Annotated in this window: 48 protein-coding genes; 25 read left to right on the top strand and 23 right to left on the bottom strand. The window is 60.7% G+C overall.

Going from position 1 to position 53253, the window contains the following annotated elements; translation table 11 throughout:
• Nucleotides 1-38: 38 nt before the first annotated feature.
• From Q1A75_RS17335 to Q1A75_RS17305, 7 genes are all read right to left on the bottom strand, one after another.
• A complete protein-coding gene (locus Q1A75_RS17335; protein ID WP_299550917.1) occupies nucleotides 39-692 on the bottom strand; it encodes a hypothetical protein in 654 nt (217 codons plus the stop codon).
• Entirely contained in the window at nucleotides 689-1402 is a 714-nt protein-coding gene (locus tag Q1A75_RS17330; RefSeq protein WP_299550920.1) for a type 1 glutamine amidotransferase, read from the bottom strand. Before Q1A75_RS17330 ends, Q1A75_RS17335 begins: the two co-directional genes overlap by 4 nt.
• Before the next feature lie 107 nt (nucleotides 1403-1509).
• Complete coding sequence (locus Q1A75_RS17325; RefSeq protein ID WP_299550923.1) at nucleotides 1510-2382, bottom strand: tripartite tricarboxylate transporter substrate-binding protein; 873 nt, start codon at nucleotides 2380-2382, stop codon at nucleotides 1510-1512.
• 37 nt (nucleotides 2383-2419) lie between these two features.
• Complete coding sequence (locus Q1A75_RS17320) at nucleotides 2420-3910, bottom strand: tripartite tricarboxylate transporter permease (protein ID WP_299550925.1); 1491 nt, start codon at nucleotides 3908-3910, stop codon at nucleotides 2420-2422.
• Nucleotides 3910-4650: a tripartite tricarboxylate transporter TctB family protein gene (locus tag Q1A75_RS17315; RefSeq protein ID WP_299550928.1), complete on the bottom strand. Its 741-nt coding sequence runs from the start codon at nucleotides 4648-4650 to the stop codon at nucleotides 3910-3912. The genes Q1A75_RS17320 and Q1A75_RS17315 overlap by 1 nt, the downstream gene beginning before the upstream one ends.
• Complete coding sequence (locus tag Q1A75_RS17310) at nucleotides 4647-6008, bottom strand: aminotransferase class III-fold pyridoxal phosphate-dependent enzyme (protein ID WP_299550931.1); 1362 nt, start codon at nucleotides 6006-6008, stop codon at nucleotides 4647-4649. Before Q1A75_RS17310 ends, Q1A75_RS17315 begins: the two co-directional genes overlap by 4 nt.
• Entirely contained in the window at nucleotides 6005-6805 is an 801-nt protein-coding gene (locus Q1A75_RS17305) for an IclR family transcriptional regulator (RefSeq protein ID WP_299550934.1), read from the bottom strand. Before Q1A75_RS17305 ends, Q1A75_RS17310 begins: the two co-directional genes overlap by 4 nt.
• Nucleotides 6806-6894: 89 nt before the next feature.
• On the opposite strand from Q1A75_RS17305, the gene hpaE reads away from it, so the two are divergent.
• The 5 genes from hpaE (at nucleotide 6895) to hpaH (ending at nucleotide 12595) form a co-directional block, all read left to right on the top strand.
• Nucleotides 6895-8406, top strand: coding sequence for a 5-carboxymethyl-2-hydroxymuconate semialdehyde dehydrogenase (gene hpaE / locus Q1A75_RS17300; RefSeq protein WP_299550936.1), 1512 nt, complete (start codon nucleotides 6895-6897; stop codon nucleotides 8404-8406).
• Between the two features lie 104 nt (nucleotides 8407-8510).
• Nucleotides 8511-9491, top strand: a complete 981-nt coding sequence (gene hpaD, locus Q1A75_RS17295) for a 3,4-dihydroxyphenylacetate 2,3-dioxygenase (protein ID WP_299550938.1) — start codon at nucleotides 8511-8513, stop codon at nucleotides 9489-9491.
• A 74-nt stretch (nucleotides 9492-9565) separates the two neighbouring features.
• Nucleotides 9566-10963, top strand: a complete 1398-nt coding sequence (locus tag Q1A75_RS17290) for a pyridoxal-dependent decarboxylase (RefSeq protein ID WP_299550941.1) — start codon at nucleotides 9566-9568, stop codon at nucleotides 10961-10963.
• Nucleotides 10960-11811, top strand: a complete 852-nt coding sequence (locus Q1A75_RS17285; protein WP_299550944.1) for a fumarylacetoacetate hydrolase family protein — start codon at nucleotides 10960-10962, stop codon at nucleotides 11809-11811. Before Q1A75_RS17290 ends, Q1A75_RS17285 begins: the two co-directional genes overlap by 4 nt.
• Nucleotides 11801-12595 (top strand): 2-oxo-hept-4-ene-1,7-dioate hydratase, encoded by a 795-nt coding sequence (gene hpaH, locus Q1A75_RS17280; protein ID WP_299550947.1) that lies wholly within the window; start codon nucleotides 11801-11803, stop codon nucleotides 12593-12595. The genes Q1A75_RS17285 and hpaH overlap by 11 nt, the downstream gene beginning before the upstream one ends.
• On the opposite strand, the gene Q1A75_RS17275 is transcribed toward hpaH, so the two are convergent.
• From Q1A75_RS17275 to xylF, 4 genes are all read right to left on the bottom strand, one after another.
• Entirely contained in the window at nucleotides 12588-13523 is a 936-nt protein-coding gene (locus Q1A75_RS17275) for a glucokinase (protein WP_299550950.1), read from the bottom strand. The two genes, hpaH and Q1A75_RS17275, sit on opposite strands and share 8 nt — an antisense overlap.
• Complete coding sequence (locus tag Q1A75_RS17270; protein ID WP_299550953.1) at nucleotides 13523-14269, bottom strand: ATP-binding cassette domain-containing protein; 747 nt, start codon at nucleotides 14267-14269, stop codon at nucleotides 13523-13525. Before Q1A75_RS17270 ends, Q1A75_RS17275 begins: the two co-directional genes overlap by 1 nt.
• A 14-nt stretch (nucleotides 14270-14283) precedes the next feature.
• Entirely contained in the window at nucleotides 14284-15549 is a 1266-nt protein-coding gene (locus Q1A75_RS17265) for a sugar ABC transporter permease (RefSeq protein WP_299550956.1), read from the bottom strand.
• Nucleotides 15550-15694: 145 nt separating this feature from the next.
• Entirely contained in the window at nucleotides 15695-16672 is a 978-nt protein-coding gene (xylF, locus tag Q1A75_RS17260; protein ID WP_299551092.1) for a D-xylose ABC transporter substrate-binding protein, read from the bottom strand.
• A 216-nt stretch (nucleotides 16673-16888) separates the two neighbouring features.
• Between xylF and Q1A75_RS17255 the strand changes: the two genes are divergently transcribed.
• Both Q1A75_RS17255 and Q1A75_RS17250 read left to right on the top strand, forming a co-directional pair.
• A complete protein-coding gene (locus Q1A75_RS17255) occupies nucleotides 16889-18091 on the top strand; it encodes an ROK family transcriptional regulator (RefSeq protein WP_299550959.1) in 1203 nt (400 codons plus the stop codon).
• A gap of 1 nt (nucleotide 18092) precedes the next feature.
• On the top strand, nucleotides 18093-19637 hold the full coding sequence (locus Q1A75_RS17250; protein WP_299550962.1) for a CRTAC1 family protein: 1545 nt from the start codon (nucleotides 18093-18095) through the stop codon (nucleotides 19635-19637).
• Between the two features lie 160 nt (nucleotides 19638-19797).
• On the opposite strand, the gene Q1A75_RS17245 is transcribed toward Q1A75_RS17250, so the two are convergent.
• The 3 genes from Q1A75_RS17245 to xylB are packed head-to-tail and all read right to left on the bottom strand — an operon-like array spanning nucleotide 19798 to nucleotide 23835.
• A complete protein-coding gene (locus tag Q1A75_RS17245) occupies nucleotides 19798-21102 on the bottom strand; it encodes a cytochrome c peroxidase (RefSeq protein ID WP_299550965.1) in 1305 nt (434 codons plus the stop codon).
• Nucleotides 21083-22390 (bottom strand): xylose isomerase, encoded by a 1308-nt coding sequence (gene xylA / locus Q1A75_RS17240; protein ID WP_299550968.1) that lies wholly within the window; start codon nucleotides 22388-22390, stop codon nucleotides 21083-21085. Before xylA ends, Q1A75_RS17245 begins: the two co-directional genes overlap by 20 nt.
• Nucleotides 22387-23835, bottom strand: coding sequence for a xylulokinase (gene xylB / locus Q1A75_RS17235; RefSeq protein ID WP_299550971.1), 1449 nt, complete (start codon nucleotides 23833-23835; stop codon nucleotides 22387-22389). Before xylB ends, xylA begins: the two co-directional genes overlap by 4 nt.
• Nucleotides 23836-24071: 236 nt before the next feature.
• Here xylB and rpe point away from each other — a divergent pair, with 236 nt between their 5' ends.
• A complete protein-coding gene (gene rpe / locus Q1A75_RS17230) occupies nucleotides 24072-24761 on the top strand; it encodes a ribulose-phosphate 3-epimerase (protein WP_299550974.1) in 690 nt (229 codons plus the stop codon).
• A 15-nt stretch (nucleotides 24762-24776) separates the two neighbouring features.
• Here rpe and Q1A75_RS17225 read toward each other — a convergent pair whose 3' ends face one another.
• From Q1A75_RS17225 to Q1A75_RS17200, 6 genes are all read right to left on the bottom strand, one after another.
• A complete protein-coding gene (locus Q1A75_RS17225; RefSeq protein ID WP_299550977.1) occupies nucleotides 24777-26273 on the bottom strand; it encodes a class I adenylate-forming enzyme family protein in 1497 nt (498 codons plus the stop codon).
• Entirely contained in the window at nucleotides 26257-26688 is a 432-nt protein-coding gene (locus Q1A75_RS17220) for a PaaI family thioesterase (RefSeq protein WP_299550980.1), read from the bottom strand. The genes Q1A75_RS17225 and Q1A75_RS17220 overlap by 17 nt, the downstream gene beginning before the upstream one ends.
• Nucleotides 26669-27739 (bottom strand): acyl-CoA dehydrogenase, encoded by a 1071-nt coding sequence (locus Q1A75_RS17215; RefSeq protein WP_299550983.1) that lies wholly within the window; start codon nucleotides 27737-27739, stop codon nucleotides 26669-26671. The genes Q1A75_RS17220 and Q1A75_RS17215 overlap by 20 nt, the downstream gene beginning before the upstream one ends.
• Nucleotides 27739-28938, bottom strand: coding sequence for an acyl-CoA dehydrogenase family protein (locus tag Q1A75_RS17210; RefSeq protein WP_299550986.1), 1200 nt, complete (start codon nucleotides 28936-28938; stop codon nucleotides 27739-27741). Before Q1A75_RS17210 ends, Q1A75_RS17215 begins: the two co-directional genes overlap by 1 nt.
• Before the next feature lie 3 nt (nucleotides 28939-28941).
• Nucleotides 28942-31032: a 3-hydroxyacyl-CoA dehydrogenase NAD-binding domain-containing protein gene (locus Q1A75_RS17205; RefSeq protein WP_299550989.1), complete on the bottom strand. Its 2091-nt coding sequence runs from the start codon at nucleotides 31030-31032 to the stop codon at nucleotides 28942-28944.
• A gap of 185 nt (nucleotides 31033-31217) precedes the next feature.
• Nucleotides 31218-31721 (bottom strand): class I SAM-dependent methyltransferase, encoded by a 504-nt coding sequence (locus Q1A75_RS17200; protein WP_299550991.1) that lies wholly within the window; start codon nucleotides 31719-31721, stop codon nucleotides 31218-31220.
• Nucleotides 31722-31858: 137 nt separating this feature from the next.
• Between Q1A75_RS17200 and Q1A75_RS17195 the strand changes: the two genes are divergently transcribed.
• From Q1A75_RS17195 to Q1A75_RS17165, 7 genes are all read left to right on the top strand, one after another.
• Complete coding sequence (locus Q1A75_RS17195; RefSeq protein ID WP_299550994.1) at nucleotides 31859-33628, top strand: ABC transporter ATP-binding protein; 1770 nt, start codon at nucleotides 31859-31861, stop codon at nucleotides 33626-33628.
• The gene (locus Q1A75_RS17190; protein ID WP_299550997.1) at nucleotides 33621-35546 is read left to right on the top strand and encodes an ABC transporter substrate-binding protein; all 1926 of its coding nucleotides are present in this window, start codon (nucleotides 33621-33623) and stop codon (nucleotides 35544-35546) included. Before Q1A75_RS17195 ends, Q1A75_RS17190 begins: the two co-directional genes overlap by 8 nt.
• On the top strand, nucleotides 35543-36571 hold the full coding sequence (locus Q1A75_RS17185; RefSeq protein WP_299551000.1) for an ABC transporter permease: 1029 nt from the start codon (nucleotides 35543-35545) through the stop codon (nucleotides 36569-36571). Before Q1A75_RS17190 ends, Q1A75_RS17185 begins: the two co-directional genes overlap by 4 nt.
• A 4-nt stretch (nucleotides 36572-36575) precedes the next feature.
• On the top strand, nucleotides 36576-37730 hold the full coding sequence (locus Q1A75_RS17180) for an ABC transporter permease (RefSeq protein ID WP_299551002.1): 1155 nt from the start codon (nucleotides 36576-36578) through the stop codon (nucleotides 37728-37730).
• A 32-nt stretch (nucleotides 37731-37762) separates the two neighbouring features.
• On the top strand, nucleotides 37763-38800 hold the full coding sequence (locus Q1A75_RS17175; RefSeq protein ID WP_299551004.1) for an enolase C-terminal domain-like protein: 1038 nt from the start codon (nucleotides 37763-37765) through the stop codon (nucleotides 38798-38800).
• Between the two features lie 107 nt (nucleotides 38801-38907).
• Complete coding sequence (locus tag Q1A75_RS17170) at nucleotides 38908-39909, top strand: sterol desaturase family protein (RefSeq protein WP_299551005.1); 1002 nt, start codon at nucleotides 38908-38910, stop codon at nucleotides 39907-39909.
• Nucleotides 39906-41060 carry an acyltransferase gene (locus Q1A75_RS17165; RefSeq protein WP_299551010.1) on the top strand — a complete coding sequence of 385 codons (1155 nt, stop codon included), beginning with the start codon at nucleotides 39906-39908 and terminating at the stop codon, nucleotides 41058-41060. The genes Q1A75_RS17170 and Q1A75_RS17165 overlap by 4 nt, the downstream gene beginning before the upstream one ends.
• Here the strand turns inward: Q1A75_RS17165 and Q1A75_RS17160 are convergent.
• Complete coding sequence (locus tag Q1A75_RS17160) at nucleotides 40987-43317, bottom strand: mechanosensitive ion channel domain-containing protein (protein WP_299551013.1); 2331 nt, start codon at nucleotides 43315-43317, stop codon at nucleotides 40987-40989. The genes Q1A75_RS17165 and Q1A75_RS17160 overlap by 74 nt on opposite strands.
• A gap of 273 nt (nucleotides 43318-43590) precedes the next feature.
• Between Q1A75_RS17160 and Q1A75_RS17155 the strand changes: the two genes are divergently transcribed.
• From Q1A75_RS17155 to Q1A75_RS17115, 9 genes are all read left to right on the top strand, one after another.
• Nucleotides 43591-44814, top strand: coding sequence for a glycosyltransferase (locus Q1A75_RS17155; RefSeq protein WP_299551016.1), 1224 nt, complete (start codon nucleotides 43591-43593; stop codon nucleotides 44812-44814).
• Nucleotides 44811-46052 carry a glycosyltransferase family 4 protein gene (locus tag Q1A75_RS17150; protein ID WP_299551019.1) on the top strand — a complete coding sequence of 414 codons (1242 nt, stop codon included), beginning with the start codon at nucleotides 44811-44813 and terminating at the stop codon, nucleotides 46050-46052. Before Q1A75_RS17155 ends, Q1A75_RS17150 begins: the two co-directional genes overlap by 4 nt.
• A complete protein-coding gene (locus tag Q1A75_RS17145; RefSeq protein WP_366142215.1) occupies nucleotides 46049-47116 on the top strand; it encodes a glycosyltransferase family 4 protein in 1068 nt (355 codons plus the stop codon). Before Q1A75_RS17150 ends, Q1A75_RS17145 begins: the two co-directional genes overlap by 4 nt.
• Nucleotides 47113-47691, top strand: coding sequence for a histidine phosphatase family protein (locus tag Q1A75_RS17140; RefSeq protein ID WP_299551022.1), 579 nt, complete (start codon nucleotides 47113-47115; stop codon nucleotides 47689-47691). Before Q1A75_RS17145 ends, Q1A75_RS17140 begins: the two co-directional genes overlap by 4 nt.
• Nucleotides 47691-48827 carry a glycosyltransferase gene (locus Q1A75_RS17135; protein ID WP_299551025.1) on the top strand — a complete coding sequence of 379 codons (1137 nt, stop codon included), beginning with the start codon at nucleotides 47691-47693 and terminating at the stop codon, nucleotides 48825-48827. Before Q1A75_RS17140 ends, Q1A75_RS17135 begins: the two co-directional genes overlap by 1 nt.
• Nucleotides 48817-49563: a polysaccharide deacetylase family protein gene (locus Q1A75_RS17130; protein ID WP_299551028.1), complete on the top strand. Its 747-nt coding sequence runs from the start codon at nucleotides 48817-48819 to the stop codon at nucleotides 49561-49563. Before Q1A75_RS17135 ends, Q1A75_RS17130 begins: the two co-directional genes overlap by 11 nt.
• A complete protein-coding gene (locus tag Q1A75_RS17125; RefSeq protein WP_299551075.1) occupies nucleotides 49560-50039 on the top strand; it encodes a class I SAM-dependent methyltransferase in 480 nt (159 codons plus the stop codon). Before Q1A75_RS17130 ends, Q1A75_RS17125 begins: the two co-directional genes overlap by 4 nt.
• A 118-nt stretch (nucleotides 50040-50157) precedes the next feature.
• On the top strand, nucleotides 50158-50721 hold the full coding sequence (locus tag Q1A75_RS17120) for a PA14 domain-containing protein (RefSeq protein WP_299551078.1): 564 nt from the start codon (nucleotides 50158-50160) through the stop codon (nucleotides 50719-50721).
• Nucleotides 50722-50922: 201 nt separating this feature from the next.
• Nucleotides 50923-51303 carry a hypothetical protein gene (locus Q1A75_RS17115; RefSeq protein ID WP_299551081.1) on the top strand — a complete coding sequence of 127 codons (381 nt, stop codon included), beginning with the start codon at nucleotides 50923-50925 and terminating at the stop codon, nucleotides 51301-51303.
• Between the two features lie 7 nt (nucleotides 51304-51310).
• On the opposite strand, the gene Q1A75_RS17110 is transcribed toward Q1A75_RS17115, so the two are convergent.
• Nucleotides 51311-51502, bottom strand: a complete 192-nt coding sequence (locus Q1A75_RS17110) for a CTP synthetase (RefSeq protein WP_299551084.1) — start codon at nucleotides 51500-51502, stop codon at nucleotides 51311-51313.
• Nucleotides 51503-52245: 743 nt separating this feature from the next.
• Between Q1A75_RS17110 and Q1A75_RS17105 the strand changes: the two genes are divergently transcribed.
• A complete protein-coding gene (locus tag Q1A75_RS17105; RefSeq protein ID WP_299551087.1) occupies nucleotides 52246-52860 on the top strand; it encodes a transposase in 615 nt (204 codons plus the stop codon).
• 31 nt (nucleotides 52861-52891) lie between these two features.
• Here Q1A75_RS17105 and Q1A75_RS17100 read toward each other — a convergent pair whose 3' ends face one another.
• On the bottom strand, nucleotides 52892-53161 hold the full coding sequence (locus Q1A75_RS17100) for a hypothetical protein (RefSeq protein WP_299551090.1): 270 nt from the start codon (nucleotides 53159-53161) through the stop codon (nucleotides 52892-52894).
• Nucleotides 53162-53253 lie beyond the last annotated feature (92 nt).

Genomic DNA, 53253 nt, shown 5'->3' with positions numbered 1-53253 from the left:
TAATCAAACCAATCAGATGAGCCAAACTCTCTCTTAGTTTAGACCGCCATTGGCCCCAAAAACCATGACGACGGACAGTCGTCGGCATAATCATAAAGCTCGACCCCGGCGGGCGAGCGGAAGGGCATCATGCGATAGGCATCGGTGTCCACCTTGTCGATGACCGTATCGGTAAAGTCCGGATCCGTGTTTCCGATCAACGCGTCACCCCGTTCCACCAACCAATCAAGATCGGCATCCGACACGCCAAGGATGCGGCCCAGCATCAGCATGGGCAGGCGTTTGGCGATCTTGTCGACGGCGTCGAACTCGGCATGATCCAAAGCCTCCGCGACGATGTCATGCGCCAGCTTGCGGATCAGGGGCTCGAACTGCGCGACGACCGGCTTGGCAAAGACCGGGTTTACCGCACGCCGGGTCACAGTGTGCTCGGGCGGGTCGGTTTCCTGAAACGTGCGGCGGGCAAGGTATTCGTCGTGGCTCTGATCTTCGATCCGGATGCCTTGGGCGCTGGAGAAGGTGTTCGGGTCTTTTTGGGCAGCCATGATATCGGCATAGCGGGTGAGGGACCAAAACCCCTTCTGGCCTCCAAACGCCTCCGTCCAGTGCAAAGGGGCCTGCGCCCGCATCTGCGCAAAGGTCTCGTGTGGCACGCCGTCCACAAAGCTGTCGTGATCAGCGAGGTTTTTCATGGCGTGCCTCCGAAAAAGCGGGTGGCCCAAGCTGCAAACAGCGAACCGTCATTGGGCTGATCCAATGTCGTCTCTGCCTCTGTCACTTCATCAACGCTCAGATGCGGTTTGGTGTAGTCGAGCACACAGCGCATGAACGGATCGGAGAACTCGGGATGTGCTTGGGTGGTGAAGATGTGGTCGCCTTTGGTGAACCCGGCGACGGCGCATTTGGGCGAGGATGCATATGGCACGCAACCTGCGGGCAACGAACTGACCCCGTCATGGTGAAACTGGTAGAGGTTCAAATTTGACTTGGGCGGTTGGATCCACGCGGGCAGATTGCGCAGCTCAAGCGCGTCGATCCCGATGTTCCAATCCTGCCGCGCGACACTGCCGCCGAGGGCGACGGCAATGGCCTGATGGCCGAAACACACGCCCAGCAAAGGTTTGCGTTCCGCATCGCAAGCGCGGATGAAATCATAGAGTGCGGGCAGAAAGGCCAGATCATCCAAGACGCTCAGCGGCGAACCTGTGATCAGATACGCATCCTGTTCGTCCACATCCTGTGGCACCTCGCCCCCGATGGTCATGTAGACGCGATAGGTGAACCTCTGATCCTGCGCATCGAACAGATCGCGGAAACGATGCGCATCATCTGGAAACGCGTCGCCAACCTCGACCGACCGGTCGTGGTTCACTTGCAGGATGCCAAGGCGCAAACGGGACATAGGTACTCTTTCGGAAAATGGGGCGACCGAAGCCGCCCCTGATTGGCTCAGCGCCCGAGAATCTCGTTGATCTCGGTCGACTTGGCACGGTCCGCTTCGATGCGCGCCTACGCCTCATCCTGACCCTGCCAGTAGACAGCGGCCCCGGTCTCGGCCATCAACGCCTGCGCTTCGTCAGAGGCCATGGTTTTTGCGGCCACTTCGGCAATGGTGTCGATCACCTCTTGCGGCGTGCCTTTGGTCACAAACAGGCCGTTCCAAAGCTCCACATCGTTCACACCGGATTGGGCGGCGATGGTTTCCACACCGTCCAGCTTGGCGATTGGCTGCGCGCCGATATTGCCCAGCACGTTGATGTCGCCAAGGCACGGTTCGATCAGCGCCAGCGTCGTGTTGATCACATCCGCATCGCCCGAGGACAGCGTGTTGCAATCCAGCAAGTCAAAAGCGCTGTCATCCGCGAACTCGAACTCCATCTTGGCCGCCGCCGCCATGGACACAGCCGTAGGCGTCAGGCCAGCCCCAAAGTGGCCCAGAACGACATCATTGTCCTGCGCATGGGCCGCCAGTTCGGCCATGTTGGAGTAAGGCGCATCGCCCGAAGCAGCCAACACGAACGGGTACGTCAGGAAGATGCCGACGGGGACAAAGCTGTCCTCTTCGATGCCGATGTCGATCTTGGGACCGACTATCGGCACACCGATGACAAAAGAACCGATGACCGACCCGTCATTGGGCGCGTTCAGCACCTCCAGCGCGCCGGGAAACGGGCCATCCCCACCGCCGGGACGGTTCACGACCGACGCCGGTTGCCCTGTCGCTTCGGCCATATCCGCAGCAATCATGCGCGTCAGGATGTCCTCGAAATCGCCCGGAGGCCACGGCACAATGAACTGCACCGGACCGGTGGGATACTCGGCCAACGCGGGGCCGGTCAGGGCGGCCAAGGCAAAGGCCGCGGATGTCAAAAGCTTTTTCATATGTACTCTCCCTGAGTTTGTTTTTTGCTTTTGGTGGTTAGTGTTCAAACCTCTTCGTCCGGAGGCTTCGGGCGATCGTGACACCAATCACGATCAGGATGACAACAAAAAGTGTGCCGGAGACAGGCCGGTTCACCAGATCGAATACGGTTTTGATCTGTCCTGCGCCCGCTGTCAGCTTCTCGATCATGATCGAACCGAGGACGAGGCCCAGCACGATGGGCACAAGTGGCCAGTCGAGACGACGGAGGATGAACCCAAGGTAGCCGAAGCCTGCTGCGAACATGCAATCCGCAAACGAGTTGCGGATCGAAAAGACGCCAACAAAGGCCAGGATCAGGATGAACGCGCCCAAGAGACGGTTGGGGACATAAATGATGCGCGCAATCCACGTCGTCGTCATCAGCAGCGTGATGATGACCAGCACGTTGATAATCAAAAGCGCGATGAAGAGTGAGAACAAGAAGTCCGGGTTATTCTCAAAGATGTCTGGCCCGGGCTTGATGCCCGCATCAAAGAACACGACCATCATCATGGCCGTCAGTGCCTCGCCCGGCACGCCCAGGGCCAGCAAGGGCACCATAGCGGCGGCGGGCACTGCGTTGTTGCTGGCCTCGGACGCAATCAAACCGTCAGGCGCGCCACGCCCGAACTTGCTCGGCTCTTTCGACATGGCCCGCGCCGTGGAATAGCTGAAGAACTGCGCCACGAACTCACCCACCCCCGGGATGATCCCCATGATCGTGCCGTAGCCCGCGCTGATGGTGGCAACAGCCGGGTGTTTCTTCAGTTCTCCGAACCCGCGCAGCAGGCCGCCCTTGAGTCGCGCCTCGGGTGGGTCGGCATCCTTACCGGTCAAAAGGAACAGGGCCTGGGAGATAGCGAAGATACCCACGATCACGACGATCAGGTTGAAGCCAGGATAGAGGTACTCGATCCCGAATGTGTAGCGGTCAATCTGCTTCAGCGATTGCCGCCCGATCAGTGCAATCAGAAATCCCAAGCCAAAGAGCAGGGCCGCAATCCCCATCGTCTTGCGGTGCGCTGCGATCAGCAGAACTGCACCGAGGGCTGCGGCCATAAAAATATCGCGCTGTCCGAACAGCGCGCCCAGATCGCGCAGGTATGGGCCGAACAGCATCAGCGCCCCAAGCCCCAGCAGGATGGAAAAGCAGCCCCCGAAAAAGGACGCAGAATAGGCCAGCGATAACCCCCGCGCCGCCTCGCCCCGCCGCGTCATGGCATAGCCGTCATAGGTGGTCAGCGCATTGACCGGGGTGCCCGGCGTATTGATCAGAATGGCGGGGATGGCACCGCCGTACATGCTGGATCCATAGACCCCCAAGAGCAGCACCAGCGACACCAGATCATCCAAAAAAACGGTCGCGGGCAGCAGGATCGCAATGGCAATGGCCGGTCCGATCCCCGGCACAGCCCCGATAGCCAATCCGCCCACCGATCCAATCAGGATCGCCACCAGTACAGGCACGCTGGCAAGGTTATCGAGACCGGCCCAGAACGCCTCCATCAGAACCACACCTGCATGAAGGTTTCCATGCGTTGCGGCAGTTGGTCATAGAGCCAGATATTCACCGGAGTCTTGATTTGCAGCCCGGTGCGAAAGACCAGAACGATGGTGAAACTCGCCGCCAAGCAGATGCCCATCCATCGCGCACCACGGTAACCCAGTCGCCATGGCAAGAGGGCACCCAGCAGCAGTGTCGACACCAGATAGCCGAGCACCGGCACAAGCAGGGTGTAGGCCACGAACCAAGCAACATATTCCAGCGCCCGCAGCCACTGTCCCAACTCATAGGCCATGCCGGTTGGCTGCTTGAACCGCTGTCGCCACGCCTGCGCCCGCCATGCCCCGCGCAGGTTCCAAAGGGCGGCAGGCACCAAAACCCCCAGACACATCAACGGCGCTATCCAACTTTGCTTGAGGATGCGGCCCAGACGGGCGGTGCGCCCTTCGGGTGCGGTTACCCCAAACTGGTCCATCCAATAGCGCGCCATGTTCTGCGGCAGTTTGCGGTCCTCCCACCCCGTTTGAGTGAAGAAGAAGACAAGAAAGAACAGGGCCAAACCGGCCATGAACAGGGAAAAGATCAGATCCCCCCGCCCGCGCCGGAAATCGGTGATGTCGGTGACATTGATCTTGCTGTCTGGCGGGCAGGCACTGGCAAAAGCGCGCCCCGTGGTGTCTGACCGGATGGGCCGCACCGCCGTTGCGCTGCGCGGCGCTGGGGATGCTGACCGTGACTTCACGCCACCTCGGCCATGGCCTTCAGGCCGGTTTCGGTGGCAGACAGTATTTTCTGCACATGCCCTGCATCGATGACCAAGGGTGGTGAGAAGATGGCGTTGTTGCCGGACACCCGGATCATCACCCCATCCTCATAGGCCGCCTTCTGAAACACCAAGGGCAGCGCCTTGCCAATCGGGGTCTTGTTGCCTCGGTCGCTCACCAGTTCGATGGCGCACATCAAACCTTCGCCCCGCACATCCCCGATGTGATCATACCGTTCCGCCAAAGCGTCCAATCCGGCCTTTAGCTCCGGCCCGCGCGCCCGCGCATTCTCCCACGGTCGAATGCGCATTGTCTCTTCCACCGCTGCAACAGCGGCCGCTGCGCCAACCGGGTGACCTGAATAGGTATAGCCGGAATCGACGGATCCGACCCCGCTTTCATCATCTTCAAACACAGCCGCGACATGATCAGCGATCATCACGGCCCCGAAGGGAAAGTAGCCATTCGTGATGGCCTTGGCCGTGCACATCAGGTCCGGCTGCACGCCCCAATGGCGTGATCCCGTCTCGTCCCCTGTACGGCCAAAGGCGGTGATCACCTCATCCGCGATCAGCAACACACCGTGCTTGTCGCAGATGTCACGCACCATGGGCATGAACGTCGGATGGGGTGAGATCACGCCGCCCGCGCCCTGCACGGGCTCCATCACGAAGGCAGCGATGGTATTGGCCCCCTGGAACGCGATCTCACGCTCCAGCATCCCCGCACTCAAACGTGCCAGCTCTGCGGGATCATCAGTGCCAAACGGGTTGCGATACAGATACGGCCCCGGAACGTGGAAACACCCCGCCATCAGCGGTTCGTACGTATTTCGAAACTTGGCGTTTCCGTTGACGGAGGCACCACCGAAATGCGTGCCGTGATAGCCTTTGTCTAGGCTGATGAACTTGGTCCTGGCACCCTCGCCCCGAATGCGATGATATTGACGGGCCAACTTCAACGCGATCTCGATACTGTCGGACCCGCCTGATGTGAAAAAGCTGCGCGTCATTCCGTCCGGACCAAAGAACTCCGCCAGCAGATAGGCCAGTTCAATTGCCTTGTCGTTCGAGGTGCCCCGGAACGTCGAATAATAGGGCAGCACATCAAGCTGCCCGGCAATCGCGTCCTTCACCGGCTGGCAGGAATAGCCAAGGTTCACGTTCCAAAGTCCACCGACCGCATCGATGCTCTGATGACCATCCACATCGGTGATATAGACCCCTTCCCCCCCGGTCAGAATGGTCGGCGGGTTCGCCATGCTGTCAGCCGGGTGCGCCATGGGATGCCAGAATTGGCGAGCATTGTTTTCCTTAAGGAAATTGCTGTCCTTCATGACGCGGCCCTTTCACGGCTCGGGGTCCAGAGGTCGAGGATCTGAGGCGGCACCACGCCGCCCATGGCTTCAGTGATGTCCTGCCCGCGCTGCATCAGAAGGCGGGCAAGCCGTGCCTCGGTTCCTTTGCCACCGCGACCCGTAGGATAAGCGATGGAGCATGTGGCGAACGCCCGCGATGCACCATCAAAAACGGGGATCGCAACAGAGGAAACACCAAGACGGAGGGTGTCGCGGTTGCGCGCATATCCAAGTCTGGCGATTTGTTTCAACTCTGTTTCGATCTCGCGCCGATCAGGCACTGAGGTGCCGGGCAGGCTGGTGCGCGGATCAGCCAGGGCAAGATCAAGCAAGCCGCCGGGCGAAAAGGCAAGATAGGCTTTGCCGGATGCAGTCGCGAACAGCGGTGGTAGGCCAAAGGCGTCAAAACTGACGCGCACCGGGTGGTCATGTTCTTCTGCATGATGGACATGGACCAGATCGAAGCCCTGCAACCGGCTGATATGCACAAGCTCACCAGCCTCGCGACTCAGTCCGCCAATCACGCTGCGCACCATCTCGACCTCGGGCACGGTCCGCGCACGCATACCCGCCAGCCGGGTCAATGCAGGCCCAAGGCGGTAGGCTCGCGTGCCCGCATCCTGTTCAAGAAAACCAGCCTGCTCCAACGCGACAAGGTGGCGATGGACCGTGGCCTTGTCCCGACCTACCAGTCGCTGAACGTCAGACAGGCCCAGCCGCGGCTGGGCGTCACAGAACAGGTCCAACAGACCAAGGGCCTTTGCAATGGTCGACATGGGATCAAGCTTGACGCAACCGCAATCACCTTGCAATATATTTTTGCATCTCATGGTTCATTATTTGAACCAACATCAAAAGGGCGCCCATGTCAGCACTCACCGACAACATCGCAAAACTGGCACCGCATCTGGCCCGAATTGGCGACGCCGGTATTCTCAACCACATCGGCGGCAAAGCGCAGCCGGCGGCCTCCGGCGCTTGGTTCGACACGACCTCGCCCGTGGATGACAGCCAGATCGCGCGGGTAGCCCGCAGCGACGCCACAGATATCGATACGGCCGCCCAAGCGGCCAAGGCTGCCTTCCCCGCATGGCGCGATTTGCCCGCCGACGACCGGAAGAAGGTCTTGCACGCCATTGCCGACGGGATCGAGGCCCGGGCAGAGGAGATTGCGCTGTGCGAATGCTGGGACACGGGCCAAGCCCTGCGCTTCATGTCCAAGGCCGCCCTAAGGGGGGCCGCCAACTTCCGCTTCTTTGCCGACCGCGCACCCTCGGCCCGCGATGGACAAGCGCTGCCATCGCCCACCCTGATGAACATCACCACCCGCGTGCCCATCGGCCCGGTGGGCGTCATCACCCCCTGGAACACGCCCTTCATGCTGTCGACATGGAAGATCGCACCGGCCCTCGCCGCGGGCTGCACGGTCGTACACAAACCCGCCGAACTCAGCCCCTGGACCGCCCGTATCCTGATCGAAATCGCGGAAGAGGCGGGGCTGCCCCCGGGCGTCTGGAACCTGGTCAACGGAATGGGTGAGGACGCGGGCCGCGCCTTGACAGAACACCCGGATATCAAGGCCATCGCCTTCGTCGGCGAGTCCAAAACCGGTTCTGCCATCATGGCCCAAGGCGCTGCAACATTGAAGCGCGTCCACTTCGAACTGGGCGGCAAGAACCCCGTGGTGGTCTTTGATGACGCCGACCTCGACAATGCGCTCGATGCCGCCATCTTCATGATCTACTCGCTCAACGGCGAACGTTGCACCTCGTCCTCACGCCTGCTGGTGCAGGACACCATCGCCGACGACTTCGAAGCAAAACTCGCAGCACGTGCCAACGCGATCAGGGTAGGCCACCCCCTGGACCCCACGACCGAGGTCGGTCCTCTGATCCACGCAGGACACAGGACCAAGGTCATGGCCAGCTTCGACACGGCCAAAGCCGAAGGGGCCACCATCGCAGCAGGCGGCACACGCGTCGGCGACACAGGCCAATTCGTGGCCCCAACCCTTTTCACCAACGCGACAAACGACATGAAAATCGCCCAAGAGGAAATCTTCGGCCCGGTCCTCACCTCCATCCGCTTTGAAACAGAAGAACAGGCCCTGCACATCGCCAACGATACGGCCTACGGCCTGACCGGTTATGTCTGGACCGCAGACGTCACCCGCGCCATGCGGTTCACCGATGGGCTAGAAGCCGGTATGATCTGGGTCAACTCCGCCAATGTCCGGCACCTGCCCACGCCGTTTGGCGGTATGAAAGCCAGCGGCATCGGACGCGACGGCGGCGATTGGTCGTTCGAATTCTACATGGAACAGAAACATATCGGCATCGCCACCGGTGACCCGAAAATCCCCCGGCTCGGCACATGACCCTTCTTCTGGCCGGAAATACCTCAGGGAGTTTGAGGGACAGCGTCCCTCATTCCCCAAAAATGAATCGCGCGCGGCGCAGCCGCCCCATCTAGGAACAGCCGATGCCGACCCCCCCGCCCGAGCTTTACCCGCCGTTCAACATCGTGCGGCTCAGCCACGTGGAATACCGGGTGGCGGACCTTGCAGCCTCGTGCGCCTTCTACGTGGATACACTCGGCCTGCAGATCACACATGAAGACGATCAGTCGATCTACCTACGCGCGATGGAGGAACGGGGTCACCACTGCATCATCCTGACCCAATCGGGCAACGCGAATGTCGCAAGGCTCGGCTTCAAGCTCTACGACCATCCCGATCTCGACAAGGCTGAGGCGTGGTTCCGCACCCAAGGTCAACCCACAGCATGGATCGACCGCCCCTTCATGGGCCGCGTCCTGCAAACCAACGATCCCTGGGGCGTGCCGCTGGAATTCTATGTTCAGATGGACCGCCTGCCGACCATCGCGCAGAAATACGCGCTCTATCGGGGCGTCAAACCGCTGCGCATCGACCATTTCAACCTGTTCTCATCCGATGTGGATGGGGCCTTGGCCTTCTACACACAGATGGGGTTCCGCACGACAGAATACACCGAAGACGCAGAGACAGGCAAAACCTGGGCCGCATGGATGCACCGAAAGGGCGGTGTGCATGACATCGCCTTCACCAACGGCGCAGGGCCGCGCCTGCATCATTCGGCTTTCTGGGTCCCTACCCCGCTCAACATCATTGACCTGCTCGATCTGATGAGTACGACGGGCTACCGCGAGAACATCGAGCGCGGCCCCGGGCGGCACGGCATCTCGAACGCCTTCTTCCTCTATATCCGCGACCCCGATGGCCACCGGATTGAGATCTACTGCTCGGATTACCAAACCGTCGATCCCGACCACGAACCGATCAAGTGGGACCTCAAGGACCCACAACGCCAAACCCTTTGGGGCGCCCCCGCCCCGCGCAGCTGGTTCGAGGAAGGCAGCCTGTTCGATGGCGCGGACACCTCCGAACCCCTTCTCAAAGCACAGCCCATCGTGGCACCCTGACCCTGGCGGAGGACACCTCCGCCTTACTCCCGTAAGGCGCACGTGCCGTGCGCCCCGCCCGAAAGGACGAGACCATGAGCTGGGACGATTTCGCCAAACACGCCAAGGATGCCGCCGATTGGGGGGTAAACTACCACAACACCCTCCGCGACCGCCCGGTACGCGCGCAAACGAAGCCGGGAGAGATCGCCGCGCAACTTGCAGACGCACCGCCAGAAGATGGAACTGATCTGGCGGCGATCCTGGAAGACTTCGAACGCATCGTGATGCCGGGCATCACCCATTGGCAGCACCCGCGCTTCTTCGCTTACTTCAACTCGAACGCCGCGCCCGCGTCGGTTCTGGCCGAATTTCTGACATCCATTATCGCGCCGCAATGCATGCTCTGGCAAACCTCGCCCGCCGCGACCGAGATGGAGACGCGGATGATGGACTGGCTGCGTCAGGGCCTTGGCCTGCCCGAAGGGTATCAGGGCGTCATTCAGGATAGCGCCTCGTCAGCCACGCTCGCCGCCGTCCTTACCATGCGCGAACGCGCGTTGGAATTCCGCGGCAATATCGAAGGGCTGCACGGACAACCGCAGCTGCGTATCTACTGTTCAGATCAGGTACACACCTCCATCGACCGCGCCATCTGGGTCGCGGGCATCGGACAGGACAATCTGGTCAAGATCCGCACCACCGGCGATCTGCGTCACATGGACCCGCTGGATCTGGAAGCCGCCATTGCCGAGGACAAGCAGGCGGGGCGCATCCCGGCCGGGATCATCGCTGCGACCGGCGCCACCGGCATGGGCGCCAGCGACGACCTTGAAGCGGTCGCTGCCGTGGCCGAAGAACATGGCATCTACACCCATCTCGATGCGGCTTGGGCAGGTACGGCCATGATCTGCCCCGAATTTCGTACCCTTTGGACCGGAGCGGATCGCTTCGACAGTATCGTCTTCAACCCGCACAAATGGCTGGGCGCGCAGTTCGACTGCGCTGCACACTTCCTCCGTGATCCTGACCAGTTGCGCCAAACCCTCGCCATCCGCCCTGAATATCTGAAAACCCACGGGGCCGAGGACATCATCGACTATTCCGAATGGTCGATACCTCTCGGTCGCCGCTTTCGCGCCCTCAAACTGTGGTTCCTCATGCGCCACTACGGGATGGAGGGGCTACGCACCCGCATCCGCAACCATGTCAAATGGAGCCAAGCCTTGTGCGAGCGGCTGCGGGCCGAAGATGATTTCGAAATCGTGACAGAACCCATTCTGTCGCTCTGGACCTTCAAACTCACAGACGCATCAGATGACGACATCCAGAAGCTCGTCGATACCATCAACGATGACGGGCGCATCTACCTGACCCAAACGCTGGTCGACGGGCAAAAGGTCATCCGTTTCCAGGCCGGGCAGTTTGATTGCGAAGAACGGGATTTCAACACCGCCTTCGACACGATCACCGAGATTGCGAGGAGCCTATGAGGTTCGCCACCTACACCACCGCCGGAAACCAGTACTACGGCGCGGTGGCAGATGACGGGATGATCCCCCTGTCCCCCAACTTTCCTCAGTGGACCACCCTACGCAACGTTATCGAAAACGACGGCGTGCACGCGCTTGCGAAAGCCGCCCAAGGCCGCACCGCCACGCATCACGATGTCACCTATGATATCCCCGTCCCCAACCCGGAAAAGATCATCTGCGTCGGCGTAAATTTCCCTGACCGCAATGCCGAGTACAAAGACGGGCAAGAGGCACCGCCCAACATGTCGCTCTTCCCCCGCTTCCCGCGCAGCTTCACGGGTCACAACCAGCCGGTCATCCGTCCCCCGGAAAGCGAGAAACTGGACTACGAAGGCGAGATCGCCATCGTCATAGGCAAGGGCGGGCGGCGGATTGCCGAGGCGGATGCTTACGACCACATCGCGGCCCTGACCCTCTGCAACGAGGGCACCATTCGCGACTGGGTTCGCCATGCCAAGTTCAACGTCACGCAGGGTAAGAACTGGGACGCCTCGGGGGCCATGGGCCCATGGATCGTGCCGTTCACCCATGCAGCGCAACTGGACGATATCCGCCTGACAACCCATGTGAACGGTGAGCTGCGTCAAGATGACCGCACCAGCCGAATGCTCTTTCCGATCCGCCGCCAGATCGCCTACATCTCGACCTTCACCACCCTGGTGCCCGGCGACATCATCGTGACCGGCACGCCTACCGGCGCAGGTGCACGGTTCGATCCGCCGAAATTCCTCAAACCCGGCGACGTCGTCGAAGTAGCCGCAGAAGGCATCGGCACACTGCGTAGCGAGGTCATCGATGACACCTGAGGACCACAAGACCGCGGCCCTTGCGCTTGCCGAGGCGGAGCGAACAGGCCAACAGATCGGCCTGCTGTCAGTCGCGCATCCGGACATCGACATGGACGATGCCTATGCAATTCAGGAACAGGTCGTCGCGGCCAAGGTCGCTGCAGGCGATCCAGTGATCGGTTGGAAAATCGGGCTGACCAGCCGCGCGATGCAGATGGCACTGAACATCGACATTCCCGATAGCGGGGTTCTGACGCAGTCCATGCAATTCGACACAGGCGCCACGATCCCCGCGGGCCACTTCATCCAACCGCGGATCGAGGCCGAGATCGCCTTTGTCATGAAATCAGATATCGGCGGCGCAGACGTGACCCGCGACGACGTGCTGGCCGCGACAGACTACGTGGTGCCAGCCCTTGAAATCCTCGACACCCGCATCCTGCGCGCGGACCCGGACACAGGCCAGCCGCGCAAGGTTTTCGATACCATCGCCGATAACGCGGCAAATGCGGGCATTGTCGTTGGTACCCAACGCAACGCACCGGAAAACCTACGCTGGGTCGGCGCCATCGTGAAAATGGGCAACACGGTCGAGGAAACGGGGCTTGGTGCGGGTGTCTTGAACGATCCGGTGGAAAGCGTGGTTTGGCTCGCGCGCCGCATGGCCACCTATGGCAACACGATCAAGGCAGGCCAGCTGATCCTATCAGGCAGCTTCATCCGTCCAATCGAATGCCCGCCGGGCACCAACATAGACGCCGATTTCGGCAGCTTTGGGCGCGTCGATCTAAGCTTTAGCTGACGCGCGCCAGCAGACGCGCGGCGCAGCCGCCCAGCGCCACAGTATCCGACACAAACAGAAATGCAGGAATGCGGGCGAACTGTCCGTCAAAGCTGTCATCGGCCCGCAAAGGTGTCAGCACGCGTTCCCGCCGTTCCGGCGCCATCAGGAACTTCGCCAACGACCCGTTGAAATACAGACCGGCCCTTGGGAAATAGGAATAAGCCAATTCACGCACCATCAGGCCAAAGGCCTCGGTACAGACCTCAAGCGCCTCGCGTGCACGTGGATCGTCAGACTTGGCCAATTGCTCGGCGCTATCGACATCCACGCCGATGACATGGGCCAGACGCAATAGCCCCACACCGGAAAACAGGTTCTCGACACTGTCAAAGCGCGACGTGTCGGGCATATGCGCCTGCAGGATCGACATCACGCTCGACGGCAGGCTGGCATGGCCCTGCTCTGACGTGAAAACGGTGCCACTCTCCATGTTGACAGCCGACACGTTGAACCCCGTGCCAAGACCAACCACCAGCGCCTGCCCGGCGCCACCAAGAGCAGCACTGTCGTGCAAGGGTTCAACCGCATCGGGTGCAACGGTGGGCACGGCCTGCCCCAACGCCTCAAGGTCGTTGATCAGAACAACCTCGTCAGCATCGAAAGCGGCAGCAAGGGCAGCCGCATCGAAATCCCAATTCCGGTTCGTCAGCTTCGCACGGTCACCGGCCACAGGACCCGCCACCGCGATAACGACATGAGATGGCACTGAACGCCCATCCAAATAGTTGGTCACAAGATCAAGAAAGCTGCCAAAGTCGGCATTGGGACACTTCACAACCGTGTCCGCGATGACTCCATCGCGACCAACAAAGGCCATACGCGTATTCGTCCCGCCAACATCAGCAACAAGGCCAATGGCCCGATCCTGCCCACCCGCATCCTGCATTACGATTCGCCCGGTTTCTTACCCAAGATGATCATTCCGAGCAGGTCATCGTCCGTCACGTCGGCAACGTCAACAGTCCCAACCAGCTTTCCGTTTTTCATCACGGACGCGCGGTCACACAGCTCCATTACATCATGGATGTCGTGACTGATCAGGAAGATACCGATGCCTTCGGCTTTCAACTGCTGGATCAGTTCCGACACCATCTGCGTCTCGTGTGGACCAAGGGCGGCGGTGGGTTCATCCATGATCAGAATGCGCGCATTGAAATACACCGCACGGGCAATGGCGACCGACTGGCGCTGACCGCCCGACAAGGCGCTGACCGGATCCTTGAACTTTTTGAAGTTCGGATTGAGCCGCGCCATGATCTTGCGGGTCTCGGCCTCCATCGCATCGTCGTCAACAAATCCCATAGCGTTGACCAACTCGCGACCCAGAAACAGGTTCGACGCGGCATCAAGGTTATCGGCCAGTGCAAGCGTCTGGTAGATCGTCTCGATGTTATACGTCCGCGCGTCGCGCGGGTTGTTGATGGTTGCCTTTTCGCCGTTGATACGGATTTCACCCGTATCCATGGCGTAAGCACCCGACAGGATCTTGATCAGCGTGGACTTGCCCGCACCGTTGTGGCCCAAGAGGCCTACAACTTCGCCCGGCTTCAGGTCGACCGACACATGGTCCACCGCCTTGATCCCACCAAAGCTGATCGAGATGTCTTTCATTTCGACAAGAGGTGTCATCATCTCAAAGTCCTCCCTCAGACGCCCGCACGACGGCGATAAACGATGTCGATCCACACCGCGAGCACGAGCACAAAGCCCACGACGATGTTCTGCAAAGGCGCATCGACCCCGACCGAGGCCATGCCCGATTGCAGCGACTGCATGATCAGCGCACCAATGACAGCACCGTAGATCGTACCCGCGCCACCCGACAGGGCAGTGCCCCCGATGACAGCAGCGGCAATCACGCGCAGCTCGTCCAGCGTGCCAAGACCCACATCAACCGCATTCAAGCGGGCGGATGCGATGATCGACGCGATGCCGGTCAGCGCTCCCATCAAGGCAAAAACCTTGACCGTCAGCAACCGCGTGTCGATGCCGGACAGCGATGCCGCTTCGGGGTTGCCACCGGTGGCGTATACATAGCGGCCAAAGCGGGTGCGCGTGGCGATGATGGTCATCACGATCGTGACGGCCAGCAGGATCACAACCGGAATAGCGATACCATGGTTCCAGACCATGCCGTCGGTATACTCGATACCGCGCGCTTCGGTCATGCGGCGCATGGCGCCCCTCGGGATCGGATAGCTGTTCATGATCCAGACAAAGGCAATGATCAGACCAGCGGCCATGGCCATCAGGATACCCTCAGCCCACATCGGCTTCACAGTGAAACCGTGGGTGGATTTTCTGCGGCGGCTCAGCAGCATGATGCCAACAGCAACAAGCGCAGCGATGGTGCCGAACACCCAGCTCAGCGTTTCACCCAGCGTCCCCTCGGCACCGCCGCCCAGTAGGCGGAAGATCGGGTCAAGCGGCGCTTGAGTCTGGCCTTTGGTGACCCACCACATCGCACCACGATAGACGAGGAAGCCGCCCAGCGTCACGATAAAGGCAGGTACGGTCAAATAGCCGATGACCCACCCTTGTATCGCGCCCAGGAACGCGCCCATGAGGATCGCGGCGACAACGGCAATCACCCAGATCATCGGGTGACCCAGCCCCAGCATCGATGGCAGCCACTGCACCTGCAGAGCGGCCACCGTCATGCCGATAAAGCCCAGAAGTGAGCCTACAGACAGGTCGATGTTACGCGTGACAATCACGAACACCATGCCCGTTGCCATCACAGCAACGGATGCAGTTTGAACGCTCACGTTGAAAAAGTTGCGCGGGGACAGAAAGCGCCAGTCGGTAAAGAAACCGAACACGAGCCAGATGACGACAAGCGCCCCGATCATCCCCAAAAGCCGGGCATCAAGGCCCAGCTTGTCCATCATTGATTTGGCCTGGTCTTCCATGCGCCCTGCCCTTTGTTACCCGGTTGCGGTGGCACAATGTCTCCGTCGACAGGCAAGCCCGTCACGATGTGCCGAAATGTGTGGTGAGTGTGGTCATGTGCCGCCCCGGCGCGCAACAGGCGCCGGGACGTAACTTGCTGCGCTCTTATTCGCAGGCGGCCAGCGAGGAGCCCGCGCACAGCGCGTCTTTTTCGATCCAGCCTGCGTCCAGAACGACGTCCAGATTGTCCGCTGTCACCGGAACCGGCTCAAGGAAGATCGAGGTCATTGTGGTGCCACCGGGCGATGTCCAGTCGGCTGCGCCTGCAACATCTTCGCCTTTGGCCAGCGACACGGCGATCTCACCTGCTGCTTTGCCCAGGGCACGTGCGTCTTTCCACACGGACACGGTCTGCGTACCGGTTGCAACGCGGTTCAGAGCGGCATGGTCGCCGTCTTGGCCGGACACTGGAATACCTTCCATGCCCTGCGCGGTCAGAGCGGCCACAACACCACCGGCTGTGCCGTCGTTGGACGCGACAACGGCGTCAACCTTGTTGTCAGCTGCGGTCAGGATCTGTTCCATGTTGCGCTGCGCGTTCGCAGGCACCCAGCCATCGGTGTAGGCTTCGCCAACGATTGTGATGTCACCGGCATCGATGGCCGCTTGCAGCACCTCTTGCTGACCGCCGCGCAGGAAGTCCGCGTTCGGGTCGGTTGGCGAGCCCTTGATCATGACGTAGTTGCCCTTGGGCTGTGCTGCCAGAACGGCGCGGGCCTGCATGCGGCCAACTTCGACGTTGTCAAAGGTCAGATAGAAGGCGCGGGCGTCTTCGATCAGGCGGTCATAAGCAACGACCGGAATGTCTTCGTCGGCGGCGGCTTGAACGGCTGGGCCAATGGAAGATGCGTCTTGCGCCAGGATGATCAGCGCGCTTGCGCCCTGTGCAATCAGGCTTTCGATATCTGCCAACTGCTTGGCCGACGACGATTGCGCATCAGCGGAAATATAGTTTGCACCAGCGGCATCCAGCGCCGCCTTGATTGCGGCCTCATCGGTTTTCCAGCGCTCTTCCTGGAAGTTCGACCAGCTCACGCCTACGGTCACTGCATGACCGTCAGCCAGAACAGGCGAAGTGAGCATTGTGGCAGCCGCCAAGGCGCCAAGTAGCGTGCGTCGTTTCATAGGTGTCCTCCCAAAGACATGCCCGTCCGTCACGATTTTGCGGCGGGTGACCCATTGTTAGCAACTTAAATTCGAAAAGCAAATTAAATTGGACAGCTTTCAAAAAAACCGCCATCATTGTCATCACGGGCAGCAGGCAACACCCTGCTGCGGGAGGAAAAAGAGAATAGAATCATGGCATTCGGTCATCAAAAGGTCGAAAGCAGGCGTCTGCTTTTGCGTGAAATTGCGCACCGTGGCCCCGTTCCGCGTATCGATTTGGCAGAGCATACTGGCATCAGCCGGGCCACCGTCACGTCTGTCACAGCCGACCTTTTGCGCGGCAGATTGATTGAGGAAGTGCCCCGCGAATCACGCAATGACGAATCGGCGCGCGGACGTCCCCGGGTCGATTTGAAGGTCGCCGGCGACGCGCATCTGATTGCCGGACTCAAGGTGTCGGACAGATCAATTTCGCTTGTTCTGATGCGTTTTGACGGAACCCATGTCACAGATCATGAATGCGCCATCCCGACCGGCCGCCTGACGTCTGACAACCTTGCCACGCACATTCGGGACGGGCTGTCTGCACTGGCCGAAAAGGCAGGCCATAACCGCACCGATATCTCCGGCGTTGGTGTCGGGCTGGCAGGCGTCGTGGATGCCGATCACGGGCTGGTTTACTGGTCACCCTCGCTCGATCAGCGCAACGTGCCGTTTGGCGAGGTGCTGCGCGAGACACTTGGGGTTGCTGTCTATCTGGACAATGACGCGAACCTCGTGGCGATGGCTGAATTGACATTCGGACTGGGCAAGTCGCATTCGGATTTCATCGTGATCACCATCGAAAGCGGCGTGGGCATGGGCATGGTACTGGGCGGCCAGCTTTATCGCGGCACGCGCGGATGCGGGGCCGAATTCGGGCACACCAAGGTGCATCTGGACGGCGCGCTGTGCCGGTGCGGGCAGCGCGGCTGCCTTGAAGCCTACGTCGCGGACTACGCCCTTGTGCGCGAGGCATCAAGCGTAGGTGGTATGAGCCTGACCACCCCCACCAGCCAAGCGGTCAGCACCATACTGAAAGCAGCCAAGGGCGGCGACCCTACGGCGCGTACCGTGGTGGAGCGCGCAGGCAAGATGTTTGCCATGGGCCTTGCAAACCTCGTGAACATCTTTGACCCGGAGCTCGTGATCCTCGCCGGTGAACAGATGCAGTTCGATCACCTCTATGCCGATACGGTGATCGAGGAGATGCGCAAAAGCATCGTTGAAATCGACAAACCAGCGCCCGAAGTCATCGTGCACAAGTGGGACAACCTGATGTGGGCGCGCGGGGCCGCCGCCTATGCCCTTGAGTTCGTGCAGGACGCTGCGGTGGAGACATTGGAAGATGCGTAACGTGCCTCGATTATTCAAAAAGTCTGACGAAGGGCATGGACGTGCTTCTGCGCAGCGGGGCGCCGTTGCAGCCCTATTGCTCTGTGCATCCCAACCTCTTGCAGCGGATGACGTGCGCTTTGTGCCGGTGGATGTCCCGCCCCATGTCTACGACGGCGGTTGGGAGCATTTCGTTGGGGGCGGCCTCGCAGTTCTCGACTGCAATGGAGACGCACGGCCCGACCTGGTTGCCGCCGGTGGGACAAACCCACTTTTACTGCTGAGGAACACATCCAAAGACAGGATCACATTTGAACCGGTCGCAGACTCTGCCCTCAGCCTGATTGGCACCACCGGGGTCTACCCGATGGACATCGACAATGACGGCCATCTTGATCTGGTCGTGCTGCGCGTGGGTCCAGACGTGATCCTGCGCGGGCGCGGAGATTGCAGTTTTGAACCGATGCCCTTCCGCTTTGACGATCGGTGGAGCACCGCCTTCTCAGCCACGTGGGAGGTCGGCCAGACCGCGCCCACCCTCGCCTTTGGTCATTACGTCGACCGCAGCGATCCCGAAGGGCCTTTCGAAGCCTGCGATGTGAACCACCTTTGGCGCCCGGATGCGGCGACCTATGCCGTGACGGATCTGGCGCCGGGGCATTGCGCGTTGTCGATGCTGTTTACCGACTGGTCCCGCACCGGCCGTGCCGACCTGCGCGTATCGAATGACCGGCACTACTATGTTCGGCAGGGAGAAGAGCAGCTTTGGGCGATGGAAGATACGCCCCGACTTTATACCGAGGATGACGGCTGGGCGCGCCACATGCTCTGGGGCATGGGCATTGCCGCGCGGGATCTGGACCGGGATGGCCGGGACGAGGTGTATCTGTCTTCCATGGGCGATCAACGCCTGATGAAACAGGTGGGTGATGGCCCCGGTTTTGCCGATGTTCCCTTTGCCATGGGCACGACGGCGCAGCGGCCCTACGTGGGCGGCGATGGGCGGCCTTCGACCGGCTGGCATATCGCCTTCGGGGATGTGAATAACGATGGATTGGACGACGCCTTCATTGCCAAAGGCAATGTGCAACAGATGCCCGGCAACGCCATGGATGACCCAAACAACCTATTGATCGGGCTGGAAAATGGCAGCTTTCAGGAGGTTGGAGATGCCGCGGGCGTTGCCTCAATGCATCGTAGCCGCGGGGCCGCATTGGCCGACTTCAACGGCGATGGTCTACTTGATCTGGCGGTGGTGAACCGGCGTGCGCCGCTGGAGATATGGCAGAACGTGACTCCATCCGAAGGAAGCTGGATTGCTGTAGCCGTAACGCAGAAAGACCCGAACACACAGGCCGTCGGAACGTGGATCGAGGTGGACGATGGGACGGCGATACAAGCCCGTGAAATCACCGTGGGTGGCGGTCATGCGGGTGGTGTTTCGGGGCCTCAGCATTTCGGGTTGGGAGATGTCGAAACGGTCCGGCTGCGCGTTCGCTGGCCGCACGGGACATGGACCAATTGGCAGAATGTTGGCGTCAACGGGGTGGTGACATTGCAGCGTTGATACCGTTGTGAACGGGGTGTCACCCCTTGTTCATAGAGGTTTCGGCGCCAAACCGGGGTGTCAGCCCCCGTACAGCATCGGTACACCCCCATGCACCCTCAAACGCGCGGAGAGACACAGGTTAACGCAGATCCTTGCTGACGGTGCGGGTCCGGTAGCCTTAACGATCCACGAGCAATCCGCTTGGGACCGCCGACGGCACACCCAACGCCCCACGGACGCTTTGTGGATCGGTAAGCGCATTCAGGAAGGCGAGGATATCGTCGACTTCCCCGTCCGTGAGTAAGATCGGTGCCAGATCATTGGCCGCTGCAATGCGATCCACCTCTGTCGCGTCGGACAGCACCCGCATGTCGTTTGCATCAAACCCAGGCATGACCGCCTGACTGATGCCGTAGCTGCGCAAGCGTTCCACCGGATCAAGGTGATGACGCACAGCGCCTTCCAGCGTGGCATAAGCGCCCGAGTGTCCATACGGAGCCGTCTTCACTACATTTCGTAGAGGCGGCGTGCGGAAGGCATAGGCGTCCTCGGGATCCCCCGTCACCCGCATTCGGCCTGTATCCTGCGCGTGGCTTTCAAAGCGAGCGGCCTTGCCCGGCCCGATCTGCGGCATGGCGATGGCGTGGAAACCATGGTCGGTCTGGAAGCGGCCCGAGTGGCAATCAGCACATTGCGCCTTGCCATAGAACAGGTCCATCCCGCGCATCGCCGCCGGTTCCATCTCGGTACCGTTGCGCAGGTAGAGGTCAAATGGGCTGGCAACCCCGCGCCACTCAAAGTCGAGGAAGGCAGCGACCGCATCCGAGATGTCGGTAAAATGAATTGGCTCTTTCCCAATCACATCATCAAAACGAGCGCGGTATTCCGGAATCGCCTCGATCCGTTGCGACAGCAAATCCCACGCCCCACCCGGCCCGGTGATCAGCCCCTGGCGCACCGCCTGTGAAATCTCGTTCTCGCTGTAGTGCCCCGCCATCTCATCCGCCGACAGCACGGGAAACATGGATTGCGCCGACAGGGCCGAAGCAAAGCCCATCTCCATCTCGGACCCCAGCGGCGTACGGATGCCGGAGGGGCGGCTCGCGTCCTCCTCCAGCCGTCCGTCGTGAAAGAACACGGTAAACTCGGTGGCACCAAGGTTGAACAGTGGCGGCGCGTTGCGGGGGATACGTTGTTCCGGCAGATTGTCCGTGTCGGCCACCCGGTCGGGGCCAAGGCCCTTTGCCCCATCGCCAAGACCCAGTGACACCCCGTCGCCCGTGGCAAATTTCGGGTGGTGGCAGGTCGCACAACTGACCGTCTTCGACCCCGACAGAATCGGATCGTAGAACAGCAAACGACCCAACTCGACCTGCGCACTATCAACCTCCGGAAACACCGGTTCCTCGAACGGCAGATCGGCAGCCCAAACCGGGCCCGCCATCAGAGCAAAGGAAAGCGCCTTACACGAAACGCGAGACATAGTTCTCCAAAATCTCCTGCCGGCCCGAATGAGGCTGCGGTTCGATCCCGTCGGCGATGACACGGTCGGAAATCGACGCCAGATCACTGCCTAGCATAGCCTGCGCCTCTGCTGTTTCCCACCCGGCGTACCGCGCCGTCAACGCGTCTTCCAAACCGCCGTCCTCAAGCATCGCGGCTGCAGCTTTCAGTCCGCGCGCGCAAATGTCCATGGCACCCACATGGGCGGCAATCAAATCCTCGGCATCCAAAGACTGACGGCGCAGCTTGGCGTCAAAGTTGGTGCCCCCCAGACCAAGGCCCCCGGCCTGCAGGATGTGGTAGTAGCACAGCGCCACTTCAGGCACATTGTTGGGGAACTGATCCGTGTCCCAACCCGACTGATAGTCATTGCGGTTCATGTCGATGGACCCCAGCATCCCTTCGGCCCCGGCCACGGCAATCTCGTGCTCAAACGAATGGCCTGCGAGGATCGCATGCCCTTGCTCAAGGTTCAGCTTCACCTCATCCTCCAGGCCATACTTGCGCAGAAACCCGATGCAGGTCGCAGCGTCGTAATCATACTGATGCTTCGAAGGCTCCTGCGGCTTCGGTTCAACCAATATCTGCCCTTTAAAGCCAATCTTGTGCTTGTATTCGACCACCATGGACAGGAAGCGACCCATATGGTCCAGTTCTTGTCCCATATCGGTATTGAGCAGGGTCTCGTACCCCTCGCGCCCGCCCCACAGGACATAGTTCTGGCCGCCCAGCTTTTGGGTCGCATCCATGCAGCCCTTTACAGTGGCGGCGGCATAAGCAAAAACATCAGGATCGGGATTGGTCGATGCACCTGACATCCAACGCCGGTGGCTGAACATGTTGGCGGTGCCCCACAAGCAGCCCACGCCAGTCTCTTCCATCTTGCCCTGGAAGTAATCCGTGATCTCGTTCAAGCGATCCAGGCTTTCGGAAAATGTCGCGCCTTCGGGCCGCACATCGGCATCGTGCCAGCAGAAATACGGCGCGCCCAGACGCTGGAACATCTCGAACGCCACATCGGCTTTCATCTTGGCCCGGCCCATATCGTCCTGTGGATGCCACGGGCGAATAAACGTCTGACCGCCGAAGGGATCGCCCCCCTCCCACGCAAAAGAATGCCAGTACGCAACAGCAAAGCGCAGATGGTCTTCCATCCGCTTGCCCATGACCATTTCGTCCGGGTTGTAATGGCGGAAGGCCATCGGGTTGGTACTGTCCGGGCCTTCGAATGTGGCGGATGGGACGGCGTCAAAGAATCCAGTGGTCATGGCATGGCTTTCAGTTTGGAGTAAGCGCCTGAAAAGGCAGAATAAGCATCATCGTAGGCCGCAACGAGGTCAGCCTGCGGGTGGATCACATCAGCGATCGGTGGCTTGGTCATCACGCTGGCCGGATCGGCACCGGTGTCACCGCACATGGCAATCCGCGCTGCCCCCAAGGCCGCACCAAACGCGCCCTCATCGGGCCGCTCCAGCGGAATATTCAGGGTCGTGGCCAGCATCCGGGTCCAATAATCCGACCGGCTGCCGCCCCCGATGGCGAGGGCCGACGGCAATTGCGCCCCGGTCGCCTTCAACGCCTCAAAGCTGTCACGCAGGGCAAAACTGACCCCGTTCATCACGGCGTGGGTCAGATCCTCGGGACCCGAGGCGATGTCGAGGCCTGTAAACCCACCGCGCACCTGCGCGTCATTGTGCGGTGTACGTTCGCCCGATAGGTAGGGATAAAATTTAACGTCACTTGGCGAAGCGAGCGTATTACCCAAAGCGGATGACAACTCACCTGCCCCCTGCCCGGTGATACGGCTCAGCCAGTTCAAACTGTCAGCTGCAGCCAGAACCACACCCATCTGATACCAACGCCCCGGCACCGCGTGGCAGAAAGTGTGCACCGCGCTGTCCGCATCGGGGGCATAGCTTCCGCGCCCCGCCAGCACGACGCCAGACGTGCCAAGGGACACGAAACCGTCCCCTTCGCCCAAGGCGCCGACACCACAGGCGGCCACCGCATTGTCTGCGCCACCCGCAACAACCTTGCAGCCTGCAGGCAGGCCCAGATCAGCCCGCGCGGCCTGCACCTCACCCACAACATCCGTGCCTTCCAGAAGGTCCAGCATCTGGTCACGGGACATGCCTCCAAGGGCCAGCAGGTCATCCGACCACGCCCGCGCACCGACATCCAGCCAGGCCGTACCCGCCGCATCCGACATCTCGGTCGCATAGCGGCCCGTCAACCACCACAACAGGTAATCCTTGGGCAACATGACCCGCGCCACCCGGGTAAATATGTCAGGTTCATTCTTCGCTACCCAGGCCAGCTTGGGTGCGGTAAAGCCGGGGAATACGATGTTTCCACTCACAGCGCGGGCGATCGGGTCTGCATCCATGGCCGCCGCTTCGATGTGGCTGCGCGTGTCATTCCACAAGATGCAGGAACGCAGCACGGCGCCCGCGTCGTCAACCATGACCGCGCCATGCATATGACCGGAAAAGGACAGCGCCCTGATGGCGCCATACGTTGACGGATGGTTCTGTCGCAACGAGGCCAGCACAGCGCCAATACCCGCAACCCAATCGGCCGGGTCCTGTTCGCTCCACCCCGCATGGGGGTTTGACACGTCATAGGCTGCATCAGCACTGCGAACGGCGCGGCCATCGCCATCCACCAACAACGCCTTCACGCCCGACGTGCCCAGATCAAGTCCGAGATACATCGACATCCTCCCTTGAACGTACATTCGCGACATTTAATTCGATTGTCAAACTAATTGTGATGTACGCCCCTCAGTTTCTGACTGACACGTAAACACACCCGCAAATCGCAAATCATCCAAGGCGGTGTACCCCCACCCGGCCCACCTTCCCTGTTTTAAAAAATCCTCCCCGAAGGGCCCCTTCCCACTGGGCCGCCGGACCGATATATCGCACCCAAACATGCAAGGAGCCCGGCATGACCTTCGACCGCTCGATCAAGATCGCCCCCTCCATCCTCGCCGCCGACTTTGCCAATTTCGGTGCAGAATGCGCAGCCGTCGAGGCGCAGGGCGCAGATTGGATTCACGTCGATGTGATGGACGGACATTTTGTGCCCAACATCACCTTCGGCCCCGCAACATGTGCCGCGATCCGCCCGCATATCCAGGGCGTGATGGACGTGCACCTGATGATCGCGCCCGTTGATCCCTACATACAGGCCTTTGCAGATGCAGGCGCTGATGTGCTGACGGCCCATGTGGAGGCGGGACCACACATCCACCGCACGCTACAGGCCATCCGTGGGGCAGGCATGAAGGCCGGCGTTGCCCTCAACCCCGGCGCCCCCGCCGCCGCGGTCGAAGAGTTGATGGACATGGTCGATTTGATCTGTGTGATGACCGTGAACCCCGGCTTTGGCGGGCAAAAGTTCATCGACATGACGGCCAAGATCCAAGCCCTGCGCACGATGATTGGCGACCGCCCGGTGCACATCGAGATTGACGGCGGCGTTGATCCGACCACGGCGCCGCTGGTGGCACAGGCCGGGGCGGACGTGCTTGTCGCAGGCTCTGCAGTGTTCCGCGGTGGATCGGTTAGCAACCCGGACCCGTACGGCGAAAACATCCGCAACATCCGCGCGGCTGCGGAAGGTGTCTGGACGTAGCCCTTTCAAGGCTTGTCAATTCAGGTGATCAGCGAAGGTTTCAATGAGCTTGTGCTTGAGAATCTTGCCTGTTGGCGCAGCTGGAAGCGCGGTGGCCAATACGTATCGCGCAGGTCGTTTGTACCCCGCCAGCCTATCCTTGACGAAGGCCCGCAGATCCTCTTCGGAAAGGGCGCTGCCAACCGGCACCTGCACAAAGGCCAACACTTCTTCGTCGCCGTTTTTTACCCGTCCGACAACAGCAGCTTGCACAACGTCAGGATGATCGTTCAACGCCGCCTCGACCTCGGGCGGAAAGACATTGAAACCACCGTGGATGATCAACTCCTTCGCTCGACCCAGAATGTGCAACTTGCCCTCTGCATCGATCTGCCCAAGGTCGCCTGTCCGCAACCATCCATCGTCATCCAAGACCTTGGCCGTCTCATCGGGATTGCGGAAGTAGCCCTTCATCACGTGCGGTCCGCGGGTCAGCACTTCGCCGCCGGGCACGGTATCGTCAATCGCGATTTCGATGCCCGGCAAAGCGGGGCCAACGGAGGTATCGGGGTCGCCAATAATGTTGCGGGTGGCTGCCGTCCCAGCAGTGCTTTCCGTCATGCCGTAACCATTCTGGATCGCCACGCCATAGAACGCCTCGGCCTCACGCTTCCACGTGGGATCAAGCGGCGCCGCGCCCGAAGAGACATAACGGAGCGTGTCTGACCCGAGTGCCGTTTCCCCAAGTGACTTGGCGTGGGCCATCAGAAGGGCGTGCATCTGCGGCACAGCAGAGAACAGGGTGATTCCGTCTCGCAGCGCGTCGAACACATCTGCCACCACAAACCGGGGAACAAGCCGTACCGGAGCACCGGCGTGGATCGCGGCGACAACCACCGAACACAGTCCAAAGACGTGGGTGGTGGGGAGGACACCGTAGATGAGATCATCGATCGTCATGCCGCGCAGTTCGGCGCTGGTTCGACCGCCAAAACAGACGTTGGCATGGGTGAGCATGACGCCCTTGGGGTCCCCTGTGGTGCCTGTGGTGTAAAGAAGGACAGCGATGTCCGTGTCCCCGGCGAAACTGTCCCCGCGGGGACAGTGTAGCGCCAGCTCACCCGATACTCCGGATATGGTGGTCGGTTCTAAATGTGCTGTCCCCACCTGTGCGATTTTGCTGTGGTTTGCCGCATCTGGCGAGACCTGTGTCGTGAAGAACACTGCCTTCGGCGCGGCGTGGGCATCTACGCGGGCCAATTCCGCCGCAGTCTGGCGGGCGTTGACCGGCACTGCGATGGCCCCGATACGCCATGTGGCAAACAAGGCCGCAACTGCGGCGGCGCAGTTTTCAGAAACGATCATGACGCGGTCGCCTGCGCCGATGCCCTTGCCAGTCAAGACATCTGCGAGGTCCTGTGCCGCCGCATCCAACTCGCCATATGTCAGACATGCGCCTGTTGAGTCTTCCAGAGCCAAGGCCGTGGGTCTCTCAGCGACCTGCCGGGCCAGAAGGTCACTGACCCGACGCATTACGCACCCTTTTGTAAACACCCGTGGATGTGGCGAGGACCGTGCCGTTTGCATCCTCTAACCGGCCTTCGGTAAAGATGGTGCTGCGCCCACCGCCCGAGACTTCGCCTGTCGCCACCACCAAACCGCCGCGTGCGGGGGCAAGGTAGTTGGTGGTCATGGTCAACGTCGCCACTTTCGTGTCGCCGTTGTCGTCACCTGTGCGGGCTGCGGCAAAACCCATCGCATTGTCGAGCATGGCAGACATAATGCCTCCGTGCAGACCGCCATGGCGGTTGCCATGCTGCGCGCCGATGTCGAGCCAGCACCGCGACACGCCGTCCGCTTCGCGGATGTCCACGACGTAGCCGAGCAGCGTTTGCGCACCCGTCTCGTCGCGGATGATGCCGGGTCCGTCAGGCGGCAGAGAGGGCAATGAACCGCTCCAGATGATAGTCCGTGTCGCCAAAGCGGTGGTCGGCCATGACGATGCGCTTGGCGATGTGGGCAAGCTCGTATTCCTGCGTCATGGCAATACCGCCATGCATCTGGATCGCTTCCTCAGCCACCAGACGGCCAATGCGCCCGATCAGGTTTTTGGAAGCCGACAGATGCAGGTCGGCGTCCTTATCGTCGGCGTAGCCTGCGGCGTTGATGACGGCAGAGCGTGCCTGTTCCATCTCGATCAACAGGTCGGACATGCGGTGGGCCAGCGCCTGGAACGTGCCGATGGGTCGCCCGAATTGCTTGCGCGTCATCAGGTAGTCCTTGGTGAGCGCGGTGGCGGTTTCCATGGCGCCAAGCGCTTCGGCGCATTGCGCGATGATTGCGAGGCGGTTGGCGGCCTCAAAGTCGGTGAGCGTCAGACCGAGCGGCGCACCGGGCGTGTTGTCGAGGGTGACTTCGGCGGCGCGGCCTCCGGCAAGAAGCGGGTATCCTTGGATGTCGAGGCCCTGCGCGCCCTTGTCCACGAGGTAGAGCGCGATGGCGTCGCCATCCTTGGCTGAGACAATCAGGTGATCTGCCGCCTCGGCATTCATCACCACAGCCTTGCGGCCCGTCAGTTTGTTGTCTGTAGCCGTCGTGTTGACGTGGTCCAGATCATAGCGGCTGTCGGGTTCGCCATGAGCGACGGCGAGATGGATCGCGCCGCCGATAACCTGTTCGACCATATCCGCCTTGCCTGCAGCGGCCAGCAGCCGCCCCCCTACCAAGGCGGAGTCCAGCACCGGCTCGACCACGCCTGCGCGGCCCAGTTCCTCGAACACCACGGCGATGTCGAACCCCGCGCCGCCAAAGCCGCCCTGATCCTCGGTGAAAAGTGCACCAAGGACACCAAGTTCTGCCAGTTCGGCCCAGATGTCGGCCGAGAAGCCGGTGTCGGAGGCCAGGATCTCGTTCCGTCGTTCGGTACCGTACTGCTCACGCAGGTAGCGCCGCAGCGTGTCCTGCAGCATCTGCCGTTCTTCGGTCAGGTTGAAGTCCATTACGCGCCTCCGCTCATGGTCACTTTGGCGATGATACCGCGCTGGATTTCGTTGGATCCGCCGAAGATCGAAAGCTTGCGATTATTGAAATACTGGCCTGCCACCGGCCCTGCATCGAGCGGGTCCGGGATACGGTCATTGGCCCCTTCGACCGCTTCGGATGCAAAAGGCATGGCGTAAGGACCAACGGCGCGACGTGCGAGGTCGTTGATTTCCTGGCGCAGAATCGACCCTTTGACCTTGAGCATGGACGCTTCCAGCCCCGGTGCCTCTCCGGCTGCTGCTTTCGAGATGATGCGCAGGTTGGTCGTGGCCATGGCGCGCAGGTCAATTTCCACCTGCGCGACGCGGGCGGCGAAGTGCGGGTTTTCGATCAGCGGCTTGCCGTTGTGATTTGCCGCCTTGGCGATGCGTTTAACTGCTTTCAGCCCTGCCTCGCTTGAGCCGACGCCGCCCAAGCCGGTGCGTTCGTGCGTGAGCAGGTATTTGGCGTAGGTCCAGCCCTTGTTTTCCTCGCCCACGAGGTTTTCCACGGGCACTTTGACGTCCGTGAACCAGACCTCGTTCACCTCGTGACAGCCATCCAGCAAGATGATCGGCCGTACTTCAACGCCCGGCGTATCCATGTCGATCAGCAGGAAGCTTATCCCTTCCTGCTGCTTGGCATCCGAATCAGTCCGGACAAGGCAGAAGATCATGTTGGCGAACTGACCCAGGGTCGTCCACGTCTTTTGCCCGTTGACGATATAGTGGTCGCCATCCCGCACAGCCTTCGTTTTCAACGATGCGAGGTCGGAGCCCGCGCCCGGTTCGGAGTAGCCCTGGCACCACCAGTCAGTGCCGTCGAGCATGCGCGGTAGCCAGTGGTCTTGCTGTTCCTTGGACCCGAATTTCTGCAGGACGGGGCCAAGCATCGAAAAGCCAAAGGGGACGATGCGGGGGGCGTGGGCAGCGGCGGCCTCGGTGTCATAGATGTGCCGTTGCACCGCCGGCCATTCCGCGCCGCCAAATTCCTTGGGCCAGTTCTGCGCCAGCCAGCCGCGCGCATTCAGGATTGCGTGCCAGCGTTCCATGTCATCCTTGGTCAGGTCGCCATCAAGCCGGACCTTTTCGGCGATGTCTTTCGGAAGATCGTTCTGCAGGAATGTGCGGATCTCTTCCTGGAACGCCAGTTCTTCGGGGGAATAGCTCAGGTCCATATCTCAGCCCTTTTTGTTCAGGTCATCGAAGGTTTTGTTTTCCGCCACCAGCTGTTCGAGCAGCGGTGCGGGTGCCCAGAAGTCGGGATCTTCTGCGGCATAGGATTTGATGTCGTTGAGGAGTGGTTCGAGCCCGACGATGTCCGCCCATTTGAGCGGGCCGCCCCGGTAGCGCGGGAAGCCGTAGCCAAAGAGCAGTGTCATATCCACGTCGAGGGGACGGCGCGCGATGCCCTCGCCCACGACCTTTGCGCTCTCGTTCACCATGGCGGCCATGTAGCGGCGCACGATTTCTTCGTGGGTAAAGGCACGGGGCGTGATGCCCAGCCGTGCACGGTCAGCTTCGATCATCGGCAGCACGTCGGGGTTGGGCACACGCGCCTTCGGGCCAGCGGCGTAGTCATAATACCCCTTGCCCGTTTTCTGACCGAAATGGCCCTGTTCGCAGAGCGTGTCAGCATAGGTGGCGTCACGTTTGGGAACGTTGCCTTCGGCCCGTTTGCGTTTGCGTACGGCCCAGCCAATGTCGAGCCCGGCAAGGTCGGCCACGGCGAAGGGGCCCATGGCAAAGCCAAAGTCCTCAAGGGCGTTGTCGATCTCGTAGGGCGAGGCACCGTCGAGGATCATCTGGTCGGCAGCCGTGCGGTAAGTGGCGAGGATGCGGTTGCCGATGAAGCCGTCGCAGACGCCCGCGCGCACGCTGATCTTGCCCAGCATCTTGCCCAGCGCGAAGCCCGTGGCTGTTACGTCGGGTGCGGTTTTGTCCCCCACGACAACCTCAAGCAGTTTCATGACATGCGCGGGGGAAAAAAAGTGGAGACCCAGCACATCAGAGGGGCGCGAAGTTGTCGCTGCGATTTCATCAATGTTCAGATACGACGTGTTGGAGGCGAGGATAGCCCCGGGTTTGCAGACGCGGTCCAACTCGGCAAAGACCTTTTTCTTGACCTCCATGTCTTCGAACACGGCCTCGATCACCAGATCGACGTCCTGCAGCTTGTCGTAATTGGTCACGACCACAAGCGTGTGGGTCAGAATCTGGTCGTGTTGCTTTGGCGTGATCCTGCCCCGTTTGACGGCCCCGGACAGGTTGCGTTCGATGCGGTCGCGCGCGGCCTGTCCTGCCTCGGCGCTCATTTCCAGCATGGTGACTTCCAGACCCGCCAACAACGCCGCAGTGGCAATGCCCGCGCCCATCGTGCCACCGCCGATCACACCGATGTGCTGGATGCCCCGCGGGTTGACGTCCTTCAATTCTGGCAGGTTGCCCACCGCCCGTTCCGAGAAGAACGAGTGGATCATGCCCTGCCGCTGATCCGTCTGCATCAGGTCGTAGAAAATCTGGCGCTCGGCCTTCAGCCCTTCGGCAAAGGGCTTTTCGACAGCCGCCTGCACGGCACGCACGCACCACGCGGGCGAAATCTGGCCCCTGCCCTTGGCAAGGATCGTATCGAATGCCGCATCCCAATCGATAGGAGCCGGTGGATCCATTTCTGACACCGGGCGGCGGCTGACACCCTCTTCCAAAAGCTGCCGCGCATAAGCGATGCCGTTGGCCTTTGGATCGCCGTCCTTGATCACGTCGATGATGCCCAGCTCGTGCGCCTTGCCCGCGCCGATATGGCGGCCAGTGGTCATGACGTCCAAGGCTGCTTCAACACCCGTCAGGCGCGGCAGGCGTTGCGTGCCGCCCGCGCCGGGGATCAAACCCAGATGCACCTCGGGCAAGCCCACCTTGGCTGAGGGCACGGAGATGCGGTAGTGACAGCCGAGCGCCACCTCAAGCCCACCGCCCAGGCTGACGCCGTGCATGGAGGCCACAACAAGAAGCGGCGACGCTTCGATCCGGTTGATGAGATCGGGCAGGTGCGGCTCAAGCGGGGGCTTGCCAAATTCGGTGATGTCAGCCCCGGCGAAGAACGCGCGCCCCTCGCCCACGATCAGCACGGCCCGCACGCCATCATCGGCCTCGGCCTGGTCCATGCCATCCGACAAGCCCTGACGCACAGCATGGCTCAGCGCGTTCACGGGCGGGTTCCGGACCGTCAGGATGGCGATGTCGCCTTCTCTGGAATAGGCAATCTTGTCGCTCATGGGTCCTCCGCCGGTTTTGAAATACGCGCGGGGCCCTCAGCCCCACACATCATTCAGCCTAGGCGTGCACAGAAAAAGGGCAAGCGATTCAAAACACGCCGCAACGTCACTTGGCGCTGATCCGCTCTTCATCTTGCTGGATAAACTCTCCCCGAAGGGCCGTTATCGACCGGGTCGCCGGTTGCCTAGCTGTCGCGCCGGTAGATGAAACAGCGCCCAGGAACTGCACCATCCGGCAACGGCTGCGCGACCAGATTATCAAAATACATCCGGTCTGATGACACCATCAAACCACCGACTGCCAGCAGCGGCGCAATGACGGGCGACACTTTCTGCGCAAAAAGGTCGTTCTTTTGCGCGTTGTGACCGCCAAGGTCCGCGTGGATCAAAACCGCCGTTGCGCCGAAGCGGGCAAGGGCCTGTGGCAAGGTCTCAAAGACATCACCAAGCAGAACCCTGTCATCGAGCGGCGTGCTGTCAGGATGCGAGGCCACAGCTCGCTCGAACACAAAGATGTCACGATCAGGCATGATATGCCGCATGTGGTGGTACGTACGCCCATTGCCCAGGCCAAGCTCGAACACCGGCCCCTCGATGCCTGCGATGACTTTGGCTGCGTGATCCAGACAGGCCCGTTGGGACACCATACGGTCGACAAACAGGTCAAGGCGGCTTTGTCGCATGATCATTTCCTTTGCTTTTGCTCTAGATGGGGCAAAAAGTGATGAAGCGGTAGCACATTTGCGCGACTTTCCCGTGTATGGACGTGACGGATGGAATCGGGTTGACTGATTTCAAGACCCGCGCGCAAAAAAAAGGACCGTGAATGGCCCCGCTTCTGGAAGTGAAGAATCTGTCGATCGGCTTTGGCTCGGCCCCGCCGGTCGTGGCAGGGGTCAACTTTTCGGTTGCATGCGGTGAAACGCTCGCGCTGGTGGGCGAGAGCGGATCCGGCAAGACACTAACCTGCCGGTCGGTTTTGCGCATCCTGCCCAAGACAGCGCAATTGCGTCAGGGATCGGTGATGTTCGGCGAGGGCGGAGCGTGCACCGATCTGTTGACCCTTCCGACCCGCCAGATACGCGATATCCGCGGCGACCGCATTTCGATGATCTTTCAGGAACCGATGCGTTCGCTGTCGCCCCTGCATCGCATTGGAAACCAGGTGTCCGAGGTTCTGACCCTGCACCGCAACCTGTCGACGGCCGAGGCCAAGCGTGATGTGCTGGCAACATTCGAACGCGTCGGGTTCGCGGACCCCGAGCGGGCCTTCCGCGCCTATCCGTTCGAGATGTCAGGCGGGATGCGGCAGCGCGCGATGATCGCCATGGCGATGGTGGCCAAGCCCGATCTGCTGATCGCGGACGAGCCCACCACTGCGCTGGACGTGACCACGCAGGCGCAGGTTCTGGGCCTGATGAAGGATTTGCAGCGCGACACAGGCATGGCGATGATCCTTGTCACCCATGATCTGGGTGTCGTCGCCAACATGGCCGACAGCGTTGTCGTGATGAACAAGGGTCACATGATGGAAAGTGGTCCTGCTCCGGTGGTTCTGGGTGACCCGGGGCACGGGTACACCCAAAAGCTGTTTGCCGCCGCACCGATGATCCCCAAAGACCCCCAGCCGGCGGACCCTTTGCCGGACGACGATCTGATCCTTGAATTGAACAATGTATCCAAGACCTATTCGGTGCGCGCCGGTGGCTGGCGCGAAAATAAACTGGTGCATGCCTGCCGCGACGTGTCCCTGAAACTGCCGCGCGGCAAAACGTTGGCCGTTGTGGGCGAAAGTGGATCCGGCAAGACAACGTGCGCCCGCATTGCCCTGGGCGCTGAAGTGCCGGATCAGGGGTCGGAAGTGCTGTTTCGTCCCGAGCCGGGCGCCGATCCTATCTGCGTCAACGCGCTGAGCCGATCCGACAAAGTTGCCTTTCAGCGGCAGGCGCAGATGGTGTTTCAGGACCCCTACTCGTCCCTGTCCCCACGCATGCGCGTGCAGGAAGCGTTGACCGAGCCGATGGAAATTCACCGCATCGGCAACCGGATGGCCCGCCGCGACAAGGCTGCAGAAATGCTGCGCTGGGTGGGGCTGAACCCCGATATGCTGATGCGCTACCCGCACGCCTTTTCCGGGGGGCAACGCCAAAGGTTATCGATCGCCCGCGCGCTGACCCTGGACCCGGTGTTGCTGGTTTGTGACGAGCCTACCTCGGCCCTTGATGTGTCGGTACAGGAGCAAATCCTAAGCTTGTTGGAGCGCATACGGGACGGAATGGGGTTGAGCTATCTGTTTATCAGCCATGATCTGGCCGTTGTTGCGAGGATTGCAGACGAGGTGGCCGTCATGCGTCAGGGTGTTGTTGTCGAGCAGGCCCCGCCGCAGACCCTGTTCTACAACCCGCGCCATCCCTACACCAAGGCCCTTATCGCCGCGCAGCCCGAGCCGGATGTGCACCGCCCTATTGATCTGGCCGAGGTGTCGCGTGGAGCGGGGTCGCCTGCGAGTTGGCCGGACATGTTCCGCTTTGAGGGGCTTGAGGCACCCGATCTCATCCAGATTGAACCCGGACACAAGGTGCGCTGCCATGTTTGACCGTTTAACAGCCCTCGTCGTTGCAGGTGTGATGGCCTTGCCCGCTCTGGCCCAGCCAGTTGTTCAGGAAAGTGAATTCTGGGCACCTGAGGTGAAGAAAGGACAGATGGACGCCGCCGTGGACCGTATTCCGAACACGCCGCTGATCGTCGATCTTGAGGCCAAGGGGCGTGCATTCGGCAAACAGGGCGGCACATTGCGCACCATGGTCACACGAACCAAGGACGTGCGCCAGATGGTGGTGTACGGCTATGCCCGGCTGGTGGGATATGACCACAATTACCAGCTGAAGCCCGACATCCTGCGCGATGTCGAGGTGGAGGAAGGGCGCATTTTCACACTGCATCTGCGACCCGGCCATCGCTGGTCGGATGGAGTGCCCTTTACCTCGGCCGATTTCGAATACTGGTGGAAACACGTCGCGCAGAACGCGGAACTGAGCCCGAATGGTCCGCCCGAAATCATGCGCATGGGCGATCAGATTGCGACGATGCGGTTCCCGGACGAGGTGACCGTCGTTGTCGAATTCCCACATCCGAATCCGAACTTTCTGGAAGCGTTGGCACAGGCCAGCCCGACATTCATCTACCGACCCGCCCACTACCTCAAACAGTTCCACGTCGCCTTCAACACCAAGGACGCGATGGAGGAGATGATTGACAAGAAGCGCGTGCGCAGCTGGGCCCCGCTGCACAACAAGCTCGACAACATGTACAAGTTCGACAATCACGAATTGCCGACCTTGCAGCCGTGGAAACCGGCATCGACCGGGGCGGCGATGCGGCATCTGTTTGTACGCAATCCGTATTTCCACCGCATAGACGCGCGCGGCGTGCAGTTGCCTTACATCGATGTGGTCGAAATGGACATCGTGGGATCGGGCCTTGTGGCGGCCAAGACCAATGCAGGCGAATCCGATCTGCAGGCCCGGGGGCTGGATTTCCGCGATGTGTCGATCTTGAAGAAGGGCGAAGCAGATGGCGCGCCCTACCGCACCTACCTGTGGTCCAATGGTGCAGCCAGCCAGATCGCCATCTATCCCAACCTGAATTTCGCTGACCCCGTCTGGCGCGAGGTCATGCGCGATGCGCGGTTCCGGCGCGCCCTGTCGCTGGGCATCGACCGGCGGATGATCAACCGTGCCCTCTATTTTGGACTGGGCAAGGAAGGGGGCATGACGGCGCTCGCCAAAAGCCCGCTGTTTGATCCGGCGCTTCTGACCCAATGGGCCATCTACGACCCGGACACGGCCAACGTGATGCTGGACCAGATGGGCCTGAACCAGCGCACCCCTGCCGGCATTCGCCTTTTGCCCGATGGACGGCCCATGGAATTCGTGGTCGAAACCGCCGGAGAGCGGCAAGAGGTCGAAAACGCGCTGGCCATCATCACAGACACGTGGCGCGACATTGGCATCAAGCTGATCATGCGTCCGCTGGACCGGGACATCCTGCGCAACCGCGTCTTTTCCGGTGTGACCATGGCCTCGGTCTGGTTTGGCTGGGACAACGGCCTGCCACAACCAAACACGCCGCCCACCTACCTTGCCCCCACGGATCAGGTGTTCTTTGCCTGGCCCAAATGGGGGCAGTACTATCAGACCCACGGTGCTGCAGGCGAGCCGGTGGACTTGGAGGCGGGCAAGCGCCTGATGGCGCTGAGTGCTGCGTGGCAAAACACAGAAGATCCCGAAGAACACCGGAATATCTGGCGCGAGATGCTGAAAATTCACGCCGACAACCAGTTCGGCATCGGCATCCTGAGCGAAGCGCCGCAACCGGTTGTCGTGTCCGATCGGCTGCGCAATGTCCCGGAGAAAGGCAAATGGGCCTGGGACCCCGGCGCACATTTCGGCGTGCACCGGGTTGATGAATTCTTTTTCTCCGATGCCAAGCAGATCGCGCAGGTGAGCGAATGATGTTCATCCGTTACGCGACCTACCGGCTGCTGACGATGGTGTTGACCCTGATCGTCGTATCGATCCTAATCTTCATCATCATCAACCTGCCGCCGGGCGACTACCTGTCGAACCAGATTGCGGAACTGCGCGCCACCGGTCAGGCCGAGGGCGTCGCCAAGGCCGAATTTCTGCGCACCGAATACGCGCTCGACCGTCCCTTGTGGGAGCAATACCTGATCTGGGCGGGCGTGGCGCCGGGCCCGCAGGGGTTTTCGGGGCTGTTGCAGGGTGATTTTGGCTGGTCGTTCGAATTTGATGCGCCCGTGGCTGACATTGTCGGGGATGCGCTGTGGCTGACTGTTCTGGTGAACCTTGCGGCCGTCTTGTTTGTCTATCTTGTTGCCCTGCCCCTAGGCGTTCTCGCCGCCGCCCGGTCGGCCACGTGGGTGGACTACACCACCGCCTTTGTTGGGTATTTGGGCCTTGCCACGCCAAACTTCCTGCTGGCGCTGATCCTGTTCTATTACGGGCACAAATATCTGGGCCTGCCCATCGGCGGCCTGATGGCACCAGAGTTCGAGGGCGAGCCGATGTCACTTGCCAAGGTGCAAAGCGTGCTGGTGCACCTGATCGTGCCCACCTTTGTCATTGGGACATCAGGCGCTGCTGCGATGATGCAACGCCTGCGGGCCAACATGCTGGACGAGCTGTCGAAACCCTATGTCGAAACGGGGATGGCAAAGGGTTTGGCCCCGGCTAAGCTGCTGACCAAATATCCGCTGCGCATGGCCTTCAACCCGTTTGTGGCCGACATTGGAAACCTGCTGCCTGCCATGGTGTCGGGGTCGGTTCTGGTATCCGTGGTACTGGGGTTGCAGACCATCGGACCCGCCTTGCTGACCGCACTCAAGTCGCAGGACCAGTTTCTGGCCGCATTTGTGCTGATGTTCGTGGCGCTGCTCACCCTCATCGGCACGATGATTTCGGACCTGTTGCTGGTGCTGCTTGATCCACGCATCCGCTACGGCGCACGGGAAGGATAAGACCATGAGCACCCTGCCCGACGGCCGTTTCATTGATGATGCCCCATACGATCCGAACGTGGACCTGTCTGCGCCGGAACGGTCGGACATGGACGCCCCGAACTGGGTGCTGGTCTGGCGCAAGTTCCGCAAGCACCGACTGGGCCTGATTTCAGGCATCTTCCTGCTGCTGGCTTACATGGCGATCCCCTTTGCCGGGTTCATCTCGCCCTATACGCCCAACGAACGCAGCGCCGATCACCTGTATCACCCGCCGCAGGCCATCAAGTTCTGGCACGAAGGCGATTACATCGGTCCCTTTGTCTATCCGACTATTGGCCGGGCGGATCTTGAGAACTTCCAGTGGGTTTACGAGACGGACACCTCGCGCCCCATGCCGTTGCAGTTCTTTTGTGAGCGAACCGAGTACAAGCTGTTCTTCCTGATCCCTGCGGACCGCCACCTGTTCTGCGCGCCCGAGGGGGCGACTGTGTTTATCTTTGGGTCGGACCGGCTGGGACGTGACGTATTTTCCCGCATTTCCTATGGCGCGCAGCTGTCGCTGACCGTGGGCCTGATTGGCATCACCGTGTCCTTTATCCTGGGCATCGGGTTCGGAGCAATCGCGGGCTATTTTGGCGGTTGGATCGACTGGGTTGTGAACCGCGCCATCGAGATTTTGCGGTCCTTGCCGGAGTTGCCCTTATGGCTGGCCTTGTCCGCTGCCGTGCCGTCAAATTGGGGGCCTGTATCCGTCTTTTTCATAATCAGTATCATACTTGGGTTACTGGATTGGCCCGGGTTAGCGCGGGCGGTCCGAAGTAAGTTCCTCTCGCTGAGAGAGGAGGAATATGTACGGGCGGCAGAGATGATGGGGGCGAAACCCTCGCGCGTCATCCGGCGCCATTTGTTGCCGAACTTCATGTCCCACCTGATTGCATCCGCCACCTTATCGATCCCGGCGATGATTTTGGGGGAGACGGCACTGTCCTTTCTTGGCCTTGGCCTGCGGGCCCCTGCCGTGTCGTGGGGCGTGATGCTGAATGACGCGCAGAACCTGGCGAGCATCGAGATTTATCCGTGGACGGCCATTCCGATGCTACCCATCATCATTGTCGTTCTGGCCTTCAACTTCCTGGGTGACGGGCTGCGCGACAGTCTGGACCCCTACACCAGCTGACGCGGATTGAACGGATCAAGGCGCGTGCGGTGATGGCACCGCTGGCCGTGCCGATCACGACGGCGCAGGCGTCGATCCCTGCGGCGCCCTTGGTGCTGGTTGATGTGGAGACGGATCAGGGGATTGCAGGCAGCGCTTACATCTTTGGGTATACACCCCTGATGTTGAAGCCGCTGGTGGCTTTTCTGGCGGACCTCTCAGACACGCTGGCGGGGTCGTCGGCCCATCCGGCGGATGTGGATCGACAAACGACCGCGCAATTCCGTCTGCTGGGGCGTCAGGGGATGGTCGGCATGGCGCTTGCCGGTCTGGACCTTGCGTTGTGGGATGCACAGGGCAAGGCGGCGGATCAGCCTGTGTGTGCCCTGTTCGGTGCCGCGCCACGCCCTTTGCCGTGCTACGACAGTCAGGGCCTGTTTGTCCCCGGTCGGGACGAAGGGTTGATCGAGGCGTCGCTGGCGCGTGGGTTCAAAGCTATCAAGGTCAAGTTGGGCTTTCCGACAGTGGCAAAGGATGTGGCCGCCCTGCGCGTCGTGCGTGAGATGATCGGGCCCGAGCGGCGGCTCATGCTGGACTACAATCAGGCGTTTCGCGCACCCGAGGCGATTGCCCGCATCCGGGCCCTTGAAGAGGCCGGGTTGGACCTGACATGGGTGGAGGAGCCCGTGCCGGCCGAAGATCTGGCGGGCTACCGATCGGTCCGCACTGCTGTGTCCACGGCCATTCAATCGGGCGAGAACTGGTGGCATCCGGCGGATGTGGCGCGCATGGTCGGGGCCACGGATTACGCGATGCCCGACATGATCAAGATCGGGGGGCTGAGCGGCTGGTTCCGCGCCGCTGCCATCGCAGAAGCCGCGGGTGTACCCGTCTCAAGCCATCTTTTTGTCGAAGCGTCGGCCCATGCCTTGGCAGCAACGCCCAACGCGCATCTGCTGGAATGGCTGGATGTGGCGGGCGGTGTGATGACCGAACCGTACAGTGTGGAGGACGGGTGCGTGACGGCGCGTGGACCCGGCCTTGGCATCACCTGGGACGAGGACAAGATCGCCCGACATCTGGTGCATTGACTCCGCGCGCACCTGAAACAATCGATTAAATTACTGCCTAAAGTCGCCATACTCTCAACAAATTTGCCCCCTATCGCTGTGCCCAACACAAGGCGTGAGAGGGCGAAATGGACGCTTTTTATGAACTTCTGGAAGGGTTTACCGGGTTCCTGTTCGACTGGAACTCGCGTCTTGCGTTGCTTTATCTCTGCCTGACCGTCGCGTTGGTCTATGTGATCTGGCGGGTCCGCGGGCGGCCCACATCGTTCACTGCGTTCCTGCTGCCGCGTGCGGTCTATACGCACAAATCGAACCTCGTTGATATCCAGATCTTCCTGTTCAACAAGCTGCTGACAGTCTCGGGTTTCTTTGCCGCCGTGACGCTAACGCCCGTTGTCACATCGGGCCTCTTGACCATGATGCTGGACGCCACCGGCGGGGACCTCGCCCCGGCAGTGGGTGCGGGTGAATGGGGCAAGCTGGCTCTTGCCACGCTGATCATGATCCTGACGCTGGATTTCTGCAAATACTGGGCGCATCGCCTGCATCATGAAAACGCGCTGCTTTGGCCGTTCCACGCCCTGCATCATTCGGCAGAGGTGCTGACGCCCCTGACCGCGAACCGCAATCACCCTGTTTTCGTGGTGATCCGTTTGCTGATTTACGCCCTGATTATCGGGGCTGTTCAGGCGCTGATGCTGTTCCTGCTGATGGGTAAGATCGACGTGCTGACCATTGGCAGTGTGAACGCAGGCTATTTCCTGTTCAACGCCTTCGGGGCCAACCTGCGCCACAGCCATGTCTGGCTGAGCTATGGGCGTGTGATGGAGCATATCCTGATCTCACCGGCTCAGCACCAAGTGCATCATTCCAACGACCCCAAACACTATAACAAGAACTATGGCGAGGTGTTCGCGTTCTGGGATCTGATGTTTGGTTCGCTTTATGTGCCCAAGGAACATGAGATCCTCAGCTTCGGCCTGTCGGATGAGAACGGTGTGCCAATCGAGCAGCCACACCCCACCCTGCGCGCCGCCTTACTGCATCCTTTTGTCGAGGCATGGCAGACGCTGACCAAGGGCACGACTGACGATCCTGCATCGCCCCAGAACCGCGAGACCGCGCAGTGACGCGCGGTCTGTCCCTTTGGCTGGATGCGCTCCGCGTGGCGGCCACGCTGATCGTGGTGTTTTCCCATGTGGCCTATGCGCGGTTCACGCGCGGGGACTACGAGTTTGTCCGCGAGCTGAATGTCGGCAGTGATGCTGTCATCGTTTTCTTTGTGATCTCGGGCCTGGTCATTGCCTTTGCTGCCGAACGGGACAAGAGCCTTGGGACCTACACGTTCAACCGCGTCACGAGGCTGCTGTCCGTACTGCTGCCAGCCATCCTTTTGACCTTCGTGCTGGACCGGATCGGGCGACCCATGGATGTGTCGGCCTACCCCAACAGCTTTTACCAGCACCTGCCCCTGTGGGAGATGCTGGTGCGCGGTCTCACCATGTCGAACGAATGGGGCCTGTTCGAGCGGGTCCGGCTGGGCACGAACGGCCCGTTGTGGTCGCTGAGCTATGAGGCAGCGTATTACGTGCTGTTTGGCGTCGCTGTGTTTTGCACGGGCGCGCGGCGGCTTGTGTTGCTGACTGCGCTTGGCGTTGTCTTTGGCCCGCGCATCCTGCTGCTGATGCCCGCGTGGTTGATGGGCGTTACCGTCTGGCACTACGTCAAATCCGGTCGTGCGGCACAGATGACAGAGGGTGTTGCGCGCAGTCTCGCGTGGGGCGGCCCCTTGGCATATGTCTTGTGTCAGGCCTTCAACGTCCCGGATATGCTGGCGCAAGCCACCGCAGAGGCATTTGCACCCGCGCACTATCGCTACATTCTGGTCTTTTCGGACGAGTTCGTCTGGAATGGCATGATCGGCTTGATGACTGCACTCCACGTCATTGGAATGGCGCGTCTGGCACAGGGCTACCAGGGCGCACACCCGCATCTGCGCTGGTGGGCCGGGGCAAGCTTTTCGATCTACGTGGTACACTACCCGGTGCTGCACCTGATCGACGCCGCATTCCCAGCCGAGACAGTATCATGCGATGCGCTGTTGTTCTTTGGGTCCGTCGCCGCCGGTCTGGTGTTTGCACAGATCTTTGAACGCCCCATTGCGACGGTGCGATCTGCCTTGAAGGGTATTGCCAGTGGCGCAGGCCTTAGCGGTCGTCCGCAAAGTCAGCCGCATCCTCAAGCAACTCTTCTTCCAGAGACGCCTGCGCAGCGGCCGTGATGGCATTGCGGTCTTCTTCGTTCAGATCATCAGCCTTTTGCCCGTCCGCCAGTCGCACCGTCACCTCGCGGTGGGCGAATTTGATACCCTCGCGTTCAAACAGCGCGCGGATTTCCTCGTAGACCTTCTTGCGCACCAGCCACTGGTCGCCGGGCTTGGTCATGAACTTGACCCGGATGATCATGGCGCTGTCCTGCATCTCGATCACGCCCTGCGACTTCAGGGGTTGGATGAAGTTGTCTCCGATCACCAGATCATCCAGTAGCGCGACGCGCAGGTTCTTGATCAGTTTGCGCACCTTTTCCACATCGGTGTCATAGGTCACGCGCAAAGGCAGCTTCATGATCACCCAATCACGGGAATAGTTGGTCAGCACCTGAATTTCGCCAAAGGGGATGGTGTGCAGCGCGCCTAGGTGGTGGCGCAGTTGGAAGCTGCGGACGCTGATGCTTTCCACCGTCCCCTTGACCCCGCCCACGTCGATATATTCGCCCTTTCGGAAGGCATCGTCGAACAGGAAGAACGCGCCAGAGAAAATATCGCGCACCAGCGATTGCGAGCCAAAGCCAACGGCCACACCCACGATACCGGCACCGGCAAAGAGCGGGCCGACATTCACCCCCATCTCCATCAACATGATCAGAAGACCGGTCAGGACAATGACGATCAGGACGAAGTTGCGGAACAGCGGCAGGAGCGTGGCCAAACGCGAGGCGGACGAGCCGCCGCCCTCGTCGCCCAGTTCGACCTCTTGCACATCACCCTGTTCTTCCAGGATCTTGTTATCGATCCAGATGCGGAAAGCGTTGTACGCAATGTAGCCAATGAAAAGGATCACGATGATGTCGAGCAGCCGGTCGGTCCAGCTGTCGCCCATCATGGGCGCTTCGGGGCTCCAGATCGTGACGAAGGCATAGATCCCTGCGACGAAGGCCAAGATCCCCGCAACCCGCTGGGCCAATCCTTCGAAACTTGTGATCCGGGGGGCAGTGACAATGGTTGCCGCCTGGGGTTCTGCGGCCAGTTCAGCCTCGGGCACGGCGTTATGTTCGCGCACGATATGCGCCCGCGCAAAGCTGCGTTCGATAAAGAAGTTGATAACACCGTAGACCACGATGATCGTGGTCAGGATGCCCCACGCTGCCGCCAACAGTGGCACGCCAAGCGGATCCCCGATGACAAGGTGATAGGTCTGCTCACCCCAGGCAAACAGGAAATACAGCACGGCCATTGGCGCCCACACCCGCGACAGGGTGCGCAGGACCCAAGTGGCATCCGAGGCGGCCTTGCCATTCAGAATGGCCCCGGTGATGGCACGGCCATTCGCAATCACCAGCATGATGTTCAGGAACATGACCAACAGGCTGAGCAAGGAGAAGAGAAAGACATGGACCTCATTGTTGAGGCCCAGTTCCTCGATCCAGACGCCGAAGAGGATGGCAAAAAACCCAAAGGCTGCGACGCCGGACAACCAAAGGTGCAGCTTACGCGCATCGCCATCGCTGAACAGCGGAATGCGGTATTGCGGCAGGTAAGGCGACAGGATCATGCGCCATAGCCCCGCCACGACACGGGCTAGGAAGTACCCGATATTGATCAATGTGACCGTGAACTGCATGGCCGCATCTTCAAGCGGGCCAAAGATGATTGCGCCGAGCAGATAGGCCACGGCCATGGAGACCAGCGTGCCAACCACTCCCATGAAGAAACGGAAGACGAGGAACGGCATCTTTTCAACATAGCCATCCGGCGCGTCATGGATGCGGTTCACCACAAAGCGTTTCGCGATGCGCTTGCCGAACACCTGTGCCTCAAACACCATGCCCGCGGCAAACAATGCCAAACTTATGACAAGCGCCTGTACGTAAGCAAAGATCGTGCCATCGGGACTAGTGGCGCGCAGGATATAAGCCACCTCGTTGAACGCGACCGGCAGGTTCAAAAGCCTGTCCACCAGTGCCGTGCGGAAGGCAACCGCATCATCCTGTATCGCCATGAGCGTGGTGCCACTGCCAGGCGCTTCAGCTTCAGCAGCCACAGTCCCGGTCTGGGTAATCACGCGGCCATCGCTGTCAATGACAATCACGTTGATCCCGTTCTGCGCTGCACTTTCCATTATATCTGTGATGTCACCCGGACCGGTTTCGGTTGCGGTTGCCCCCGGCAACAGACTGCCCAGACCCTGAGCGTGCAACACAATCGGGACAAAGACGGCCAGGTTGATCAAGATCAGAAGGCGGCAAAGGGAATGGGTCATAATGCGGTTTCGCAGAACTGTCAGGTTTCAGCGACGCTACGCGACCGCAAGTGCGATGACAATTGCATCTACCTGGACGTGAACAGCCGCGATCAGTCGGATAAACAGTGGTTTTACAAAGCGTCCCATTTTTGCGATAGCGCGAAAAAGGTGTTGTCCAGGCTGGCGGTTGTGATCTTGGGGAACGCAAACTCTGTGCTATACGCGTCGGAGGGATTCTCTGAGCGTCAAGGATGGTGACGTCCGCGAGGAGACGGGGAAAAGAAGACGACGATGGGCCATTCCACTCCTGTTTCGCCAACCTCGATTGGTGCCCGCCCGGGTCGCGTCGTGCTGTACAGCCACGATACGTTTGGTCTGGGCCACCTGCGACGCAGCCGTGCGCTTGCTTCGGCCCTGACGGAATCCGGTGTCGCCGAAAGCGCTATCATTCTGACCGGCAGCCCTGTGGCGGGGCGGTTCACCTTCCCGCCGGCGGTGGACCACGTGCGCCTGCCGGGTGTCAAAAAATTGGCCGATGGCAGCTATATCAGCCAGACCGAGGGCATGGATATCGAGGCAACCACGGCCCTGCGTTCTGCATTGATCGATTCAACCATCGACCAGTACGAACCTGACCTTCTGATCGTCGACAAGGAGCCGACCGGCTTTCGGGGTGAACTGCTCGACACCCTGAAGCGCCTGCGCGAAGGCAGCAAGACCCGCATCGTTCTGGGTCTGCGCGACGTGCTGGACGAGCCTGACGTGCTGGCCACCGAATGGGCCCGCAAAGGCGCCGTTGAGGCCACCGAGACCCTCTATGACGAAGTCTGGGTCTATGGCATGCGGTTGGTCTATGACCCGACCCAAGGCCTGCCCTTGTCAGCCGATGTGCGCAGCAGAACAGTCTGGACCGGTTACTTGCGGCGCAGCATCGTGGATGCGGCGGAAGTGCCCGACACCCCATATATCCTTGTCACCCCCGGTGGTGGTGGCGATGGCGCAGCGATGGTCGATCTTGTGCTGTCTGCATATGAACAGGATCCAGATCTGCATCCGCATGCGGTTCTGGTCTATGGCCCGTTCCTGTCCGGCGAGGTGCGCGAACGGTTCGAAACCCGCGTTGAAGCGCTTGGTGGTCGTGTGACCTCGACCGGGTTCGACAGCAAGATCGAACCGCTCTTTGCAGGAGCCGAAGGTGTTATTTGCATGGGCGGCTACAACACGTTCTGCGAATTGCTGTCCTTTGATCAGCGTGCCGTCATCGTCCCGCGCACGCAGCCACGGCTGGAACAATGGATCCGCGCCCACCGGGCCGAGGAACTTGGACTTGTCCGCAACATCGACCGCTTCCGCGAAGAGTTGACCACAGATGCGATGGTTGCAGCGATCCGCGCCCTTCCTCACCAAAGACGCCCGTCCGAGGCGGGGGCTGATGGCCTGCTTGACGGGCTGGACGTGGTCAATGCCCGTGCGCAGGCGCTGATGCAGCATCCGTTGACCGACGCCGCCGAATGACATCCAGATCCCCCCGTTTGGCAATTGCCGTCAAAGGCTGGCCGCGTCTGTCCGAGACCTTCATCGCCCAGGAACTGGTCGCGCTGGAAGAGGCCGGGATAGACTTTGCCATCTGGTCGCTGCGCCACCCGACCGACACAAAAACCCACCCGCTGCATGACCGGCTGAACGCCGAGGTGCACTATCTGCCGGAATACCTGCGCGATGAACCCATGCGGGTACTGCGCGGGCTGATCTGGGGCATGACACGGCGTGCCTTCTGGCCCGCTTTGCGCCAGTTTCTACGTGACCTGGCGCGCGACAAAACGCGCAACCGCGTACGGCGTTTTGGGCAGGCCTGTGTCATGGCACGCGAATTGCCGGCCGATACCACGGCCCTTTACGCACATTTTCTGCACACACCATCGTCGGTCGCACGTTATGCCGCGATACTGCGCGGTGTGCCATGGTCCTTTTCGGCCCATGCCAAGGACATCTGGACCTCACCTGAATGGGAATTGCAGGACAAGCTGGATGCAGCAACCGCAGGCGCAGCCTTTGGCGCCACCTGTACAGCATTTGGGGCAGAGCACTTGAACGGTTTATCCAGGAATACGCCTGTTGATCTTGTCTATCACGGGTTGGACCTGGCACGCTTTCCGGTCGCACCCGATCGCGCGGCTCGGAGGCCTACGGGTCCTTTTCATATGTTGTCTGTGGGCCGCTTGGTCGAAAAGAAGGGCTTTGATCGCCTGCTGGATGGGATGGCCCTGTTGCCCAAGGACGTGGATTGGCACTGGACCCACATCGGGGGCGGTGGCTTGGGGCAGACACTGCGAGACCGGGCCGCACGCTTGGAGCTGTCCGACCGCATCACATGGCGTGGTGCATGTGACCAGCCAGAGGTGATCGCGGCGATGCAGGCCGCTGACCTGTTTGTCCTGCCCAGCCGGGTGGCCGCGGACGGTGACCGCGATGGTCTGCCCAATGTCCTGATGGAAGCCGCCAGCCAGAAGCTGCCGATCCTCAGCACGCCGGTCTCTGCCATCCCCGAATTCATCGACAATGGCGTGCATGGCATCCTGAGCGCTGACGATCCGGCGGCCCTTGCCGACGCGATGATGCGTGTTGCCCGCGATCCCTCATTGGGCACGGCCATGGCCGAGGCGGCCCATACCCGTCTGCACACCGACTTCACCATGCAGCCCGGTATTGCGCATCTTGCCCAGCGGTTGCGCGGCATCATGGACCCTGCGTGACCGTCGCGTTCTATGCTCCGCTCAAGGCGCCTGATCATCCGGTGCCATCGGGTGACCGGACCATGGCCCGCGCGCTGATCAAGGCATTGGAGTACGCCGAGTTTCCAATCACGGTGGCGTCGGACCTGCGCATTTATGACCGGACCGGCGACACTGCAGCGCAGACCGAACTGATCAAGCAAGCAGATACAGAGGTAACGCGCATCGTCTCTGGCCCCGGGGCCAGAACATGGCGGTGCTGGCTGACCTATCACAACTATTACAAGGCCCCGGACTTGATCGGCCCGGCTGTCGCCCGCGCCTTGGACATTCCTTATGTGCAGGTGGAAAGCACCCGTGCGCGCAAACGCTTGACGGGCCCGTGGGCACGGTTTGCCGAGGCTGCCGAGGCCGCCAGTGATCAGGCCCACACCATTTTTTATGTGACCGGGCGTGATGCCGAAACGCTGCGCCGCGATGCGCCTACGGGTCAGGTTTTGACACATCTGCGCCCATTCCTTGATCGCGCCGACTTGCCCACGCAATCCGACTATAACGGCGGGATGCTGAGCGTCGGCATGATGCGGGGCGGAGACAAGCTTGGCTCTTACACGCTGATTGCTGACACGCTGGCACTGCTGGACGCTGGGCTGGATTGGCAACTGACCATTGCGGGCGACGGCCCCGCCGAAGCAGAGGTGACGCGGTTGATGGCCCCCTTTGGCGCACGAGTTCGCATGCTGGGCGCCTTACCCGCCGAAGAGCTGCAACAGCACTATGAAAGGGCCCGCCTGTTGTTCTGGCCCGGCGTGAACGAAGCGTTCGGCTATGCCTATCTTGAGGCACAGGCAACCGGTCTGCCAGTTGTCGCGCAGGACCGGCCCGGGGTGCGCGACGTGGTTGCGGGCATGCAGCCTGCAGTTTCAGACGGTCCGCATGCCATGGCCGCGCGGCTGACCGATATGTTGACCGATCGGGCAGCCCTCAAACACCTGGGCACGCAAGCACGTGCGCGCGTCTCCCAACAGCACCTACTGCCCGCTGCCGCAGCCACATTGCGCACAGCAATCAAGGGCATGACATGATCCGCCTCGCCCTTTTGCGCCATGGTCACACCGCCTGGAACCGCGAGGGGCGCCTGCAGGGGCGCAGCGATATTCCCCTTGATGACATCGCGCGCCGTGACCTGTCCGGTTTCCGTCTGCCAGATGACTTCAGCACTGACGATCTGGTGTCGAGCCCATTGGCCCGCGCCACGGAAACCGCCGCTCTGGTGGCAGGTCGTGCGCCGCACATCGAACCTTGCTTGATCGAGATGAACTGGGGGGATTGGGAAGGATGCCACGGCGCGGATCTGTCAGCCGATGTAAACAGCGGGTTCCGCCATATCGAAGACTGGGGGTGGCACTATTGTCCACCGGGTGGCGAAACGCCGGACAGTCTGCGCGGACGCTTGCAACCATGGCTGGATGCATTGACCCGCGACACCGTCGCTGTGTGCCACATCGGCACGATGCGCGTATTGATGGCCATGGCAACCGGCTGGGACTTTGCCGGACCTGCCCCGTTTCGCATCAAGCGCAACCGCTTGTTTGTGCTGGAGGTCGACAACGGCGCGCTGACGCTGCGGCCCGACACCCAAAGATTGGAGCAGCGTTGATGCAGGTCACGATTGTTGTCACGCATCTGCTGGGCACCGGGCATCTTGCACGTGCACTGACACTGGGGCGGGCCTTTGTTGAGGCGGGAGACGCGGTTACCATTGTCAGCGGGGGCAAACCCGTTCCCCACTTTGACAGCACGGGGCTGAGCCTTGTCCAATTGCCGCCATTGCAATCCAACGGCACTGATTTTTTAACACTGCTGACCGAAACGGGCGACGTTGCAAGTGACGCCTATCTGGCGGCGCGGCAGACAATACTTGTCGACCACCTCAAAGAGCAGACACCTGACGTTCTGATCACCGAACTGTTTCCGTTTGGGCGCCGCACCCTGAAGGCAGAGTTTCAGGCCTTGCTTGAAGCATCTGATGGCCTGCCATCCCGCCCCCTGATCCTGTCGTCCATTCGGGATATCCTTGCCCCACCGTCCAAGCCAGCCAAGGCCGCCTTTGCAGATCAGCTTGTGAATCGTTTCTATGACGCGGTCCTCGTCCACTCTGACCCTGAGGTCGTTCCGCTGGAAAACAGTTGGCCCGTGTCTGACATGTTGCAGCGCAAACTGCGCTATACAGGCTTTGTCGCCCCACCAGCGCCAGACACGGACGTCCCGTCCAATTATGAAATCCTCGTCAGCGCAGGCGGTGGCGCAGTTGGCGACAAGGTGTTTGAGACCGCATGCGCCGCTGCCGAACTGGATCCCGGGCGGCCTTGGCGATTCCTTGTTGGCGGTGGCAACACACGTAGCACCCTGTGGACCGATCGCGCCCCTGCCAACGTGACGGTCGAAGGGCCGCGCGCTGACTTTCGCGATCTGCTGGCTGCGGCCACCGCATCAGTGTCGATGTGTGGATACAACACAGCCCTCGATGTCTTGCAAACCGGCGTTCCGGCCATCTTTATCCCCTTTGACGACGGCGGCGAGGTCGAACAGGGTTTGCGCGCGGATGCCTTGGCCGCACTGCCCGCTGTGTCCGTGCTGCGGCAGGCGGACCTGTCCGGATCAACCTTGGCACATGCCCTGAGCGGACTGGTGCAACAGAACCACCGATCTCCCAGAACAACGGGCATGGATGGCGCCAGACAAAGCGTCGATATAGTGCACGCCCTGTTGGCAAAGAGGTCATATGCAAATTGATTGGACACCCCTGCGGACCGAACTGGCCGCATGTCGGCGCGACGGACAGCCAGTGCCGTTCTGGTGGCGGGACGACGATGCCATTGCCCCCACGGCAGCGCTTGATCAGTTGACGACATTGTCCGAGGCCGTTGAGTTGTCAGTGCATCTTGCGATCATACCGGCACATGCGACAGACGATTTGGTGGGGCATGTGGATGGCACGAGATTGATCCCGGTCGTACACGGATGGACGCATCAGGATCATAGTGCTCCGGGAGAGAAAAAGAACGAGTTCTTGACGGGCCGATCCGACATGGCCAGCGACAGCGCACGTGGTCTGTCCCGCATGCATGATCTGTTCGACGCACGGTTGAGGCACATGTTTGTTCCGCCATGGAACCGGGTCCGGGATACGTTGCTTCCAACGCTGAGCGATCAGGGGTTCACGGCCCTGTCCACCTTTGGGCCGCGCAAAAACGCCAACGCCGCCCACGGGCTTATGCAAATCAACACTCATATTGACCCGATCTGGTGGAAGGGCACACGCGACCTTGTCTCGCCAGACACGTTGGTGGCGACTGCTGTCGCACACCTGTCCGCACGGCGGCACGGGGCCGAAGACGCACAGGAACCATTCGGCCTTTTGACCCATCACCTTGTTCATACACCTGCGATCTGGGCGTTTGCCCAAGGCTTCCTAAACGAAATGCTGTCTGGCGGCGCAACGCCGTGGACGATGGAGACAACTACATGAGCAGACTGGAATCGATGCGGCGGCGGCTGAGCGCGCAAATCGATGGAATCAACTGGGCCGCGGAAAAGATTGCACGACTGGACGGCGACGTGTTGGAAATGGGGCTTGGCAATGGCCGCACCTATGACCACCTGCGGCAGGAACTGCCCGACCGCCGCATCTGGGTGATCGATCGTATGCTGAACTGTCACCCCAGCTGCATCCCGCCGGCCGAGGACTTCCTGGAGGGTGAGGCAGAACCCATGCTGGCCCAATTGGCGCGGGACGGACACAAGATGGCACTCGCACATTATGACTTTGGTTATGGGATCAAGGAAAAGGACGTCGCAGAAGGGCAGCGCCTGAGCCCCCTGATCGCCACAGTCATGCAACCCGGCGGTTTGATCCTGTCACAACAGCCTCTTGTTGGCTTGGAACAGATCTGCGGACCCGACACAATCGCTCCCGATCGGTATCTTTTCTACCGTGCCGTGTAGGCATGGGCCATTTTGATCACGATTCCGCCCATGCTGTTGTCAGCCACGGACAAGGCCTTTTAAGGTCGTGCTGATTCAAGGCCGCGCCAAAAGCGGTCGGGACCAACGGGAGTATCAAATGAAGATGTTCAAGACGGCCGCTCTGGCCGCCACAACAATCGTGTTGGCGACAGCCACCCTTGCAGCCCCCCTCAAACTGACGCCAGCCAATCCGCAGCCAAGCGGACTAAAGCAGGGTCTGGCGGTAGAATACGCCTATCCCCCTGATGTTAAAAGCTTAAATCAGGCCAACCGCGCCCTCAAACGGGCCAAGGCCGGTCCAGCGCTGAGTGGTCTGGACTACCGCGACACGCTGGACGGCGACAACACACTGACCGCGAAGCAGGCGCACAACGTGGTGGCGGGCATCTCGGGCTATGTGAAGTTCGACGCGCCCGGCACCTACAACATTGATTTCCTTACAAATGATGGCCTCGACGCCAAGGTCGGCGGGCAGACCGTGGGGTACTTTGATGGCCGCCAGAAATGCTTTGAAACGCGGGCCGTGCAGGTCGAGGTGCCGCAGGCGGGCTGGTACCCCGTCGATATCACCTATTTTCAGCGTGCGGGCACAGCCTGTCTGCACATGCGGGCCGGGCAAGGCGCGCCGGAGTGGATGCCGGACGCGGCCTTTGGGCACTAGTTAAGGCGGCGTGTGCGCACCGGACGGTGCGTTCACCCGGGCCTCAGCCCCGCCCCTTAGGGTCAAAACCGCGATGTTTCGGCCCGAAATTGCACATTTTCAGACGGCCCCAAACAGCAGTTTCGGGGCCGTTTTTGATGAACTGCACATTTTCGGCCGAAAACTGCGCATTTTGGTCTGGGCAAGGAAAGGTGCGTCACCGTGGCAACCGAAATTCGGCAAATTTCTTTCAGCGACCTGCGGCGGCATGGGCGGCACGAGCTGAAATTCGTCTACGAAGAGATGGGGCATCTGTGGCTGACCTTTCACGGCAAACCCCGCGCCGTGATCATCCCGATGCGGGACGAAGCGATCCTGCACAAGGCCATCGGCCTGAACGTCCAGGAAGCGCTGCACAGGGCACAGATCGACCACAGCCGGATGGTGTCAGCCATCGAGGCGCGGGGCACCTGGCGGTCAACGCCGGTGATCACGCACGAACGCGGCTATCCCCCGTTAGGACACACGGGCAAGGGGGCGGCAGATGTCGATCCGCGGGTGCTGCGGGCGCAGGAGATTGCGGCGATGTATGGGGAGGACTGAGGCGCGCTCAGCCCGTGCCAACGATCCGGCGCTGCACCAGCCATGTGACAGGAAATGCGGCGGCAAAGCCGATGGCCGCTGCGATCAATATGGGACTGGCCCCGCCATAGCCCATCGACAAGGCGGCGATGACGCCCGCGCCCGCCATGGTGGACCCGATGAAGATGTGCAGGGCAAAGAACAGCATGAAGTGCTGCATGGGGTGACTCCGTTGGTTGCGTTTGGGACAGTGTGCACGAGCGGTTGGATGCACGCATTGATGTCGGTCAAACTGTGCGGAGCGTTGATGCTTGAATATATGTTCAGGACGCCGAAAGCGAGGGCGCACGCAGGTGGCCGGGCACGGGTCAGACAACGAAAAGGCGCCAGGTGCGCGAACCGAAATCCGTGCAGTGCCCGAGGGCACACCCTGACGCCTCGTTGAACCTCATCATCCCCCCAGAGGGCGACATGTTGGCCCAGCTTGCTCGTGGCGTTACCGCCGTTCGCCGAGACTGCCTGACCGAAGTCAAACCGCCTCTCGCATCAACCCTGCTGACACCGCCCTTTCGTCACACCCCTTTCAGGGCCACACGATCCGACCTGCATCCGGTTGCCCGTTGATGTCCAAGCTAAACCTTGCGGTCCGTCCTGATCATCCCGTTGCCTCCGGGGCCTTTGCGGCCACCGCTTTGTTCGAAGAACTCTGCGCCGGTAAGGAGAGGTTGGGCCAGGATGGGTGAGTCGCGCAAAGGAAAAATGACGCTTTTGCGAAATTTCCTGGGGATAAGTTGTTGATATCGCTTGTGGATTTCTTGTGGAGAAGCTGGGGATAAGGCGGGAATGTGTAGGGGTGCTAGGGGGTTAGGTTTGGTCAGGAATGGTGTCGTAGGGCGGGGTTTCGACGCGCCGTCGCCGGTTGGAGTTCAAATACCGTTAACCATGACCCGCGCATGATTACCCTTGCCAAATTACCGCCGACCCAAGATCACCGGAGCGTCCATCTTCTTCACCGTCGCCTTGGCGCAGCGTGGTCGGACGGTTTTGGTAGATGAGATTGATGCATTGCGCGACGCCGTGCGAAGCACCAAGGCCGAACGTCCATTTCATATTGATGCGTGGGTGGTGTTGCCAGACCATTTGCATTGCGTTTGGACGTTGCCCGTCGGAGACCGGGACTATTCAACGCGATGGGGCGCGATCAAGGCGCGGTTTACGCGAACCGTTCGCGACAACGGTAGGGTGGGTTTTCAACCCACCGAGGCCAAACGGTTGGGACATGCAGTGGTGTGGAACCCCACCCTACGGCGTTCGGCAAGCAAGATCGCGAAGGGGGATGCAGGGGTTTGGCAGAGGCGGTTTTGGGAGCATCACATTCGAGATGAGGCCGATTACATCGCCCATGTGCGGTATTGTTGGAGTGAGCGGCGTCTTGGAAACGGTCCGGGGGACCGTTTCAGCCGCGAACGGGCGGAGCCCCCGGTGAAGCATGGGTTTGTGGAACGGCCCGAGGATTGGGCATATTCGAGAGTGCATTGGGATGCGCGGTTTCGGGTGGGGATGGGTTTGGTTTTGTAGGGCGGGGTTTCACTCAGGCGGTGTGATGAGATTATTCAGGTAATTCAATAACGCTGTGCACTTCCATGATCGAATAAGCGACAGGACGTCCACCCGAGGTTTGCACGCGCACGTCGACGTTAAATCCTTTTTTGAAGATGTTTGCGTCACTCTCACGAATTTCGTGTTTTATCCTCTCTTCCGCGAGCTCTGAGCCATAGGTCAAGGCTAGTGGCTTTTCTGAAACCTCTTCAATCAGCACTCGTTCACCAGAAGGACGTCCCACAGGCACGTCACCAACGTCCGATCTAGTGAACACCATCAAAACTCTTTTGTAATCAGAGGTGGTCGCGGAATTTCGGACCGGTCGTTAAGGTGGATCGCATGATGAAAGTGACGATCCAGAATGAAGAA

Origin of the sequence: uncultured Tateyamaria sp., assembly GCF_947504105.1 — a bacterium.
Lineage (GTDB): Bacteria > Pseudomonadota > Alphaproteobacteria > Rhodobacterales > Rhodobacteraceae > Tateyamaria.
The sequence above is the reverse complement of the archived record's forward strand: the minus strand, read 5'-3'. Positions and strand labels throughout refer to the sequence as shown.

Bases quoted from the DNA above. Each gene is read 5' to 3' on its own strand.
- xylF (WP_299551092.1), bottom strand. From the start codon at position 16,672: ATGCTCACTTCGCCTGTTCTGGCTGACGGTCATGCAGTGACCGTAGGC.
- xylB (WP_299550971.1), bottom strand. From the start codon at position 23,835: ATGTATCTCGGACTTGATCTGGGCACGTCGGGCGTGAAGGCGTTGTTG.
- Q1A75_RS17175 (WP_299551004.1), top strand. From the start codon at position 37,763: ATGGCACCGCTGGCCGTGCCGATCACGACGGCGCAGGCGTCGATCCCT.
- Q1A75_RS17215 (WP_299550983.1), bottom strand. From the start codon at position 27,739: ATGGACTTCAACCTGACCGAAGAACGGCAGATGCTGCAGGACACGCTG.
- Q1A75_RS17255 (WP_299550959.1), top strand. From the start codon at position 16,889: ATGGCATTCGGTCATCAAAAGGTCGAAAGCAGGCGTCTGCTTTTGCGT.
- Q1A75_RS17325 (WP_299550923.1), bottom strand. From the start codon at position 2,382: ATGAAAAAGCTTTTGACATCCGCGGCCTTTGCCTTGGCCGCCCTGACC.
- Q1A75_RS17125 (WP_299551075.1), top strand. From the start codon at position 49,560: ATGAGCAGACTGGAATCGATGCGGCGGCGGCTGAGCGCGCAAATCGAT.
- Q1A75_RS17100 (WP_299551090.1), bottom strand. From the start codon at position 53,161: ATGGTGTTCACTAGATCGGACGTTGGTGACGTGCCTGTGGGACGTCCT.
- Q1A75_RS17305 (WP_299550934.1), bottom strand. From the start codon at position 6,805: ATGTCGACCATTGCAAAGGCCCTTGGTCTGTTGGACCTGTTCTGTGAC.
- Q1A75_RS17160 (WP_299551013.1), bottom strand. From the start codon at position 43,317: ATGACCCATTCCCTTTGCCGCCTTCTGATCTTGATCAACCTGGCCGTC.
- Q1A75_RS17120 (WP_299551078.1), top strand. From the start codon at position 50,158: ATGAAGATGTTCAAGACGGCCGCTCTGGCCGCCACAACAATCGTGTTG.
- Q1A75_RS17130 (WP_299551028.1), top strand. From the start codon at position 48,817: ATGCAAATTGATTGGACACCCCTGCGGACCGAACTGGCCGCATGTCGG.
- Q1A75_RS17285 (WP_299550944.1), top strand. From the start codon at position 10,960: ATGAGGTTCGCCACCTACACCACCGCCGGAAACCAGTACTACGGCGCG.
- Q1A75_RS17185 (WP_299551000.1), top strand. From the start codon at position 35,543: ATGATGTTCATCCGTTACGCGACCTACCGGCTGCTGACGATGGTGTTG.
- Q1A75_RS17205 (WP_299550989.1), bottom strand. From the start codon at position 31,032: ATGAGCGACAAGATTGCCTATTCCAGAGAAGGCGACATCGCCATCCTG.
- xylA (WP_299550968.1), bottom strand. From the start codon at position 22,390: ATGACCACTGGATTCTTTGACGCCGTCCCATCCGCCACATTCGAAGGC.
- Q1A75_RS17155 (WP_299551016.1), top strand. From the start codon at position 43,591: ATGGGCCATTCCACTCCTGTTTCGCCAACCTCGATTGGTGCCCGCCCG.
- Q1A75_RS17310 (WP_299550931.1), bottom strand. From the start codon at position 6,008: ATGAAGGACAGCAATTTCCTTAAGGAAAACAATGCTCGCCAATTCTGG.
- Q1A75_RS17290 (WP_299550941.1), top strand. From the start codon at position 9,566: ATGAGCTGGGACGATTTCGCCAAACACGCCAAGGATGCCGCCGATTGG.
- Q1A75_RS17330 (WP_299550920.1), bottom strand. From the start codon at position 1,402: ATGTCCCGTTTGCGCCTTGGCATCCTGCAAGTGAACCACGACCGGTCG.
- Q1A75_RS17210 (WP_299550986.1), bottom strand. From the start codon at position 28,938: ATGGACCTGAGCTATTCCCCCGAAGAACTGGCGTTCCAGGAAGAGATC.
- Q1A75_RS17200 (WP_299550991.1), bottom strand. From the start codon at position 31,721: ATGATCATGCGACAAAGCCGCCTTGACCTGTTTGTCGACCGTATGGTG.
- Q1A75_RS17140 (WP_299551022.1), top strand. From the start codon at position 47,113: ATGATCCGCCTCGCCCTTTTGCGCCATGGTCACACCGCCTGGAACCGC.
- Q1A75_RS17150 (WP_299551019.1), top strand. From the start codon at position 44,811: ATGACATCCAGATCCCCCCGTTTGGCAATTGCCGTCAAAGGCTGGCCG.
- Q1A75_RS17190 (WP_299550997.1), top strand. From the start codon at position 33,621: ATGTTTGACCGTTTAACAGCCCTCGTCGTTGCAGGTGTGATGGCCTTG.
- Q1A75_RS17225 (WP_299550977.1), bottom strand. From the start codon at position 26,273: ATGCGTCGGGTCAGTGACCTTCTGGCCCGGCAGGTCGCTGAGAGACCC.
- Q1A75_RS17320 (WP_299550925.1), bottom strand. From the start codon at position 3,910: ATGGAGGCGTTCTGGGCCGGTCTCGATAACCTTGCCAGCGTGCCTGTA.
- Q1A75_RS17335 (WP_299550917.1), bottom strand. From the start codon at position 692: ATGAAAAACCTCGCTGATCACGACAGCTTTGTGGACGGCGTGCCACAC.
- Q1A75_RS17110 (WP_299551084.1), bottom strand. From the start codon at position 51,502: ATGCAGCACTTCATGCTGTTCTTTGCCCTGCACATCTTCATCGGGTCC.
- Q1A75_RS17180 (WP_299551002.1), top strand. From the start codon at position 36,576: ATGAGCACCCTGCCCGACGGCCGTTTCATTGATGATGCCCCATACGAT.
- Q1A75_RS17245 (WP_299550965.1), bottom strand. From the start codon at position 21,102: ATGTCTCGCGTTTCGTGTAAGGCGCTTTCCTTTGCTCTGATGGCGGGC.
- Q1A75_RS17265 (WP_299550956.1), bottom strand. From the start codon at position 15,549: ATGGAAGACCAGGCCAAATCAATGATGGACAAGCTGGGCCTTGATGCC.
- hpaE (WP_299550936.1), top strand. From the start codon at position 6,895: ATGTCAGCACTCACCGACAACATCGCAAAACTGGCACCGCATCTGGCC.
- Q1A75_RS17275 (WP_299550950.1), bottom strand. From the start codon at position 13,523: ATGCAGGATGCGGGTGGGCAGGATCGGGCCATTGGCCTTGTTGCTGAT.
- Q1A75_RS17270 (WP_299550953.1), bottom strand. From the start codon at position 14,269: ATGATGACACCTCTTGTCGAAATGAAAGACATCTCGATCAGCTTTGGT.
- Q1A75_RS17170 (WP_299551005.1), top strand. From the start codon at position 38,908: ATGGACGCTTTTTATGAACTTCTGGAAGGGTTTACCGGGTTCCTGTTC.
- Q1A75_RS17135 (WP_299551025.1), top strand. From the start codon at position 47,691: ATGCAGGTCACGATTGTTGTCACGCATCTGCTGGGCACCGGGCATCTT.
- hpaD (WP_299550938.1), top strand. From the start codon at position 8,511: ATGCCGACCCCCCCGCCCGAGCTTTACCCGCCGTTCAACATCGTGCGG.
- hpaH (WP_299550947.1), top strand. From the start codon at position 11,801: ATGACACCTGAGGACCACAAGACCGCGGCCCTTGCGCTTGCCGAGGCG.
- rpe (WP_299550974.1), top strand. From the start codon at position 24,072: ATGACCTTCGACCGCTCGATCAAGATCGCCCCCTCCATCCTCGCCGCC.
- Q1A75_RS17195 (WP_299550994.1), top strand. From the start codon at position 31,859: ATGGCCCCGCTTCTGGAAGTGAAGAATCTGTCGATCGGCTTTGGCTCG.